This is a genomic window from Pseudoalteromonas sp. S3776 (assembly GCF_005886915.1).
Classification (GTDB): domain Bacteria; phylum Pseudomonadota; class Gammaproteobacteria; order Enterobacterales; family Alteromonadaceae; genus Pseudoalteromonas.
On the sequence record NZ_PNCU01000017.1, the window covers coordinates 57672 to 115342 of the forward strand.

General features: G+C 40.0%; 56 protein-coding genes and 2 pseudogenes (2 of these 58 cut by a window edge). 30 read left to right on the plus strand and 28 right to left on the minus strand.

Features of this window, described 5'->3' with window-relative positions; all coding sequences use genetic code 11:
- Positions 1-300, minus strand: partial view of an L-threonylcarbamoyladenylate synthase gene (locus tag CWC16_RS08630; RefSeq protein WP_004586789.1) — the 5' portion only. Its footprint begins 321 nt before the window's first position; the window shows 300 of its 621 coding nt (coding positions 1-300); its start codon is at positions 298-300; its stop codon lies off the left edge, out of view.
- Entirely contained in the window at positions 297-1151 is an 855-nt protein-coding gene (gene rnm / locus CWC16_RS08635; RefSeq protein ID WP_138541251.1) for an RNase RNM, read from the minus strand. Before rnm ends, CWC16_RS08630 begins: the two co-directional genes overlap by 4 nt.
- Positions 1152-1598: 447 nt before the next feature.
- On the opposite strand from rnm, the gene CWC16_RS08640 reads away from it, so the two are divergent.
- Genes CWC16_RS08640 through trpA form a run of 6 tightly spaced genes read left to right on the plus strand, consistent with a single transcriptional unit; the run spans position 1599 to position 8187 of the window.
- On the plus strand, positions 1599-3167 hold the full coding sequence (locus CWC16_RS08640; protein ID WP_138541252.1) for an anthranilate synthase component 1: 1569 nt from the start codon (positions 1599-1601) through the stop codon (positions 3165-3167).
- Between the two features lies 1 nt (position 3168).
- Positions 3169-3771, plus strand: coding sequence for an aminodeoxychorismate/anthranilate synthase component II (locus CWC16_RS08645; RefSeq protein ID WP_138541253.1), 603 nt, complete (start codon positions 3169-3171; stop codon positions 3769-3771).
- 11 nt (positions 3772-3782) lie between these two features.
- Positions 3783-4820, plus strand: a complete 1038-nt coding sequence (gene trpD / locus CWC16_RS08650; protein WP_138541254.1) for an anthranilate phosphoribosyltransferase — start codon at positions 3783-3785, stop codon at positions 4818-4820.
- A complete protein-coding gene (trpCF, locus tag CWC16_RS08655) occupies positions 4813-6177 on the plus strand; it encodes a bifunctional indole-3-glycerol-phosphate synthase TrpC/phosphoribosylanthranilate isomerase TrpF (RefSeq protein WP_138541255.1) in 1365 nt (454 codons plus the stop codon). The genes trpD and trpCF overlap by 8 nt, the downstream gene beginning before the upstream one ends.
- Positions 6178-6184: 7 nt before the next feature.
- The gene (gene trpB, locus CWC16_RS08660) at positions 6185-7369 is read left to right on the plus strand and encodes a tryptophan synthase subunit beta (protein ID WP_055014414.1); all 1185 of its coding nucleotides are present in this window, start codon (positions 6185-6187) and stop codon (positions 7367-7369) included.
- Positions 7366-8187, plus strand: a complete 822-nt coding sequence (gene trpA, locus CWC16_RS08665) for a tryptophan synthase subunit alpha (protein WP_055014380.1) — start codon at positions 7366-7368, stop codon at positions 8185-8187. Before trpB ends, trpA begins: the two co-directional genes overlap by 4 nt.
- 67 nt (positions 8188-8254) lie before the next feature.
- Here trpA and CWC16_RS08670 read toward each other — a convergent pair whose 3' ends face one another.
- Positions 8255-8833, minus strand: coding sequence for a type 1 glutamine amidotransferase domain-containing protein (locus CWC16_RS08670; RefSeq protein ID WP_055020160.1), 579 nt, complete (start codon positions 8831-8833; stop codon positions 8255-8257).
- 387 nt (positions 8834-9220) lie between these two features.
- Entirely contained in the window at positions 9221-9490 is a 270-nt protein-coding gene (locus tag CWC16_RS08675) for an HU family DNA-binding protein (protein ID WP_138541256.1), read from the minus strand.
- 172 nt (positions 9491-9662) lie between these two features.
- On the opposite strand from CWC16_RS08675, the gene CWC16_RS08680 reads away from it, so the two are divergent.
- Positions 9663-10238, plus strand: coding sequence for an inner membrane-spanning protein YciB (locus tag CWC16_RS08680; protein ID WP_138541257.1), 576 nt, complete (start codon positions 9663-9665; stop codon positions 10236-10238).
- A 67-nt stretch (positions 10239-10305) separates the two neighbouring features.
- Positions 10306-10947, plus strand: coding sequence for a CPBP family intramembrane glutamic endopeptidase (locus CWC16_RS08685; RefSeq protein ID WP_055014384.1), 642 nt, complete (start codon positions 10306-10308; stop codon positions 10945-10947).
- 61 nt (positions 10948-11008) lie between these two features.
- Here CWC16_RS08685 and CWC16_RS08690 read toward each other — a convergent pair whose 3' ends face one another.
- Positions 11009-12433: a sodium-dependent transporter gene (locus CWC16_RS08690; protein ID WP_138541258.1), complete on the minus strand. Its 1425-nt coding sequence runs from the start codon at positions 12431-12433 to the stop codon at positions 11009-11011.
- A 186-nt stretch (positions 12434-12619) separates the two neighbouring features.
- Here CWC16_RS08690 and CWC16_RS08695 point away from each other — a divergent pair, with 186 nt between their 5' ends.
- The 5 genes from CWC16_RS08695 (at position 12620) to CWC16_RS08715 (ending at position 15741) form a co-directional block, all read left to right on the plus strand.
- A complete protein-coding gene (locus CWC16_RS08695) occupies positions 12620-12922 on the plus strand; it encodes a YciI family protein (RefSeq protein WP_138541259.1) in 303 nt (100 codons plus the stop codon).
- Positions 12923-13077: 155 nt separating this feature from the next.
- On the plus strand, positions 13078-13341 hold the full coding sequence (locus CWC16_RS08700; RefSeq protein ID WP_055014386.1) for a PepSY domain-containing protein: 264 nt from the start codon (positions 13078-13080) through the stop codon (positions 13339-13341).
- A 3-nt stretch (positions 13342-13344) separates the two neighbouring features.
- Positions 13345-14019: a response regulator transcription factor gene (locus tag CWC16_RS08705; protein WP_004586804.1), complete on the plus strand. Its 675-nt coding sequence runs from the start codon at positions 13345-13347 to the stop codon at positions 14017-14019.
- Entirely contained in the window at positions 14013-15350 is a 1338-nt protein-coding gene (locus CWC16_RS08710; protein ID WP_138541260.1) for an ATP-binding protein, read from the plus strand. The genes CWC16_RS08705 and CWC16_RS08710 overlap by 7 nt, the downstream gene beginning before the upstream one ends.
- A complete protein-coding gene (locus CWC16_RS08715) occupies positions 15337-15741 on the plus strand; it encodes a hypothetical protein (protein WP_138541261.1) in 405 nt (134 codons plus the stop codon). Before CWC16_RS08710 ends, CWC16_RS08715 begins: the two co-directional genes overlap by 14 nt.
- A 100-nt stretch (positions 15742-15841) precedes the next feature.
- On the opposite strand, the gene CWC16_RS08720 is transcribed toward CWC16_RS08715, so the two are convergent.
- Entirely contained in the window at positions 15842-16876 is a 1035-nt protein-coding gene (locus CWC16_RS08720; RefSeq protein ID WP_138541262.1) for an AI-2E family transporter, read from the minus strand.
- A 170-nt stretch (positions 16877-17046) separates the two neighbouring features.
- Between CWC16_RS08720 and CWC16_RS08725 the strand changes: the two genes are divergently transcribed.
- Both CWC16_RS08725 and CWC16_RS08730 read left to right on the plus strand, forming a co-directional pair.
- The gene (locus CWC16_RS08725; RefSeq protein ID WP_138541263.1) at positions 17047-17940 is read left to right on the plus strand and encodes a TIGR01777 family oxidoreductase; all 894 of its coding nucleotides are present in this window, start codon (positions 17047-17049) and stop codon (positions 17938-17940) included.
- 130 nt (positions 17941-18070) lie between these two features.
- The gene (locus CWC16_RS08730) at positions 18071-19246 is read left to right on the plus strand and encodes a GGDEF domain-containing protein (RefSeq protein WP_138541264.1); all 1176 of its coding nucleotides are present in this window, start codon (positions 18071-18073) and stop codon (positions 19244-19246) included.
- A gap of 50 nt (positions 19247-19296) precedes the next feature.
- Here CWC16_RS08730 and CWC16_RS08735 read toward each other — a convergent pair whose 3' ends face one another.
- Both CWC16_RS08735 and CWC16_RS08740 read right to left on the minus strand, forming a co-directional pair.
- Positions 19297-21849, minus strand: coding sequence for a glycoside hydrolase family 3 protein (locus CWC16_RS08735; RefSeq protein ID WP_138541265.1), 2553 nt, complete (start codon positions 21847-21849; stop codon positions 19297-19299).
- Positions 21849-23123, minus strand: a complete 1275-nt coding sequence (locus CWC16_RS08740; RefSeq protein WP_138541266.1) for a sugar MFS transporter — start codon at positions 23121-23123, stop codon at positions 21849-21851. Before CWC16_RS08740 ends, CWC16_RS08735 begins: the two co-directional genes overlap by 1 nt.
- Positions 23124-23646: 523 nt before the next feature.
- On the opposite strand from CWC16_RS08740, the gene CWC16_RS08745 reads away from it, so the two are divergent.
- The 3 genes from CWC16_RS08745 (at position 23647) to CWC16_RS08755 (ending at position 27435) form a co-directional block, all read left to right on the plus strand.
- Complete coding sequence (locus tag CWC16_RS08745) at positions 23647-24978, plus strand: GH1 family beta-glucosidase (protein WP_138541267.1); 1332 nt, start codon at positions 23647-23649, stop codon at positions 24976-24978.
- A 60-nt stretch (positions 24979-25038) separates the two neighbouring features.
- Positions 25039-26367 (plus strand): glycoside-pentoside-hexuronide (GPH):cation symporter, encoded by a 1329-nt coding sequence (locus CWC16_RS08750; protein WP_138541268.1) that lies wholly within the window; start codon positions 25039-25041, stop codon positions 26365-26367.
- A 63-nt stretch (positions 26368-26430) separates the two neighbouring features.
- Complete coding sequence (locus tag CWC16_RS08755) at positions 26431-27435, plus strand: LacI family DNA-binding transcriptional regulator (protein WP_138541269.1); 1005 nt, start codon at positions 26431-26433, stop codon at positions 27433-27435.
- Between the two features lie 112 nt (positions 27436-27547).
- On the opposite strand, the gene CWC16_RS08760 is transcribed toward CWC16_RS08755, so the two are convergent.
- Together CWC16_RS08760 and CWC16_RS08765 are read right to left on the minus strand one after the other, a co-directional pair.
- Positions 27548-28213: a DUF2987 domain-containing protein gene (locus tag CWC16_RS08760; RefSeq protein ID WP_171037637.1), complete on the minus strand. Its 666-nt coding sequence runs from the start codon at positions 28211-28213 to the stop codon at positions 27548-27550.
- A complete protein-coding gene (locus CWC16_RS08765; RefSeq protein WP_138541270.1) occupies positions 28206-29015 on the minus strand; it encodes a glucosaminidase domain-containing protein in 810 nt (269 codons plus the stop codon). Before CWC16_RS08765 ends, CWC16_RS08760 begins: the two co-directional genes overlap by 8 nt.
- 214 nt (positions 29016-29229) lie before the next feature.
- Between CWC16_RS08765 and CWC16_RS08770 the strand changes: the two genes are divergently transcribed.
- From CWC16_RS08770 to CWC16_RS08780, 3 genes are all read left to right on the plus strand, one after another.
- Positions 29230-30522: an anti-phage deoxyguanosine triphosphatase gene (locus CWC16_RS08770; protein WP_138541271.1), complete on the plus strand. Its 1293-nt coding sequence runs from the start codon at positions 29230-29232 to the stop codon at positions 30520-30522.
- Positions 30523-30631: 109 nt separating this feature from the next.
- A complete protein-coding gene (locus CWC16_RS08775) occupies positions 30632-30943 on the plus strand; it encodes an Mpo1-like protein (protein WP_055014399.1) in 312 nt (103 codons plus the stop codon).
- 496 nt (positions 30944-31439) lie between these two features.
- A complete protein-coding gene (locus CWC16_RS08780; protein ID WP_249929200.1) occupies positions 31440-33950 on the plus strand; it encodes a TonB-dependent receptor plug domain-containing protein in 2511 nt (836 codons plus the stop codon).
- Positions 33951-34029: 79 nt separating this feature from the next.
- Here CWC16_RS08780 and CWC16_RS08785 read toward each other — a convergent pair whose 3' ends face one another.
- From CWC16_RS08785 to CWC16_RS08795, 3 genes are all read right to left on the minus strand, one after another.
- Positions 34030-35073, minus strand: coding sequence for a branched-chain amino acid aminotransferase (locus tag CWC16_RS08785; protein WP_138541273.1), 1044 nt, complete (start codon positions 35071-35073; stop codon positions 34030-34032).
- 150 nt (positions 35074-35223) lie between these two features.
- The gene (locus tag CWC16_RS08790) at positions 35224-36276 is read right to left on the minus strand and encodes a fatty acid desaturase family protein (RefSeq protein ID WP_138541274.1); all 1053 of its coding nucleotides are present in this window, start codon (positions 36274-36276) and stop codon (positions 35224-35226) included.
- A complete protein-coding gene (locus CWC16_RS08795) occupies positions 36273-37316 on the minus strand; it encodes a flavin reductase family protein (RefSeq protein ID WP_138541302.1) in 1044 nt (347 codons plus the stop codon). Before CWC16_RS08795 ends, CWC16_RS08790 begins: the two co-directional genes overlap by 4 nt.
- A gap of 416 nt (positions 37317-37732) precedes the next feature.
- Here CWC16_RS08795 and CWC16_RS08800 point away from each other — a divergent pair, with 416 nt between their 5' ends.
- The 7 genes from CWC16_RS08800 to CWC16_RS08830 all read left to right on the plus strand — a co-directional run bounded on the left by CWC16_RS08800 (position 37733) and on the right by CWC16_RS08830 (position 41938).
- Positions 37733-38815, plus strand: coding sequence for a PQQ-dependent sugar dehydrogenase (locus CWC16_RS08800; protein WP_138541303.1), 1083 nt, complete (start codon positions 37733-37735; stop codon positions 38813-38815).
- A 138-nt stretch (positions 38816-38953) separates the two neighbouring features.
- Positions 38954-39151 carry a DUF6435 family protein gene (locus CWC16_RS08805; RefSeq protein WP_138541275.1) on the plus strand — a complete coding sequence of 66 codons (198 nt, stop codon included), beginning with the start codon at positions 38954-38956 and terminating at the stop codon, positions 39149-39151.
- A 583-nt stretch (positions 39152-39734) separates the two neighbouring features.
- Positions 39735-40142 carry a hypothetical protein gene (locus CWC16_RS08810; protein WP_138541276.1) on the plus strand — a complete coding sequence of 136 codons (408 nt, stop codon included), beginning with the start codon at positions 39735-39737 and terminating at the stop codon, positions 40140-40142.
- 38 nt (positions 40143-40180) lie between these two features.
- Positions 40181-40615, plus strand: coding sequence for a hypothetical protein (locus tag CWC16_RS08815; RefSeq protein ID WP_138541277.1), 435 nt, complete (start codon positions 40181-40183; stop codon positions 40613-40615).
- Between the two features lie 99 nt (positions 40616-40714).
- Positions 40715-41173, plus strand: a complete 459-nt coding sequence (locus tag CWC16_RS08820; RefSeq protein ID WP_138541278.1) for a hypothetical protein — start codon at positions 40715-40717, stop codon at positions 41171-41173.
- Positions 41137-41481, plus strand: a complete 345-nt coding sequence (locus CWC16_RS08825) for a hypothetical protein (protein ID WP_171037638.1) — start codon at positions 41137-41139, stop codon at positions 41479-41481. The genes CWC16_RS08820 and CWC16_RS08825 overlap by 37 nt, the downstream gene beginning before the upstream one ends.
- A gap of 118 nt (positions 41482-41599) precedes the next feature.
- Positions 41600-41938, plus strand: a complete 339-nt coding sequence (locus CWC16_RS08830) for a hypothetical protein (RefSeq protein WP_138541280.1) — start codon at positions 41600-41602, stop codon at positions 41936-41938.
- 46 nt (positions 41939-41984) lie between these two features.
- On the opposite strand, the gene CWC16_RS08835 is transcribed toward CWC16_RS08830, so the two are convergent.
- The 7 genes from CWC16_RS08835 to CWC16_RS08865 all read right to left on the minus strand — a co-directional run bounded on the left by CWC16_RS08835 (position 41985) and on the right by CWC16_RS08865 (position 49507).
- The gene (locus tag CWC16_RS08835; protein WP_138541281.1) at positions 41985-42437 is read right to left on the minus strand and encodes a GNAT family N-acetyltransferase; all 453 of its coding nucleotides are present in this window, start codon (positions 42435-42437) and stop codon (positions 41985-41987) included.
- Positions 42438-42468: 31 nt separating this feature from the next.
- A complete protein-coding gene (locus CWC16_RS08840; protein ID WP_138541282.1) occupies positions 42469-43059 on the minus strand; it encodes a DUF2238 domain-containing protein in 591 nt (196 codons plus the stop codon).
- A 61-nt stretch (positions 43060-43120) separates the two neighbouring features.
- Positions 43121-43912 carry an SDR family oxidoreductase gene (locus CWC16_RS08845; RefSeq protein ID WP_138541283.1) on the minus strand — a complete coding sequence of 264 codons (792 nt, stop codon included), beginning with the start codon at positions 43910-43912 and terminating at the stop codon, positions 43121-43123.
- Positions 43913-43970: 58 nt separating this feature from the next.
- On the minus strand, positions 43971-44474 hold the full coding sequence (locus CWC16_RS08850; protein WP_055018614.1) for an Mpo1 family 2-hydroxy fatty acid dioxygenase: 504 nt from the start codon (positions 44472-44474) through the stop codon (positions 43971-43973).
- Positions 44475-44547: 73 nt separating this feature from the next.
- Positions 44548-45234, minus strand: a complete 687-nt coding sequence (locus CWC16_RS08855; protein WP_138541284.1) for a Crp/Fnr family transcriptional regulator — start codon at positions 45232-45234, stop codon at positions 44548-44550.
- Positions 45231-45887, minus strand: coding sequence for a hypothetical protein (locus CWC16_RS08860; protein ID WP_249929199.1), 657 nt, complete (start codon positions 45885-45887; stop codon positions 45231-45233). Before CWC16_RS08860 ends, CWC16_RS08855 begins: the two co-directional genes overlap by 4 nt.
- A 473-nt stretch (positions 45888-46360) precedes the next feature.
- A complete protein-coding gene (locus tag CWC16_RS08865) occupies positions 46361-49507 on the minus strand; it encodes a pilus assembly protein (protein WP_138541285.1) in 3147 nt (1048 codons plus the stop codon).
- 371 nt (positions 49508-49878) lie between these two features.
- On the opposite strand from CWC16_RS08865, the gene CWC16_RS08870 reads away from it, so the two are divergent.
- A complete protein-coding gene (locus tag CWC16_RS08870; protein WP_138541286.1) occupies positions 49879-51192 on the plus strand; it encodes a S41 family peptidase in 1314 nt (437 codons plus the stop codon).
- A 75-nt stretch (positions 51193-51267) separates the two neighbouring features.
- Here CWC16_RS08870 and CWC16_RS08875 read toward each other — a convergent pair whose 3' ends face one another.
- From CWC16_RS08875 to CWC16_RS08910, 8 genes and pseudogenes are all read right to left on the minus strand, one after another.
- Complete coding sequence (locus CWC16_RS08875) at positions 51268-51678, minus strand: hypothetical protein (RefSeq protein ID WP_055015172.1); 411 nt, start codon at positions 51676-51678, stop codon at positions 51268-51270.
- A gap of 238 nt (positions 51679-51916) precedes the next feature.
- A pseudogene (locus tag CWC16_RS08880) lies at positions 51917-52431 on the minus strand (M23 family metallopeptidase).
- Positions 52432-52486: 55 nt separating this feature from the next.
- A complete protein-coding gene (locus tag CWC16_RS08885) occupies positions 52487-52756 on the minus strand; it encodes a YrhK family protein (protein WP_055015174.1) in 270 nt (89 codons plus the stop codon).
- Between the two features lie 335 nt (positions 52757-53091).
- A complete protein-coding gene (locus tag CWC16_RS08890; protein WP_055015175.1) occupies positions 53092-53499 on the minus strand; it encodes a hypothetical protein in 408 nt (135 codons plus the stop codon).
- Positions 53500-53768: 269 nt separating this feature from the next.
- Positions 53769-55025: a cation:proton antiporter gene (locus tag CWC16_RS08895; RefSeq protein ID WP_138541288.1), complete on the minus strand. Its 1257-nt coding sequence runs from the start codon at positions 55023-55025 to the stop codon at positions 53769-53771.
- Positions 55026-55173: 148 nt separating this feature from the next.
- Positions 55174-55581 (minus strand): hypothetical protein, encoded by a 408-nt coding sequence (locus CWC16_RS08900; protein WP_055015177.1) that lies wholly within the window; start codon positions 55579-55581, stop codon positions 55174-55176.
- Between the two features lie 188 nt (positions 55582-55769).
- Positions 55770-56227, minus strand: a pseudogene (locus CWC16_RS08905) (alpha/beta fold hydrolase); the annotation flags it as partial.
- 158 nt (positions 56228-56385) lie between these two features.
- Positions 56386-57084: a hypothetical protein gene (locus CWC16_RS08910; protein WP_138541289.1), complete on the minus strand. Its 699-nt coding sequence runs from the start codon at positions 57082-57084 to the stop codon at positions 56386-56388.
- Between the two features lie 219 nt (positions 57085-57303).
- Here CWC16_RS08910 and sbcB point away from each other — a divergent pair, with 219 nt between their 5' ends.
- Positions 57304-57671, plus strand: the 5' portion of a protein-coding gene (sbcB, locus tag CWC16_RS08915; RefSeq protein WP_138541290.1) for an exodeoxyribonuclease I. 1078 nt of this gene lie beyond the right edge of the window; the window shows 368 of its 1446 coding nt (coding positions 1-368); it begins with the start codon at positions 57304-57306; its stop codon lies beyond the right edge, outside the window.

Genomic DNA, 57671 nt, shown 5'->3' on the forward strand with positions numbered 1-57671 from the left:
AATAAAAGTGTATGGCCCTGGCGTATTATTTTTAATAAGCCTAAACATTTGGTTATCTACACGGGCATACGTTGCAAGCTCAGACAAATCACGGCATACCAGCGTAAAGTTATGGTGTTTTTCTATACCACGGATACGCTCTATACGCTCTTTTGCTTGCTTATTACCGAGGTTACACCCTATGGCATAGCCCGAATCTGTTGGGTAAACAACAACCCCGCCCTGTTTTATAATATCAACCGCTTGGCTGATCAATCGTGGCTGTGGGTTTGCTGGGTGAATATGAATTAATTGACTCATGATAATGCTCCTTCTTGCCCTTCCCACACTTGCCAAACCCCTTGGCAGTCTTTGGGTAAGTATAAGTTTTTACCTAGCTCTAAATAACTAGTTGGAAAATGAAAGTCAGAACCTTGCGAGCACAGTAAACCGTACTCTTGGCTCAGTTGCCCTAAAAATTGGCGTTCAGTGGGCGCTTGTTGCGGCTGCGCAACTTCCATGGCATCACCCCCGTCACTTTTGTATTGCACAAGTAACTTGCGTAACCATTTATTAGACATTTGATAACGCCCTGGGTGTGCAAGTACGGCCACTCCACCTGCAGCATGTATGGCACTAATGGCTGTTTGCATATCACACCAAGCACTAGGTACGTAACCTGTTTTACTGCGCCCTAAGTACTTTTTAAATACTCCAGGAAAATTTTTAGCCACCCCTCGCTCTATTAATGCTCGCGCAAAATGAGCTCGAGTAATTTGGGCGTTTTCTGCCAGCGCTTTGGCTTGTTCATAAATGCCATCAAAGCCGTTTTTTGCCAGCCTTTTACCAATTTCAATCGCGCGCTCATCCCGCTTTTGCTGCTGCGCCAATAGTAACGATGTAAGGGCATTGTTATTTATATCAATATTTAGCCCGACAATATGTATTTCAAAGCTTTCCCACTTGGTAGAAATTTCTACGCCAGATATAAGCTTAACCGGTAGGTTTTGGGTTTCGATATACGCTTTTGCCGGCGCAATAGCAGCCACAGTGTCGTGATCGGTTATCGCAAACACATCAATGTTTTTTTCTACGGCACGGTTTAATAATTGCTCAACCGTTAACTGCCCGTCTGAATGTGTTGTATGGCTGTGTAAATCGTATTTTATCAAAAGGAAACTGCTTAAATTTAAGGGGAATGAATGTTTATATAAGTATAACAACTTTTTTGACTAAATTGTTTTAAATAAACACTTGACACAAAAGCGCTAAATACGTTTTACTGTAGCCACTTTAAGACACATTAAGAATTAAAAATAATGATCAATTCAATTCAACACACTATTTGGTGGTGGCACTCATAATTTTTGGGTGATGAATTGTCGTGTCTAGCAAAAATTCAAAACCCGCATTATGCGGGTTTTTTTATAACTAAATTTTACGTATTTAATTTTTTATTTTGAGGCAAAAAACATGAATAACGGTCTTACTCTTACACATCGTTGGTGGTGGCGCCTGATATAGCGGGACGGTAATGATCTGTTTGTAATTTAGATATCGTTATTCAAACCCCGCACTGCCAAGGCATTGCGGGGTTTTATTTTTTGAGGGAATGAGGTTTGATTTTTAGTCATATAACTACCACACCAGGCGAAGTTACTAGCATAACGCAAGTACGCGACTACATTAGTAGCCCACTTGCACTTTATGCTGCACTTGATAAGCCTAACTCGCTACTGCTTGAATCAGCCGAAATTGATTCTAAAGACAGTGTTAAAAGCTTAATTTTAGTTGACTGTGCACTGCGCATTGTATGCCAAGGTAAAACCGTGACGCTAAGTGCTCAATCTAATAACGGAAAACAGTTACTGCCGTATTTAAGAGACAATGTACAAAGCTGCGATGCAACCTTAACCGACACCAGCCTAACCCTTGTTTACAAAGGCTGCTCAAACAACATTGACGAGGCAAGTAAACTGGTTGCCGACAATGCATTTAGCGCGTTACGCACCTGTATAAACAGTATCAAAAGCACCACCGAAAACCCGTTTTCGGTATTTTTAGGAGGCGTATTTGCCTACGATATGGTGGCTAATTTTGAGCAGCTAAGCGACGTACCCGATGGCGAAAACACTTGTCCAGACTACGTTTTTTACTTAGCCGAAACCTTAGTGGTTATCGATCATCAAAAGCAAACTACTGAGCTTATTGGTAATGTATTTAATGGCCCAGACGTACACGCTAATTGTTTTGAGGTAGGTAAAGAACTTGAACGGTTAAATGCCTTATGCGACAAAGCTGAAGAATTTAGCGCCCCTATGCAAACAGGCACCTGCGATGTAAATGTTGATATAAGCGATGAAACTTACTGCGAACAAGTAGTTAAGCTTAAAAAGAACATAGTTGATGGTGACATTTTTCAGGTTGTGCCTTCGCGTACATTTTCACTGCCCTGCCCTGATTCGTTGCACGCATATAGCCAGCTTAAAAAGCAGAACCCAAGCCCTTATATGTTTTATATGCGCGATGAAGAATTTGCTTTATTTGGTGCCTCTCCTGAGTCGGCGCTTAAGTACGAAGTAAATAGCAAACAAGTTGAAGTTTACCCTATTGCCGGTACTCGTCCACGCGGAAAATTTGCCAATGGGGCAATCAACCCAGATTTAGACAGCCGTATTGAACTTGAACTAAGAAACGATCAAAAAGAGCGTGCTGAACATTTAATGTTGGTTGATTTAGCCCGTAACGATGTGGCACGCATAAGTGTAGCCGGCACGCGCCATGCAAAAGAGCTATTAAAAGTAGACCGCTATTCGCAAGTAATGCACTTGGTATCTCGCGTAGTGGGCACATTAAAGCCAGAACTTGATGCATTGCACGCTTACCAAGCATGTATGAACATGGGCACGCTGGTAGGCGCTCCTAAGGTGCGTGCCGCCGAACTTGTACGCCAAACCGAAGGCAAACGCCGTGGCAGCTACGGTGGCGCAGTAGGTTATTTAACCGGCGATGGTGCAATGGATAGCTGCATTGTTATTCGCTCAGCGTTTGTAAAAAATAATACCGCCTATGTACAAGCAGGTGCTGGCGTTGTGTACGACTCTGATCCGCAAGCCGAAGCGAACGAAACCCGCGCTAAAGCCCAAGCGGTGATCACCGCCATAAAATCAACTTATAAGGCGGTATAAAATGAGTACAGCAAACCCAATGAAAATATACTTTTTAGATAACTTTGATTCGTTTAGCTACAACCTTGTTGATGAACTGTCCATGCTGGGCTGTGAGCTTGTGGTATACAGAAATAACATAAGCGCAGAGGTTATTTTTAATAAAATGCGCCAAGAGAAAGGCCAAGTATTATTAGTGCTTTCGCCAGGGCCTGGTGCACCCAGTGATGCAGGTTGCTTAATGGAATTAATCGAACTGGCTAAAGGCCACTTCCCTATGCTGGGCATTTGTCTTGGGCAACAGGCACTTACACAAAGTTACGGTGGAGTAATCGGTCACGCGGGCGAAACCGTACATGGTAAGTCATCAATCATTAATTTAAACCCGCACCCGGTGTTTGAAGGAATGGGCAATACCATGCCTGTAGCGCGATACCATTCATTAATGGCAACCAAAGTACCTGAAAATATAGAGGTAATTGCACAATTTGACGATATTCCTATGGCCATATATCACCACGACGATAAAGCATTAGGTTATCAATTTCACCCTGAGTCAATACTGACGCCAAATGGTGCAATGCTACTTCAACAAAGCGTTGCGTACTTAACGCGCACCAACTAATAGAGGACATTATGAGTACACAAACACAAGAGACCATAAATGTTCAATACGCTATTGAGCAACTTATTCAAGCCAAGTCGTTAAGCTATGCCCAGTCAAACGCATTATTTAACCAAATAATGCAAGGTAACATGAGCGAAATAGAGCTCACTGCATTGTTAATTAGCCTTAAAATGAAAGGCGAAGTAAGCGATGAAATTGCCGGTGCAGCTGCGTCAATGCGCCAAAACGCAGTGGCGTTTAAAACCTCAAGTACGCAACTTGCCGATAGCTGTGGCACCGGGGGCGATGGCTCAAACACAATTAATATTAGTACCACCGCGGCTATTGTTGCCGCTGCCGCGGGTATTAATATGGTAAAACATGGTAATCGCAGTGTATCGAGTAACTCGGGCTCTGCTGATTTATTAAAAGCATTAGGTATTAATATTGATATGAGCCCAGCACAGGCAGCACACTGCCTTGAGCAAACTCATTTTACCTTTTTGTTTGCCCCGCATTATCACAGTGGTGTACGCCATGCGATGGGCGTACGCACTGAACTGAAAACACGGACTGTTTTTAATATTTTGGGCCCGCTTGCTAACCCTGCTGCACCACACGTGCAATTACTGGGTGTTTACGATGAGTCTTTATGTATGCCAATGGCACAAACACTTAAAACATTAGGCACTCAGCGCGCAATGATAGTGCATGGTTCTGGCACTGACGAAATAGCCCTGCACGGCCCAACCAGTGTAGTTGAGCTAAACAATGGCGAAATAACCCAGTACACATTAAACCCAAGCGACTTTGACCTTGCAAACTATTCACTTGAACAACTAGCCGGTGAAGGCCCACAATACAACGCAAATGCAAGCCTTGCTATTTTACAAGGTAAAGGCAGTGATGCGCACAATGCTGCAATCGTAGTCAATGTGGCTGCACTTTTATACCTAAGCGGTAAAGTACAGTCATTAAAAGAAGGCGCACAACAGGTACACACATTACTCAGTTCAGGCAAAGCCATGAACACGTTAAATGCAATTATTGAGGTAAGTCATGGCTAATGTATTAGACAAAATTGTTGCTGATAAAAAACAAGAGCTAATAGAGCGCAAAGCCACGCGCCCTCTAGAGAGCTTTAAACACCTAGCAGTGCCAACTAGTCGCAGCTTTTATGAAGCGCTGGCAAAGCCGGGAACGCAATTTATTTTAGAATGTAAAAAGGCATCGCCTTCAAAGGGGCTAATAAGAGAGCCGTTTGATTTAACCGAGATCACCTCTGTTTATAAAAAATACGCCACCTGCATGAGCGTACTGACTGATGCTAAATACTTTCAAGGTAGCTTTGATTATTTAGAATTTGTACGTAGCCAAGTAGAGCAACCTCTTATTTGTAAAGACTTTTTTATAGACGAATACCAAGTTTACATGGCACGTATTTATGGCGGCGATGCTATTTTATTAATGCTTTCAGTGCTTGATGATGAGCAATATAAAGCACTACATGCAGTCGCCGACTCGCTTAAGATGTCGGTATTAACCGAGGTCAGTAACGAAGAAGAAGTGCACCGCGCCCTGGCACTTGATGCACAAATTATTGGTATTAATAACCGCAACCTTCGCGATTTAAGCACGGATTTAGCCACCACCGAAAAATTACGTAAACTCATCCCTCAAGACAAAGTGGTTATTTCAGAATCAGGCATTTATACCCACCAAGATGTTAAACGTTTAGCGCCGTTATGCGATGGCTTTTTAATTGGCAGTTCTTTAATGGCTGAGGCCGATTTAGAACAAGCCTGCAAAAAAGTTATCTTAGGTGATAACAAAGTGTGCGGTTTAACCCGAGCACAAGACGTACAAGCCGCTTATAACAATGGCGCGCTCTACGGTGGACTCATTTTTTACCCTAAATCGCCTCGTTATGTTGATTTAGATTGTGCTATTGAATTAAGCCAAAGTGCACCACTTAAATTTGTGGGCGTGTTTGTTAATGCAAGCCCGCAGCAAGTGGTACAATACGCGCATGAACTAAAACTGGCCGCAGTACAATTACACGGTCAAGAAAGTGACGATTACATTGCAGCACTGCGTACACAGTTACCTAAAGGGTGTGAAATTTGGAAAGCTCAGGCAATTAAAGATACATTGCCAACCCCCGTAAAAGGCGTAGACCGCCATCTATATGATACACACAGCGATACACAAGCCGGTGGGACAGGTAAAGCATTTGATTGGGCAGTACTGCGAGATGCAACAACCCCCTTTATGCTAGCGGGTGGCTTAAATCCAGACAATATAAAAAACGCACTTTCTCAAGGTGCCCTTGGCCTTGATTTAAATTCAGGCGTTGAAGAATCTGCGGGTAAAAAGTGCCCTATCAAATTACAAAATGCTTTTACAAGCATCAGAAATTATTGAGGTTATAATGCAAAATCCAGCTTATTTTGGCGAGTTTGGCGGTATGTTTGTACCTGAGCTACTTGTCCCTGCGCTTAAGCAGTTAGAAAACGAATTTAACAAAGCACAAAAAGACCCTGAGTTTCAGGCTGAGTTTACAAAGCTATTAAACGAGTATGCCGGTCGCCCTACGCCGCTCACATTAACGCGTAATTTAATTAAAAACCCTAAGGTAAAACTTTACCTTAAACGTGAAGATTTACTGCACGGCGGCGCACACAAAACCAACCAAGTTCTTGGTCAAGCATTGCTAACTAAGCGTATGGGTAAAAAAGAAGTTATTGCCGAAACGGGTGCGGGCCAACATGGCGTGGCAACAGCGCTTGCCTGTGCATTACTTGGCTTAAAATGCCGCATTTATATGGGTGCTAAAGATGTTGAGCGCCAACAGCCTAACGTATTTAGAATGAAACTAATGGGCGCAGAGGTTATCCCAGTAACAGCAGGTTCTGGTACTTTGAAAGATGCGGTAAACGAAGCGCTACGCGACTGGTCTGCAAACTACCAAGACGCTCATTACTTACTTGGTACCGCAGCGGGCCCTCACCCATTCCCAACAATTGTACGAGAGTATCAAAAAGTGATTGGTGAAGAAGCTAAACAACAAGTACTAAAAGCAGAAGGACGCTTACCAGATGCCGTACTTGCATGTGTTGGCGGTGGCTCTAACGCTATTGGTATGTTTACTGACTTTATTGACGAGCCAAGTGTCAAACTCATCGGTGTAGAGCCTGCGGGTAAAGGGTTAGATACCCACGAGCACGGAGCCACTATTTGTAAAGGCACTAAAGGTATATTGCACGGCACCTATACGTACATCATGCAAAATAATGATGGCCAAATAGAAGAGTCATACTCAGTATCTGCCGGTCTTGATTACCCAGCAGTTGGCCCACAGCATGCGTTTCTACACGAAACAGGTCGTGCTCAATATGTCGGTATTACCGATACAGAAGCCCTTGATGCGTTCCAAGCACTTGCTAAAAACGAAGGCATTATTCCAGCTCTTGAATCAAGCCATGCCCTTGCTTATGCGCTTAAATACGCCGAAGAGCAAACAGAAGAAAGTATTTTAGTGGTTAACTTAAGTGGCCGTGGCGATAAAGATTTAACCCACGTACACAGTGTTTTATCACAAGGAGGTCAACTATGAGCCAGTTAAATACAGATCGTTACGGTAAAACTTTTGCTGCACTTAATGAGCAAAAACAAGGTGCATTTGTGCCATTTGTGACCATTGGCGACCCAGGTAAAGAGCAAAGTATTGCCATTATAAAAAGCTTGATTGATGGCGGCGCGGATGCCCTTGAGCTAGGTATTCCGTTTTCGGACCCAATTGCTGATGGCCCTGTTATTCAAGCCGCTAATATTCGCGCGCTAGATGTAAACATTAACACGCAAGATTGCTTTGATATAATTAAAGAAATACGCGATTACAATGCAGATATTCCTATTGGCTTATTATTGTATTCTAACCTTGTGTTTAAACGCGGATTAGAAACATTTTATAAAGATGCCAAAGCAGCAGGCGTAGACTCTATTTTAGTTGCAGATGTACCACTGCACGAGTCTAAAATGTTTAGAAAAGCAGCCATGGCAAATGGTATAGACCCTATATTTATTGCCACACCTAATGCCGATGACGATACCCTGCGCCAATGTGCATCTTATGGCCGTGGTTACACGTATTTATTATCGCGTGCGGGTGTTACCGGTACCGATACAAAAGCGCAAATGCCAGCAGGCAATATTGTTACTAAATTAACAGAATACCATGCAGCCCCTGCTTTACTAGGCTTTGGTATTTCTACACCCGATGATGTAAAAGCCGCTTTAAAAGCAGGCGCAGCAGGTGCTATTTCAGGCTCAGCCGTGGTTAAGATTATTGAAGCAAACCTTAATGATCTAGACGCGATGACCGCACAGTTAAAAGCGTTTGTAGCTGATATGAAAGCAGCAACCACATTGTAAAATGCTTACCATTTACGCATAAAAAGGGCATTTAAAATGCCCTTTTTTAAAATCTAACTTAGCAAGCTTAGTGAGCTTGATGTTTACCTTCTAAAATTTCTTCAATAAATTTTGCATTAAATGCTTCTAAATCTGCTGGGCTGCGGCTTGTTACTAACCCTTGGTCTACACTCACTTCTTCATCAACCCAGTTTGCACCCGCATTGATTAAATCACTTTTAATGCTCGGGAATGATGTAACGGTACGGTCGCGTAATTTATTAATCTCGGCAAGTAACCAAGGTGCATGACAAATAGCTGCAACAGGCTTATTTTTCTCGGCGCCAAAAAAACCGTCTATAAACGCTTTTGCGTGTTTATCTTGGCGTAACGTATCTGGGTTAAATAAGCCACCTGGCAGCATAAGCGCATCGTAATCGCTGGCACTGGCATTTGTAACAAGTTTGTCTACGCTTACTTTGTCGCCCCATTTATCTTCGTCCCAACCGGTGATTTCACCCTCTTTTACCGACACAATATCGATATCAGCGCCAGCATTTAGTAAAGCATCACGTGGAGATAATAGCTCACTTTGCTCAAAGCCATCGGTGGCTAAAATAGCAATTTTTTTACCTTGTAATCGTGTACTTGATTGTAATGTAGACATAGAGATCTCCTTATTGCATTAAATAAAATGTTTTAATCATCCTATTAAAAGCATAAGCAATGCCAAACTTAAGGTACTGAAAATTATTAATAATGTAAATTCAAGCTGTCTAAGCTATGTAAATCATTTACAGGGTTTGAATAATCTACATAGCTTAATTTAAAAGTGCATACAAAAACCAGCACACAGGCTTTGCTTATAAGATGAAGTAGTTAGGCATTAACTAAAAACTGGGTATTTATTTTGTAGACGCACCCTATTAGCGGGGTGCGCCGAACTATAATTTTGTGATTAATAGCGCTAACTAAACCTAAAAAGGTAACTGGGCTATTAGCAAGTATTGGTTGCAGGCGCTAGTCGCTGGTACTGGTCAATGCAAGTTGCTACTTAAAGAAGATCTTTTAATGCTTTGGCAGGTTTAAATACGGCTTTATTAGCGCCTTCTATTTCAATGGTCTCACCGGTTTGCGGATTACGCCCTGTACGTGCTGGGTAGTAACTTAATGCAAATGTACCAAATCCACTTATTTGTACTTGGTCGCCCTCAGATAACGATTTAGTGATTACTTTTTGTAAACTTGTAAGCGCTGCTTGTGTGTCTTTTTTTGTAAGCTCACTGCTTTTTGCCATTTTGGCAACAAGTTGTGCTTTGTTCATTGTAGGCTCCTAAATGCACACTTAATCAGTATTGGTTAAGCGTGGGGATATGATGATGAATAAATAAAGCCACGCAGGCTAAGGCTTACAGGGCAACAAGTCAACCTTGTAGTTGCCTAGTGTTATGTGGTAAAAACTTCCCTGACTTCTCTTTGTATAATTTAGGTAGTATATGCACGCATTGATTGAATACATCCCGCTAATTTTATTTTTTGCGGTATTTAAATTAGTTGATATTTACTGGGCAACCGGCCTTTTAATGGTCACTACGCTTATTCAAGTTGCGTATAGCTACTTTAAGCACGGCCATGTACCTACTCGCCAATGGTTATTTTTTGCTATTGCAGCGGTATTTGGCACATTAACCTTAGTACTCCACGATGAACAATATATAAAATGGAAAGCCACGCTAATTTACGCCGGCTTAAGCCTCACCTTATTAATTAGCCGCTACGTACTGAATAAAAATCTCGTTAAAAAAGCTCTTAGCGCAATCCTCGAAAACGCTAACGACTCTAAACAAGCGATTGAAGTGCCAGAATCTGTATGGAATAAACTTAACTTAATGTGGGTTGCCATAACCGCAGGTATTGCGGTGCTGAATATTTACATTGCGTATAATTTCTCACTTGATTTTTGGGTTAACTTTAAAGTATTTGGCTTAATGGGCATTACCTTTGTGAGTATTTTGATCACTATTTTTGCTTTGTATAAGTACTTCCCTGATGAAGAGGAACCTGCAAAGTAAAACATCTTCGTCATAAAAATGTCGTCTTTGCTTGATAGCGTGTAAAAAAAATCAATCAGAGACGACCTTGAACGCCAATCAATACCGCTGGTTTGAATTTACCCTCATATTTGTTTTATTGCCTTTAATAGGCTTTACCCTTCGTAGTTACCTAGCTAACTGGCTTATACCCGCACTGATTGTTTTAATGACCGTGTGCTGCATGTTATTACTGAACGACCCCCACTTTAAGCGATTTAGACTTACAAGCCTGGGGCAGTTTTCTGCAGTAAAGCGGCGTTTATTTAGTTTCTTTTTTTTAGGCGCGCTTTTCTCAGGCGTGTTTTACGGCATTATTCATCAAGAAAACTGGTTTAATATGCCGCTGCACTCATTTTATAACTGGTTACTTTTACTACTTCTATACCCGCTGCTATCAGTATTACCACAAGAGCTAATTTTCAGAACCTACTTTTTTCATCGCTATAAACGCATTATGCCCAAAAAAAGAGTGCGTATAGTGGTAAGCGCAGTAGTGTTTGCCCTTGCCCATATTGTGTATGCCAATTGGGTGGCTGTAGGCTTAGCATTTTTAGGCGGGTTATTATTTTCGTTTACCTATGCGCAAAGCCGCTCAACCATAGTGTGTGTAATTGAGCATAGTTTATGGGGCTTGTGGATGTTTACACTGGGGATTGGCAGTTCACTAGACTCAGGAGCTATAAGCTAAGCCGCTATTTTCAACAACAAAAAAGCCGCGTTAATACGCGGCTTTTGGCAATTTTTTTAGCCTAAAATCCAAATAACTTAAAGGCAAAAAACTTAGTCGCTACTGTGTTAATAAATATGGCTAATAAAATAACCGGAATAAACGTAGAAAGCGAAAAGTTAACGTATTTTTCCATAAAGCTGCCAGCGTAATTTGGTGAGCCTTGGCTTAACTCATCTGTTAGGCGCGCTTTTTTCCAGCGATACATAACAAATAAACACACCATTAAACCATTAAATGGCAATATTGTGTCGTAAAATACATCATAAACAATATCAAAAAAGCTTTTATTACCGCTGCCGTAACTCGTAAACGACGTTAGGCTATCAACCATGCCAAACGACATAGTACATAATATAGTTAATACACCTGTGGCTAGCGTTAAAATACCTAAGGCTTTTTTACGGCTTATCCCTTTACGGTCACTTAGGGTTGCTGTAGGTACTTCTACAATTGATACAAGCGATGTAATCGCAGCAAAAAACACTAATAAAAAGAACGAAAACGCCACTGCAGACGCACCAAAATAACCAATGTCATTTTGTAGTGCTAATAAAATTTTAGGTAAGTATACAAATATCATCGATACGGACGAATCAGAAAGCGCGGCTGGGTCAGTACTTGGATCAAAACTAAATATTGCCGGTAGCACCATTAAACCTGCTACAAATGCCACTAATGAGTCGGTAATAGCCACCATTTTTGCACTGCCAACAATGTCATCTTTTTTAGATATGTAAGAGGCGTACGTCATTAAAATACCCATACCTAGCGATAGTGAGAAAAACGCTTGGCTTAGTGCACCGTTAAGCACGCTGGCGCTCATTTTAGAAAAATCAGGAATAACATAATATTTAACACCCGCCATGGCGTTATCAAGCGTTAATACATACGCAACAAGGGCAAGCAACATCACAAATAAAGCCGGCATTAAAAATTTAGCGGCTTTTTCTATGCCTTGTTTAACCCCACCCAATAAAATAAGGTTAACAATAATAACTACCACAGCCATGTAGCCAAAAACAGTGTAGCTATTTATAAAACTGCCAAAATGATTCGGATCGGCCAGTGCTTCTAAATTACCCATGGCGGTTTGGCTTAAGTAACCAAAAATCCACACGGTAATAACCATGTAAAATACGGCAATCATAAACGGCGTTAATACTGCCAAAAAGCCTGCAAACTTCCATTTTTTATCGTTATTTGCCAGCGCTTTGTAAGAACCTAGTGGATCTTTTTGCGCGTTACGACCCATGGCCATTTCAGCCATCATGACCGGTAAACAAATAAAAGCAACAAACAAAGCGTATACAAGTAAAAATGCACCACCACCATTTTTAGTTGCTGAAACAGGAAAACCTACTAAGTTGCCAATACCTACTGCCGAACCTGCTGCAGCCAGTATAAAGCCAAGACGGGAGCTAAAGTGCTCTCTATTATTGCTCATGTATTAACCTTGTTATTTTTAAGTTATTCAAGCGACTCTACCAGTGTTGTGCCGCGCTTTTCAAGCAATTACCCACTAAAAATAATTAATAACTGTAAACCTAGCTTTAACGGTAATTTGTTCACCAACTATCAACGTTGTGCTAGTATTTGCGTTATTAAACTTAACATTTTTTTGAGAATGACTATGTTGTACATGATTTACTCAACCGACGTTGAAAACAGCTTACCGCTAAGAAAAGAAGCCCGCCCCGCCCACTTAGCACGCTTAAGCGAACTTGACTCTCAAAACCGTTTATTTGTTGCCGGCCCACTGCCAGCAATCGATAGTGAAGACCCGCAAGATGCTGGATTTACAGGCTCATTGGTCATTGCCGAATTTGAATCTCTTGAAAAAGCACGTGAATGGGCAGCAGCGGATCCCTACGTTGCAGCCGGCGTTTACGCAAACACCGTTGTAAAACCATATAAAAAAGTATTACCAGCATAACGAACTCCCTGAATTTAAAACGTTATTTAATTCAGGGTTGGTTCACAGCTAATTAATTAAGCTGGCGGATGTAAAAGCGCATATTGGACGTTTTTACTTGAGTTTTAGTAGCTTAGTTAATTAGAATAGCTGGGTTTGATCTAGGAGTTCCCGTCATGCGTGTATTATTAACCCTTGGTTTAATTGCCTGTATTAGCGTCAGTGGCGCCGTACACGCAAATACAACTGCTATTAAAGCAGTTAAAAAAACTGAGATCAGCAAAAAGAAAGCCGTAATACTTGCAAAAGAAGAAACTGACGGTAAAACCTTAAAAATTACAGAACAAGCAAAATTTTATACTGTACGTATACTCAAATCTGACGGCCACGTCGTTGATTTACATATAAATAAAAAAACCGGCGAAGTGAAAAAGGATTAGCAAATGCGAATTTTAGTTATAGAAGATGATTTACACTTAGCAGACAACCTACGTAATGCTTTAGAGAAAGAACGTTACAGTGTTGATTTATGTCACGATGGCGAAGCTGGCCTATTCCATATTACAGAATACCCGCTAGATATGGCGGTGGTTGATTTAGGCTTACCAAAAATTGACGGTATTGAGCTAATCAATAAAGCTCGTGCACAGGGCGTGACTATTCCTATTTTAATCTTAACAGCGCGCGACCGCTGGCAAGACAAAGTTGAAGGCCTAGATGCAGGTGCCGACGACTACTTAACCAAACCGTTTCATGTTGAAGAATTAATTGCGCGTTGTAATGCACTTATTCGCCGTAGTGCGGGTAAAGCAAATCCAGAAATGACAGCGGGTCCAATTAAAATTCATACTCGCTCGCAACAAGTATGGGTTAACGACAAAGAACTTAGCCTTACAGCTTATGAGTACAAAGTACTTGAGTATTTAATGGTTAACCCGCAAAAAGTAATTTCTAAATCAGAACTTACTGAGCACATTTACGACCAAGATTTCGATCTTGATTCTAACGTTATCGAAGTATTTGTACTTCGTCTGCGTAAAAAATTAGACCCTGAAGGCACATTAAACCCAGTAGAAACACTACGTGGGCGTGGTTACAGGCTTAAAAGTCAGTGGTAGCATCGCAAATATCGCTTAAAATAAGGCAAGGATTTATCCTTGTCTTTGTTTTATTGGTGGCATTGCCTATTTTGTTTTACTCGATTGGTAAAGCGTATTACGCCTCATTAATCGAAACCACCGAAAAAAATCTAGAAGCCCACTTATACTCTCTTATTTCTGAAGTCGACTTTACTGAGCGCGGCATTATTATGCCCAGCACAATTTTAACGCCTGAGCTTAATAACTTAAATTCAGATACCTACGCAATGATTTACCGCGATGATGTACCTGTGTGGCACTCAGAGTCTGCAGTAAACGTAAACTTTAAACCCGAGTACATAGAGCCTAAAGCAGGTGCGGCCGACTTTAGACGCGTGGTTTACAACAATGCGGTTTACTGGCAATTAAGCCTAACGGTCATTTTAAATAATATTGACCAATCTGAGCAGGCACGTTTTATATTACTCAAACGAAACGATGCATTGTTAAGGTTAATGGATGGCTTTAAGCAAACCTTAGTCGATTGGATGTTTATAATGGGTATTGCGATTGCCGGTTTAATGGCGATTGGGTTTATTTGGAGCGGCCGACCCTTACAGCGTCTTGATAAAGAAATAAAAGCTATTGAGTCGGGCGATATTCAAGAGATTAAAGGCTTATACCCTGTAGAGCTGCAAACGATTAAATCAGATTTAAATCTACTGCTAGAATCACAGCAGCGTCAAAAAGAGCGCTACAGAGCCTCTTTAAGTGACTTAGCACATGCATTAAAAACCCCCCTTGCTGTATTAAAATCAAGCCCGCTTGCTAATGATGCCGATGCCCAAGAGCAACTTGATAGAATTAATGTGATGATCGAGCATCAGTTAAAGCGTGCCGCTACTGGCGCCTCAGATACATGGAAAAAACAAACCCCAGTTAAACCTGTTATTGACTCTATTTTAAGTGCAATGGCTAAGGTATACCGCGATAAAGACATAATATTTAATTGCACCGTGACCGATAAAGATTACTTTTTAGGTGACCAGACAGATTTAATGGAATTACTGGGTAATTTAATTGATAACGCCTGTAAAGCGTGTCGCTCGCAAGTAGAAGTACAAGTCATTCAAAGTAAAACACTGTGCATAGGCATTAGTGATGATGGACCTGGTGTACCCGAGGATAAGCGCGAGTCTTTATTAACCCGTGGTACCCGCCTTGATACTTACGAAAGCGGCCACGGTGTAGGTATGGCGATAGTCTCTGACTTGGTTAAATCTTATAACGGGCACTTAACCATTAATAAGTCGGACACCTTGGGCGGCGCACAATTTATTTTAGAGTTTAATTACAATGATAAAAAATAGTCTTCTAATCACACTTGCAAGCCTATTAGCTTTAAGTGGCAATGCCAATGCACAAGATCAGTGCACGCTTGAGCAAAACGCAACGCCAAGTCAAACCAAACGTTACACGCAGTGTTTAGACACGCAAATAAATCAGGCTAAGTACAATCAAGGTACGTGGATTCAAAAACGTAAATATGAACTCACTAAACTAGAAGAACAAAGCGGAAACACGCAAATACTTATGCTATTTAAACGCAGCGTGGACAACCACCAAAAGTATATTGAATCAAGTTGCCAATGGCGCTATTTATTAAAGCTACCTAATGCCAGCCAAGCTGCTATTGATTACAAATTATGTGAACTTGCGCTTATTGAACAGTTTACGCAAGTACTTAAGAAACCACTTTAATAAGGGGTATCCCCCATAAAAAAAGCGATTAATACTGCGTATTAATCGCTTTTTTGTATTTATCAAACACGTCACTTTAAGCTATGGAAACAATTAGATATTATTTTTCGTCTATCGACTGACCAGTACCAAGTAGCGTAGCAACCCACCGCCCTTCATCACTTGCCTCAAGAGCTATTTTAACAATCATAGTAAGCGGTACCGATAGCAACATACCTACAGTGCCCAATAACCAGCCCCAAAATATTAACGACAAAAACACCACTAAGGTAGAAAGCCCAAGCCCTTTACCCATAAATTTAGGCTCTACAATGTTACCCATTACCGTATTAATAATTAGATACCCTGCGCCTACGAGGCCTGCAGTTAGGGGGCCTTGTGTGATCAGTGCTAATAATACGGCGGGTACTGCGGCAATAATAGAGCCTATGTTAGGAATATAGTTAAACATAAAGGCTAAAACGCCCCACAACACAAAGTAGTCAACATCTAAAATCCATAAATACAGCGCAGCGATCACACCGGTCCCTAAACTCACCAATGTTTTAATGGCTAAATATGAATTAATAGAAACCAAAAAGCGGTCAATTTGCTCCATTTTTCTATCTGGGTCGGCAAGTGCCATATGAATTTTTTTGCTAAGCGTAGGGCCTTCAAATAGCATAAATACAACAGTTAAAATAATCAGGAACATATTTGCCATTACGCCACCTAAGCCGGTAAGCATATTAGTGGCTACATCGACCATTTTACCTGGGTCAAACATAGAGAGAATTTGATCTCTGTCGATTAAAATGTTGTATTGCGATGCAAGATCGACCAACCATACAAACTCTTCTTTTAACTGGGCTTTATATTCTGGAAGTTGCTGAGAAAAGTCGTTAACTGATTGTCCTACCAAGCCACCTAAACTTACACCTAAGCCGACAATTATAAGCACCACAATAACAACAGAAACCCCTTTGGGGATACGATACCGGCCAAAAAATGTGATCAGCGGGTTGCATACAATGGCAATAAACGCTGCCAAAATAAAGGGAATAATAATAACACTTGCGGCCTTAATACCGGCTAATACAACCACCAGTGCGGCAAATATTATTAAACTTTTATTTACGCCAGTTAAACTTGCCAACGCGCCAATCCTTTTCTTATGAAATTCGCTTTAGTGTAAGGCAAAAACTAATTAAATGAAATATTTACAAAGTGATCGTTGTTTTTTAGTTAACGTAATAATTTGCATTAAGATAGTTTAAATAGTATACATTTTAAACAAATCGTACACTTAATTTTGGTAAGGTTTTTATGCATATTTTTTTTACAGGCGCCACTGGTCTAATTGGTAAACACCTAACGCCATTTTTGCTACATCATCATAAGGTAACGGTACTTAGCCGAAATAAAACCAAAGCCCATGTATTGCTTGGTCATAATATTGATGTAGTAAGCACCGTTGATGAGGTTAATTTTAACCATGTAGATACCGTGATTAATTTAGCCGGCGAACCTATCGTCAACAAACGTTGGACGCAGGCACAAAAACAAATAATTAAAAACAGTAGGATAAATCTTACCACGCAACTCAGCGATGCTATTTTAAATTGCACCACGCCCCCGGCTACATTTATATCTGGTAGTGCCATTGGCTATTATGGCCGCCAAGGTGATACCCCAGTAGACGAAGACACTAACGATGTTAATGATGAATTTAGCCATCAACTCTGTAAAGAGTGGGAGCACGCAGCACTAAAAGCACAAAGTGACAAAACACGGGTGTGCTTACTACGCACGGGCATTGTTTTAAGCAAAAATGGCGGCGCGTTAAGTAAAATGCTTCCTGCGTTTAAATTTTTTGCAGGCGGTCCCATTGGCGATGGGAAGCAAGGTATGTCGTGGATTCATATTGATGACATGATTCAGCTTATTTTATTTATTATTAAGCACACAGAGGTATCTGGGCCTGTTAATGCGACTGCTCCTACCCCCGTTAGCAATAAAACATTTAGCAAAAGCTTGGGTAAAGCATTGTCTCGCCCATCCGCTCTCACTATGCCAACCCCGGTGCTAAAAGTGTTAATGGGGGAAATGTCAGATTTGCTCACCACAGGGCAGTATGTAATACCCAAAAAAGCGTTAGCGCATAATTATCGTTTTCATTTTACAGATATAGACTCTGCATTAAGCAGCTTAATAAAATAAGGGGATTCAGCATAGATACACCTTACAAAGGTTATAAAATACTACTTAAAACTAAGCTGTTGTAATCAATGTAAGCCTTAGTATCTCGCCATAATTTAAAGTAGCCATTTAATAATAAAAGAACTTTTCTATGCTGCACTTACCAACCGTTATAAGCCTTTCTTTTATTTTAAACCTTATAATCGGGCTGTATTTTGTCTCTATTTATCAATATAAAAAACAAACAAGCTTTTTATATTTTGGCCTTGCTTGTATCACCTTTACGTTCGCCATTCTATGCGCAAGCTTACGCGTGATCATTGCATGGCCGTTTATTACCCATTATTTTGCCTGTCTATTTATTATTGCTTGCCCTCTTTTTTTAATTATGGGATTAAAAGCACTCAATCCGTTAAATAAAAGCATATGCAGACAAGTTAGCTCTTTACTCATTGTGGCTGCGGTATTTTTACTCGCAGTTTACAACACTGCAGCAGAGCAAATAGTGGTCAGTTTAACTGTGGCAGGGTTATTTGTGTATGCTTCGTATATTGTTTTAAACGCCCGCTTTATAGCAAAATTACAACAACGCATGTTATTGCTTTGCCTATTACTGCATGCGCTCGTTATGCTAATACAGGGAGTTTTATTACTGTTGCCGTTTGTTACTGCGTTCAACTTTAACTTTACCTCTGTTTTGCAATTTACTTTGAGCGTACACTTAATGCTTGCCACCAGCGCCGCCCTATTGCTGCCTTTTTTAGTGTTTGCCAATACAGAGCATACGCTCAACTCACTCGCTAATCGCGATCCATTAACCCAGCTATTAAATAAACGCGGCTTAAATGCAATTGCCAATACGTTATTTAGTAAAAATAATGCCGAACACCCTATTAGCATAATCATGGTCGATATAGACTTTTTTAAGCGCGTTAACGATGAATATGGACACGATGCAGGCGATGAAGCAATAAAATGGATTGCACAGCATATTGCAGCACTTTTTTCTAAGAGCGCGGTTACCGCGCGTGTTGGCGGCGAAGAGTTTGCTATTTTACTTAGCCACTGTACACTAAATGAGGCACAGAGCGCGGCAAACACCCTCAGGAAAAACATTAAAAATAAGCCTTTTAGCTATTTCGACAACGCCATTTGTTTAAAAATAAGCGCAGGGGTTGCATGCAGCAATACGCACACAAGCTCTTTTAAATCGCTACTTAGTGCGGCAGATAAGCGCTTGTATATTGCTAAAACCACAGGACGTGACAAAGTCATATATGAATCTGCACAAAACCCGTTTATAAGTAAAAAATCCGTATGCACATAAAAAAAGCCCTTCAATTGAAGGGCTTTGACATACGCACTAAAACAAAATGATTACTGACATTTAAGCCCAGCAGAGTCTGCCTTATTTGGCACAAACTGAATGTTTGCTACCGACACTGAGGCCTTGCTGCTTGCATGTAAACTGAACGGGCTTGTAAGGCTTGCAAAGTCTACACCTTGGTTAGCAAAACAACGTAAGTCTACCGACACCGACTGCCATTTATTTGTGATTGTTTGATCAACCATTTTACTCAAGGCAATCGCACCACCACACTCACCTGAACAAGTCATAGCAAGGTTTACGTCATCGGTTAGTGGTTCATTGAGTTTAATATCAAAACTAATCACGCCATTAGCCTCTAAATACGTAATGGTATCTTCAGCAAAACTTGTGACTATTTCAGCACTTGCCTTTTGCTCGCCACTAAAACTAAATTGGCGCGCGTCTTCTTGAACTGTTTTATCCTCAGTACGGTATTTAAGTGCACCCAGTTGATGAGTACTACTTGATACATCTAATAGTTCATCGCCAGATTTAAGTAATAAACGCCATGGAGCAACCGGTGCGCCAACTAAAATATCCATACTAGTGAGCGCTGAGTTATCTAATTTAGAGTTTTCGTCTAAATTATCAGCCAATACATTTTTATCGCCGTACGTTAAGCTAAAGCCGTACGGTAATAGAGGGCTGTAATCGTCATCGCCTTTATTAACCGTTGCTTGTACTGCTGTTTTAGGCCATGAAAACGAAAGCTTACCGCTAAAGTTATGCTGAATACTGCCATCTTTGGCTTTTAAAATAACATCGGCAATACCGCCGCCCTCTGTACCAGGCAGCCACGCTGCAACAAAAGCATCAGAGGCATTGAGCTCGCTGTTTACCCACATAGGACGACCCGAAATAAATACCGATACAACGGGTATACCTTGTGCCTTTAACGACTTTAATAATGCGAGCGATTTTTTATTACCACGCTCAAATTCTAGGTTATCTCTATCACCATGCCCTTCTGCATAAGGCTCTTCACCAAATACCACAACAGCTACATCTGGGCGCTGTTCATATGAGCCATCCACACTTAAAATAGCACGACCACCCGCCTGCGTAATTTGTTTTTCAAGGCCTGCATAAATAGACGTGGCACCAGGAAAATCAGCATTTTTGTTATTAGTCCCTTGCCAAGTGATACTCCAACCACCCGACTGCTTACCTATGTTATCGGCTCCATCGCCAGCAATTAATACAGTTTGATTTGCATCAAGAGGCAAAATATTGTTTTTGTTTTTAAGTAAAACAAGTGATTCGCGTACTGCTTGACGCGCAACTTCGCGGTGCTGCTGAGCACCAATTAGCTCAGTTTTACCCGAAAACTGACGTTTAGCCGGGCTTGGCTTATCAAATAAACCGGCACGTAATTTAACGCGTAAAATTCTACTTACTGCATCATCAATACGCGACATGCTGATTTCGCCAGCTTTCACTTGCGCTATGGTGTTTTCGTACAATGGCTTCCAAGCGCCAGTTGGCACCATAAAAATATCAAGCCCCGCGTTCACAGCCTGTGCACAACTTTCGTTTGTACAGCCTTCAATTTGGCCGTGGCCGTTCCAATCACCTACAACAAAACCATCAAAGCCCATGCGGGTTTTAAGCACATCGGTTAACAGGTATTTGTTGCCGTGGTTTTTAACTCCATGCCAGCTATTAAACGATGCCATAACCGACTGGCTCCCCGCCGATAAGCCGCCTACATAACCTTGGGCATGTATATCAAACAAATCTTGCTCGCTGTCGATATTATTACCTTGGTCATCGCCATCAACCGTCCCGCCATCACCTAAAAAGTGTTTAACGGTACTAATAACACGTTTATCACTTAAAAAATCGCCATCGGCCTTTCCCTGTAAACCATTTACAATTGCGGCTGAATAATCGCGTACAATGCGAGGGTCTTCTGAATAACCTTCATAGGTTCTGCCCCAGCGGTCGTCACGCACAACAGCCACTGTAGGTGCAAATACCCAATCAATGCCCGTCGCCATTACTTCAACCGCAGTGATAGCTGCTATTTGCTCAATCAATGCAGGGTTGTTTGCCGCACCTAAACCAATATTATGCGGAAATAAGGTCGCGCCAATTACATTATTGTGACCATGTACCGCATCGGTACCCCACATTGTGGGTATTTTACTGCCATCGATAGAATCATCTACCGACGCCTGATAAAAATCTTCAGCCAATTTTACCCAGTCCATGGGGGTTGCGTGTTTATCACCATTAGGAAACGCTCCTCCCCCGTTTAGGTATGAGCCAAAGCCATATTTGCGCATGTCTTCAACGGTAATATCACGAATTTCTGGTTGAATCATTTGAGCCACTTTTTGCTCAAGCGTCATTGTTTTTAAATAATCTGCTATTTTGGCTTCAATTTGTGGGTCTTGTTTTACGGCAATATTAAGTTTTGGCCAAATTTGCGCTGTTTTAGACACCTCATTATTCGCCTCAGGAGTTGTTGTCGCGTCATTTGAACAAGCCGATAAAATGCCTACTGATGCAATTAATGAGGCACGTGCTATTTTGTTAAGTGAAAAAGGGGTTTTCATTATAGAGTCTCCTGAACTTGAACTGGTTTGCTTCCGCTTAAACCATAAAACGCGATAAATAAGTAACAAAAAATTGGTAAAACATAAGAAAGCTGAACACCCACATTATCAGCAAGCGCACCTTGTAAAAGTGGCACAATTGCCCCCCCTACAATCGCCAAACACAATATGCCAGAGCCTTGCGCGGTGTGCTTTCCAAGTCCATTTAGCGCTAAACTAAAAATAGTAGGGAACATAATAGAATTAAATAATCCAACCAGTAGGATTGACCACATTGCTAATTGACCCGACGTGCTCATGGCTATAACCACTAAAATAATAGCCATAGTTGCATTAAAGCCAAGTACTTTGCCAGCGGGTAATTTTTGCATTACCGCTGCACCAATGAAACGCCCTACCATAGCACCACCAAAATAATAGGTGATGTAATGAGCAGCCACATGTTCTTTTAAACCGGCAATATTTTCTTGTGCTAAAAAGCTAACTAAAAAACTGCCAATGGCAACTTCTGCACCTACATACATAAAAATACCCACAGCACCGAGTGTAAGGTGGCGGTATTGCCATGCACTGCCCTCTATTGTCTCTAACTTTTGTGCGGCTTCTTTTTGCTCACTCATTATGTCTGGCAATTTAAGCCATGCAAAAATACCGGCTAGTAAAATAAGCATGCCAGCTAATAGTAAATAAGGAAGTTGTACCGATTCTGCGTTTTGTGCCGGTGTTAAAAACGCCTCAGAGGCAGAGTCAAGAATCAAAAATGCACCAAATGTAGGGGCAACCGTAGTACCAAGCGCATTAAATGCTTGCGTTAAGGTAAGGCGAGAAGACGCTGTTTGAGGGGCGCCAAGTAAACTTACATAAGGGTTAGCCGAAACCTGCAACAGGGTAATACCGCTTGCCAGAACAAATAAAGTAAACAAAAATACTGGGTAATTATGTAGTGCCGCGGCTGGGTAAAAAAGCACACAACCCAATGCAGCTATAAGTAACCCCGCTACAATGCCTTTTTTGTAACCTAATTTTTTAACTATATGGCCACTTGGCAATGACATTAAAAAATAAGCCCCAAAAAAACAAAACTGAACCAGCATTGCTTGAACATAAGTTAAGTTAAACACCGCTTTTAAATGCGGAATTAAAATATCGTTTAAGCAGGTGATAAATCCCCACATAAAAAATAAAGTCGTTAAAGACGTTAATGCAAAGCCATAGTTTTTATCTGGGTAGCTTTGCGATTGTGTGTGTGTCGTCAGTGGTGCTGAACTGGCCATAGGCTCTCCGCAATTTATTATTATAAATTAGGGCGTGTTGTTCTTTGCGGATTGAGATTTGTTCAATCTAGGGGCGATTAAATCGCGGCGCGAGGTTTGTAACCTAGTGGGCTAAGTAAAAACCAAGCAACAAAGAGTTAATCGTCCCTAGAAAGAACCCGAAGGGCAACGCATGTTTGGCATTTATGCTGCGTTATCGCCTATTTATGGGGAATAACCACACTTCATAGGCTCTGCCTTGCCTAAAACCAAACATACAGCTGCAAATTCAACCATCAAAGAGCAATACGCCCTAATACAAAAGTCGTTATTAAAAATTGCCGTGTATCCCAGCAACATTAAAGAGTTGACCTTCGTATCAATTAACACTAATCTAAAAATGTAAGCGCTTTCACGTGTAATTAAATACGAACATGTAACATATTTCAACAAGTTTTATTTTTTTATAAACGCGCCCTTACGCTTCATCGCAGTAAATACAGTGGCTATTTATGCATTTAAGGTTTAAAAAGGTTTGTTACTAATGACAAAATTATCGTTACCATCTCATTCACCTCTATTAACAAAAAACTTTGTTTATGGTGTGGCTACGGCATCATTTCAAATTGAAGGTGGGGTTGAACATCGCCTGCCCTGTATATGGGATACCTTTTGCGATACACCAAACAAAATAGCCGACAACTCAAATGGGCATGTTGCCTGCGATCATTACAACCAGTGGCATAACGATATTGAATTAATAGACTCTCTCGGTGTTGATGCGTATAGACTTTCTATATCTTGGCCGCGAGTAATGACCTTATCGGGAGAACTAAATCCTGAGGGCGTAAAGTTTTATACTAATATTCTTGATGAGCTTAATAAGCGCAACATTAAAGCGTTTGTAACGCTATATCACTGGGATTTACCCCAACATTTAGAAGATAAAGGCGGCTGGTTAAATCGCGATACCGCTTATGAATTTGCTCGGTATGTAAAGCTTATTAGCCAAGCATTTGGCGAACGAGTATTTTCGTACGCGACCCTAAATGAGCCATTTTGCAGTGCATTTTTAGGCTACGAAGTAGGTATACATGCCCCAGGTTTAGTAGGCAAACAATATGGTAAAAGAGCAGCGCACCATTTATTACTTGCCCATGGCTTGGCAATGGATGTGCTAAAGCACATCTCCCCTAATACTCAAAATGGTATTGTGCTTAATTTTACACCTTGTTATCCATTAACGCAGTCACCAGCAGATATTAACGCCGCTTCCTACGCCGATGATTATTTAAATCAGTGGTATATGAAACCAATAATGGACGGCCAATACCCCGATATTATAAAGCAGCTTCCTGGCAATCAGCAGCCTGAAATCCACCCAGGCGACATGGATATAATTTCACAATCTATGGATTACTTGGGCATTAACTTTTATACGCGCCAAGTATACAAAGCACACCCTAGCGAAATATACGAGCCACTTGCTCCACAAGGACCGTTAACCGATATGGGCTGGGAAATTTACCCGCAGTCGTTTACCGATCTACTTGTAACACTTAATAATACCTATACCTTACCGCCTGTTTATATTACCGAGAACGGCGCAGCGATGCCCGACACCATTAAAAATGGCGAGGTAAATGATGCAGATCGCGTAAACTATTACAACAGCCACTTAAATGCGGTGCATAATGCCACAGTACAGGGTGTTAATATTATTGGTTACTTTGCGTGGAGCTTAATGGATAATTTTGAATGGGCAGAAGGCTATTTAAAACGCTTTGGCATTGTTTACGTTGATTATAAAACTCAGCAACGTACTATAAAAGCCAGTGGCCAAGCTTATAAACACTTGATACAAAGCCGTAAGTAACCAATGAAGTCTATTCGATTAATCGCATAAATAAAAATCAAAAAGCGAGAACCTAACATCATGATAAGTGTAAAAGAAAAAATAGCCTATGGCCTTGGTGATACGGCAAGCAATATTATTTTTCAAACAGTTATGATGTTTTTAATGCTTTACTACACTGATGTAGTAGGGCTTTCTCCTGCTGTGGTAGGCACCCTATTTTTAGTGGTTAGGTTATTTGATGCCATCACTGACCCAGTTATGGGTAATTTAGCCGATAAAACTCAGTCTCGCTTTGGCCATTTTAGGCCCTATTTATTATGGCTTGCCCTGCCCTTTGCGCTTATTAGTATTTTAGCGTTTACCACTCCAGAGCTTGAAGGCACTGATAAAATTATTTACGCCTTTACTACCTACACCTTGCTTATGGTGGCGTATACCGCCATAAATATTCCTTACTGTGCATTAGGCGGCGTGCTCACAAGCGATGTAAAAGAACGTGTAAGCGTGCAATCGTATCGATTTGTATTTGGTATGTTAGGCGGCGTTATTGTTGCGGGCAGTACCATGCCAATGGTTGAATATTTTGGCCAAGGCGATACCGCCAAAGGGTATCAATACACTATGACGGCAATGAGCTTGCTTGGCTTAGTGTTATTTTTACTGTGTTTTTTTGGTACAAAAGAGCGTATAGAGCAACCGCCAGAACAAAACCTGTCGTTGTTCAAAAGTTTAAAAACCTTAGTTAAAAACGATCAATGGCGAGTCCTGTGCGCTGCCGCGCTATTTTTACTTACGGGCCAAGTAATACGTCTAACCTTAGGGGTTTATTACGTTAAATACTATTTAGGGCAAGAAGATTTAATTACCTCCTTTATGACCCTAGGGGTGGTTGCCAGTATGATTGGGTGTGCTTTTGCTCAGCCGTTGGCTAAGCGGTTTTGTAAAATAAAAGCTTATATTAATTTGCAGTTAATCGCTGCGAGCATATGTAGTGCGAGCTATTTTATCTCCCCAGATAACATTACCTTGGCATTTGCCGCTTTTATTTTATGGAAGTTCTTTTTAGATATGGCTACCCCGCTACTGTGGGCCAAAATGGCTGACACCATAGACTACGGGCATCAAAAAACTGGGGTAAGAATTACCGGCCTTGTGTATTCGGGCGTTATATTTTTTATAAAAATGGGAGTGGCATTAGGCGGTGCAATTGCAGGCTGGCTGCTGGCTTTTTATAATTACCAAGCGCAAACAATGCAGAGCTTTGATACGCAACAGGGTATTTTATTATCGTTCACTATTATACCAGCGTTTGGCTCTTTGTTTGTTGCATTTATTATGCGTAAATACACGCTCAATAATGCACAGTTGGCCTCTATACAGGCCTCGCTAAAAACTAGTGCTAGTTAACATTTGATGGGTACGGTATTATTTGCCCGCCAAAATAAAGGATATAAGTGAGTTAACAATAACATGGCCACAATTTATGAAGTGTCAGAACTTGCTGGCGTATCGTTAGCGACTGTGTCACGGGTAATGAATAAAAATACACGAGTCAGTGAAAAAACCACTAAAAAAGTACTCGATGCTATGCAGCAGTTAGGCTATAAACCTAACTCTATTGCGCAATCGCTTGCCTCAAACAGAACCAACAGCGTGGGTATATTGGTCTCAGAGCTTCATGGTCCTTTCTTTGCTCAAATGATGGCGGGGATCGAATCAGCCCTACGCGCTGCCGGCAAGCACGTTATTATTACCACCGGCCACAGTGAAGACGATAAAGAAAAAAACGGCATTGAATTTTTAATTAGCCGCAAATGCGATGCACTCATTTTACATGTAGAGTCAGTCAGTGATGATTACCTAGTTGAGCTTAGTAAAGGCAAAACCCCTATTTACTTAATTAACCGTTACGTACACTCACTTGAAAGTAACTGCATTAGCCTAGATAACGAACTTGGCGGTTACTTAGCCAGTAAATCTATTGTTGAGCAGGGCCATACAAATATTGCCTATATTGCTGGGCCGCAGGTCAAGGCCGATGCCAGAAACCGCTTAAAAGGGCATAAAAAAGCACTGCGCGAAAACAATATCCCCTTTAATGAGGCGCTATTTTACGAAGGTGATTTTAACGAAATTGGCGGCAGCAAAGGCCTTGAGAAACTGCTCAATACACGTATTCCGTTTAGTGCTTTGGTGTGTGCTAATGATGAAATGGCATCAGGCGCAATGAAATACGCCCGTGAGTACGGCTTTAATTTACCAGAGGATTTATCGGTTATAGGCTTTGATAACGTTATATTTGCCAACTACCTTTACCCTACGTTAACTACCATAGATAACCCAGTGGAAGAAATGGGTGAAATGGCTGCTAAAATGGTGCTACAAGATGTGTATCAGCATAAAAACTTACACATAAACCGCGTGTTTGAACCCACGCTAATTAAACGTGACTCAACCCAACCACTGCCAAAATAACGCATAAAAAACGAATAAAAAACGGCGCTATTTAAGCGCCGTTTTTTATTAACCCCCAGTAATACCAATCTGCAATAAAACTTAATCATTTAATTATGCGGATTGGTATAACTTATTTTGCTATCCACGGGGTTACTTTAACTACATTTTCTATATCGCCGAGCAGATTTACGTCACCTTCCCAGTTATCTTGTACTGCAAAGTAGCATACTGATTTTTCGCATTGTATATGTGGATTATTAAAAACCACAGGCTCTTTAAACGTGACAGCAACGCCTTTTTGCTCAGGTAATAAAAACCACATAAGCTTACTAACAAAAAAGCCCGACAAATCAGTTAAAAGCCCATCTAACTCGTTATTAATTGTATACAACGAATCTTTAGTTAAGTTTAACCCTTCAAACTCACTGGCTTCAATTTGTAGTTTTAACTGGCAATCGTGATCAGGGTTTTGTGGCTCAACAACAATAACGGCTTTATCCGTATCGAGCTGCTTATCAAACGGTAAAAGTAACTGCGCTTTATCAGTAAAATTAAGCGGGTATTCGTTATTTTCAGTTAAAATTGTGCCGCTTTTAATGGCACATGCTTCGTTTGTAGCAATATCGCTAATGTAAAAGTTAACCCGTGCATACTGAAAGTCGCCCTTGTTTACCACTTTTAATCTATCGTAAAAGCCATCGTACGACATAACAAACTCTTTAGCATTAACGGTACTGGCCGCTAGGCTCAATAAAATAAGTAATGCATTAGTATTAATAAGTCGTTTATTATTCATCAAAGTAAGCTCTGTTTTGGTTAATCATAGTATTTAACTCTTCTATGTAGGCCTCGCCGCGTTCTGAATACGACATTAAACCATGCGTTAGTGCTGTAGCCGCTATGGGTTTTTGTTGCCGGCGTAAATCTTCACGTATCAGGCGTAACTCTTTGTAGGCATTATGCGTGTTAATATTTCTAAAATACGAGCTAACTGCCGCGCGTACCGACTTAAATGCAGCCACTTCGTGCGCGGCACCAGTATTACGGCGTCTTGGCACCATACCGCACCCTTTTGAGTAGCACCATTGGCCAAAAAAGTTAAGCCCGATGCGTGCAAAGCGCGATGTACCCCACGCCGACTCATTCGCCGCTTGCATTAGCGCAAGCTCTTTAGGAATAATATCAACACGGCGCAGCGCTTGCGTTAAAATTAGGGTGTTTAGCGTTTCAGGCAAGCCATAGGCTTTTAAAATATTAACGATGTCGCGCTGTTGTTTTTTCTCAAGCGGTTCGTTGTATTCAAGCATCATCAGCGCAATTTCTAACTTAGCACGTTGCTGTAATATTTTTTTATTTTCAGCCTCAACATGTGGGCGAATAAAATCAAAAAACGCCTGTTTTTTCTCTTTCACATCAGCAAATTCAGAAAACTTAGGTAAGGTAACATTGTGCAGGGGTTTTTCTTTTTTTTGCACCTTTTTAGGTTGTTCATCTGTGGTCTGTTCTTCAACCTCTTGCTCATTACTTTGCATAAATGGGTATGCAAGCGCCCATAAAAAAAATACGCTTAGTAACAGCTTTAAAATGGTTTTTAGCATGTACTCTCTCAATCTAACTACAAATTATGCGTGGCAAAAACACACGCATATGAACGCCCATTATACCTAAGCCACTATATAAACGCGAATAACCTGCTTCGTTCATTCGCAATTTATAAGCACAAAGGTATACTGAGCGAGTAGCCAATTATGATCATTAAACGCGCTATAATTAAAATAACCTCTTGTTTGATAACGTTTTAGGTAAGGCAGTATGGATAAGCAATGGCAACAACGAATAATAGAGCAAGCAAAACACCGCCCTAACGATAATCGCTCACCTTGGCAAGTAGACCGCTCTCGAATAATACATGCTGCAGCATTTAGGCGTTTACAAGCAAAAACCCAAATTATGGGGATAGGCTTAAACGACTTTTATCGCACACGCTTAACACATTCTTTGGAGGTATCGCAAATTGGTACCGGCATATTGCGGCATTTAAAAGCACAGCACAGCGACTTTACACACTTTCCCTCTACCGGTTTATTAGAAACCTTATGTTTAGCTCACGATATAGGCCATCCCCCGTTTGGCCATGGCGGCGAAATTGCCTTAAATTATATGATGCGTGAGCACGGTGGATTTGAAGGCAACGCACAAACATTGCGTATAGTCGCTAAACTTGAGCCATACTCTGATGGTCACGGCATGAACCTAACGCGCCGCACGTTGCTAGGATTTATAAAATACCCTGCCTATATAAATGATTTATGGCACACAATTCCTGATGTAAATAGCGCACGCTCATTTATAAAAGCAGATGATTGGCGCCCCGCTAAAGGCTTATACCACGATGACGCGCAAATATTTGAGTGGATCATTGCCCCTTTAAGCAACAACGATAAGGCCCTATTAACAAGCCATACGCCAGTAGATCAGTACCGTGCAAAAACCCGTTATAAATCGTTAGATAGCGCCATAATGGAACATGCCGATGACATAGCATATGCAGTGCACGACCTAGAAGATGCCATAGCTACTAAAGTGCTCACACTAGATGATTGGCAAACACATGCATTACCCCACTTAAACGCACTTAATTACGATTGGTTAAACACTAAATTAGACTCGCTCACCCAACGCTTGTTTTCAAAAAACGACTTTGAACGTAAAGACGCCATAGGCGAGCTGGTCAATATGTTTATTATTCATATTCATTTAGATGTGCAGCATGGTGATTTTGAATGCCCTATTTTAAAGTACACCGCAAAGCTGGACCCACAGTACGAGCGCGTTTTGCAAATATTAAAGCATTTTGTATTTAAGCGCTTAATACGTGATCCCGAAATGCAGCAAATAGAGTTCAAAGGTCAAAACTTACTAATTGAGTTATTTACCGCTTTTGCCAGCGACCCACTGCGTTTATTACCCGAAACAACGCAAGCACTGTATCTAGAAGCTGAAAAACAAAACCAAGGGATGCGCATAATATGCGACTACCTAAGCGGCATGAGCGACGAATACGCTTATAAAACGTACCAAAGGCTGTTTTCGCCAGTTCAATAAATTTAACTACGTGCATTGGTGTGTATTGGGCGTTCTTACTCAAAATTTACCTGCAAAGACTATTAAACCTTTGTATATTTATTAAACTATAAAAATAAGAGCATGGATTATGAACACACCACACACTTTTAACTCCTTTAAAGCGTTTTACCCCTACTACCTAAAAGAGCACCGTAATGTAACCTGCCGACGGCTACATTTTATAGGCAGCACTTTAGTGCTTGTAGTTATTACTATTGCCTTAATTAAACAACAATATAGCTTGCTGTGGCTATTACCGATTATTGGTTATGGATTTGCGTGGGTTGGGCATTTCTTTTTTGAAAAAAACCGCCCTGCTACATTTAAGCACCCATTTTATAGCTTATGGGGAGATTGGGTTATGTTTAAAGATATACTTATCGGTAAAATTAAATTTTAATTTTTATATTATTTTCTTATAAAAATCATTCGTAACCTTTTTAAACGCTATACAAATTGTAAATTAAATAACCCACCATCAAATGTTAATTAACTTAACATTTTACGGTGGGTTATACACATATTTTTAAAGCTCATTAATTAATGGCACATTTCTAAAGGCACGTACACTGCTCTTACCTGTTAATTAAAAGTAAACACGCAAGCAAAAATAATTTCAAGGCCTATCAGTCGCTTACAAAAAGCAGCCTAGTTATAACTTTTATCTCACTTAGATTCATTTATATAAAATTGTAATTATATACCTCGTTATTTTAATTGAATGTTATTCAATTGACTCATTTTGTTAATGCGGTTTATGTTTTCAAAGCCGATAAAATAAATTAGCGGTTATAAAATAAAAATTTAAATCAATGGGTAATCAAACGAGGATCAACATCATGCATAAAAGCCTACCGTTTAGGTTAAATAAAGTAAAAGTGAGCACAGTGCTTGCCATGGGTACATCGCTTTCGTTATGTAGTGCGTTTTCTGCGCACGCGGCAGAGCAATCAACCCAGGTCCAAGAAGATATAGAACAAATTAGCGTTATTGGCTCACGCCGATTAGGTCGTACTGTAGAAGATAGTGCCGTTCCTATTGATATTATTGGCGCTGAGGCGCTTACCAGTTCAGGCCTTACGGAAACAAACGCGCTACTGAGCAATTTATTACCGAGCTTTAATTTTCCGCAGGCATCGCTTACCGATGGCAGTGATCATGTACGCCCTGCACAACTACGTGGTTTAGCACCCGATCATACCTTAGTGCTGGTTAATGGAAAGCGACGTCATAGTAGTGCACTGCTCAACCTTAATGGTTCAACGGGCCGTGGCTCATCGTCTGTCGATCTAAATGCAATACCAGCTAATGCAATTGAACGCATTGAAGTTTTGCGTGATGGCGCAGCGGCGCAATACGGCTCTGATGCAATAGCAGGTGTGATTAATATTGTACTTAAAAGCGCAAGCAGCGGCGGCTCTCTTGCAGCTATTTATGGAGCAAATATTACCGAAATGGATGGCGTACCTGAGCTTGATTCGGTATCTGAGGGTAGCGATGGCAACTTAGCATTTACCGAAGGTAGCGATCGCTCTTTAACCGATGGGCAAACGCTCACTTTGCAAGGTAATATTGGTTTAGAGCTGGGTGATAATGGCTTTTTAAACATTTCGACTGAATACCGCGACCGCCACTCAACTAACCGTGCCGATTACGATCAACGCGAAAACTACGACCGATTAGAAGATGGCTCACTCGACCCTCGCGAGTTTACCGTTAACCGCTATAACCATAATTTTGGTAACGGCGATGTAGAAGACCTATCGGTTTTTTATAATGCAGGGTATCAACTAGCCAACGATGTAGATTTGTATTCATTTGGCTCTTACTCTAAACGTGAAGGCGAAGGCGCAGGTTTTTATAGGCGCGCAAGCGATAGCCGTAATATTCAAGCAATATACCCCGACGGTTTTTTACCTGTGATCACCTCATATATAAACGACTACTCACTCGCGTTAGGTGTTAAAGGTTTTATAAGTGATTGGAACTACGATGTATCGGCTGTGTATGGTGAAGATGCATTTGAATTTGGCGTAACCAATAGTTTAAATACGTCGTACGGACCAACTAGCCAAACAACTTTTGATGCAGGTACGTTGACATACGATCAACTTACTTTAAATGTCGATTTAAGCCGCGAAGTTGATGTGAGCTTTCTTGAAAGCGCGGTGAGTGTTGCCATAGGCGCTGAGTACCGCACAGAAGGTTATCAAATAGAAGCTGGCGAAGAAGCCTCATACGCACAAGGCACATTTGGTCCAGGCGGTGCGGTCACAGGTGAAGATGGCCCATTTGGTGCTGCAGGTGCGCAAGTATTCCCAGGCTTTACACCTGAATCAGAAGGTAACAACAGCCGCCATAATGTTAGCTTTTACATAGATTTAGAAACCTACCTGACAGATGATTGGAACATAGCTGTGGCAGCGCGTTATGAGGATTACTCAGATTTTGGTGATACACTTAACGGCAAAATTGCAACGCGCTATTCGTTAACTGAAGATTTAGCCATACGCGCTTCAGCGTCAACAGGGTTTAGAGCGCCTTCATTACAGCAGCAATATTTTACCTCAGTTGCTACTGTATTTGTTGATAGCGTTCCGACCGAAACCGGCACCTTTGCACCAAGCAGTGATGTAGCCAAAGCGCTTGGCTCGCCGGGCCTTGATGCCGAAGAAGCCACAAACTACGGGGTTGGCTTTACTTGGTCTACCGACTTTAATTTCAGCTTATCTGTTGATTACTATCAAATACTAATTGATGACCGGATTGTTTTATCTAACAATTTATCGGGCGCTGCAATAGAAGAGTTGCTAGAAGGCACAGGGGCTAACCAAGGCCGTTTTTTCTTAAACGCTATAGATAGTAAAACGCGCGGTGTTGATGTGGTTGCCTCGTACAACTTAATCACCGATGGCTACGGCGATATTGCCTTTAACTTGGGGTATAACTACGGCAAAAATGAAGTCACTGATATTATTGACCCGCCTGCTGAGCTGCAAGGTGCTGGGTTTGATCAAGACAACTTGTTCTCAGGTACAGAGCTGCGCCGCTTTGAAGTAAGCACCCCGCGCAACAAATACAATTTAAGTGCTACATGGACTCATGATGAACTTCGCGCCACACTAAGAACAACCCGTTATGGTGAAACGCAAGACCCATCATCAACGCCTGAGCTAAACGAAGTATTAAAACCTAAGTGGATCACTGATTTAGATGTCGCCTATGCCGCTACCGATAACTTAACGCTTAGTTTAGGTGCCAATAACATTTTTGATGTATACCCAGATCCAACCCGCGAAAATGTAGAAGAAGTCTCTACTTTTTCTCGCTTGTTTGCGTATTCAAGCTTTTCGCCCTACGGATTTAATGGCCGTTACGTGTACGGCAAAATAGAAATGAAATTTTAAGTGCTAAGCATTTCAAAAAGTACTCAAAACACAAAAGCCACCTAGTCGGTGGCTTTTTACTGTGAACTGGTTAAATTAATTAGACTTTAGTTAACCAGCCGTGTTTATCTTCACTTTTACCCCATTGAATATCGTTCAATGCTTGGCGTAAACGCGCTGTTGTAGGGCCTGGCTCGCCACTGCCTACTTTGTATTCTTTATCGTTATGAATAAACGTGCCTACCGGGGTTAACACCGCAGCAGTACCTGAAAGCGCCGCTTCTGTGCCTGGCTTTGCAGCGCGCTCTAAAAGCTCGGTAACGCTAAAGTTACGCTCGCTTACCGTCATGCCTAAATCTTTTGCAATGGTTAAAATGCTATTACGTGTTACGCCATGTAAAAAGGTGCTATTGAGCGCTTTGGTAATAATTTCATTACCATCAATAAGAATAAAGTTAGCAGCACCTGTTTCTTGTACGTCGCCGCCTGGGCAAAACAAAATTTGATCGGCTTGGTATTTTTCGCGCGCTGCGCTAATTGGTGCAAGTGCACTGGCGTAATTACCACCACTTTTAACCATGCCCATGTGCGGGGCACAGCGCATGCCGTCTTCTTCAAGTAATACACGCAGCGCAGTAGCGCCGCCGGTAAAGTAATCGCCAACAGGCGATAAAAGTGTATATAACAACGAACTCATTGACGGTGCAGCCGCTTTACCAATGGCAGCCTCTGTTCCTATGTGAGTTGGGCGAATGTACATAGAGCCCGGTGGTAATGGCGTTTCATCAGCATATTCTTTAACAATTTTGATAATCATGTCTTTTAGCATTTGACCATCAAAGCTTGGTAAGCTTAATAACGCAGAGCTTTGCTGCATACGCGCAATGTTTGCATCTATTCTAAAAATATAAATAGAGCCATCTTCGTGGCGAAACGCTTTTAAGCCTTCAAAACACGTACTTGAATAATGAAGAACGTGCGCACCCGCATGAAGTTCAAGTTTATCGGAAGGGACGATTGAGCTTTCGCTCCATTGGTTATCTGAAAAACGAGCTTGAATCATCTGCGGCATAAACACAGTACCGAATGCGGCCATTTTAATCTCTCTTGTGTGGTCTATTTTTCTCCATTGTATGACAATCATGCATCGTTTAACCATAGCAAAACTGAGGCTTTTTTAATTATCAAAAAGAATTTTTTGCAACTACTGTTTATAAATTAACCACATTGCTAAGCACATACAAAAAAGCCGATTAATGCATCTTCATTAATCGGCTTTTTAAAGGCACATTATTTATTTAAACGAGTACCTAATAATACGTTTTAATACCGAGCCGTACTGTTTAAAAAAACCACCTGTATGATAATCAATACCGTGCTTTTGCATAACGGCTTGCACTTGCGGCGCCACCTCTTGATAACGAGAGGACGGCATATCAGGAAATAAGTGATGCTCAATTTGGCAGCTTAAATGCCCAGTTAAAACATGAAACCAATGCGATCCTTTAATATTTGATGAGCCTAAAACTTGGCGATAGTACCACTGCCCTTGCGTTTCGTTTATGCAGTCTTCTTGTTTAAAGGTTTCGGTGTCCTCAGTAAAGTGGCCACAAAAAATAATGGTTGAGGTCCATAAATTACGGATTAAATTTGCTAGTAAGTTGCCTGCTAATACCCATAAAAACAAAGGACCTGCCAATAAAGGAAATATCACATAATCTTTTATTAATTGGCGCGCACCTTTACTAAAAAAGCGTTGCTTTAGGGTAGAATGTGATACACCCCCTTCGCGGTTTTCTTTCTTTTTACCTATAAACACACGCTCTGCAGCCAGCTCGTGGTATGACACCCCCCACTGAAACAGCACACTTAAATTAATATAGGTAATAAACTGCCACACATTTTTTAACCGCCATTTAAAATCATTACTTAAACGCAATAAGCCATAACCAAAGTCGCGGTCTTTACCAATAATATTAGTGTAGGTGTGGTGCTCAAAGTTATGAACGCGATGCCAACTTTGGCCATCGCATGCAATATCCCATTCGTAGTTTTGCGAGTTAAGCTGCTTGTCGTTCATCCAATCGTATTGGCCGTGCATAACGTTGTGGCCAATTTCCATATTGTCCAAAATTTTTGCAACCGCTAATAGCAGCACACCTACAACCCATAAAATTGGCTGAATAAAGCCCAGCATAAGTAAAATACGCCCACTCCACTCACATAGCCGCTGTTTGCGTACAACAGAGCGAATGTAATCAGCATCTTGTTGCCCTACTTTGCCAAGCGTATCCATTTTTATGCTATCTAAATCGTGGGCTAACTGATCAAAGTTTATGTTTTTCATAGCTGTAACTCCAAATCGCTAACAGGTTGACTAACACACAATTGAATTAACTGCTCGCCGTTATCACTCAACTCACCAGTTTTTAAATTACGCACCACGCCAGACTTTTTAATGCACTGACACTGATGGCAAATACCAATGCCACACCCGCGTTTAACCGGTAATTGTTTTGCCTCAAACTGTACTAACAAAGCGTTGTTAGCATTGACGACATGAGCACTGCTATTAACCTGCACGTTAAACAGGCTGTCGTCATTTTGGCTTGGCAGCGTTAAACCAAATGCTTCTTGGTAGTAATTTAAATGGTGTTTTTTAGCAAAATCACTCACCGTTTTCATAAAGTTTGCAGGCCCACAGCAGTATATATCTGGTTTTTCCCATACATTTACATGGCCAGTAATCTCAGCTGATTGCTCGCGTGTGAGCAGTAAAAACGAAAAATGCGAAAACTGGTTTGCTAATGCGCTTAGCTCATCTACACATTGGTGCGCTGCGGCTTTGGCATAATAAATTAACGATACTTTTTGTGTGGTATGTTTTAAATGCTCACTAATCATGGCAAGCATAGGTGTAATACCCGAGCCACCCGCTATAAACGTTGCATTGTTTTGGGTGTTTTTATAAACAAAATCGCCACTAGGCGCTGAAATATTGCACCACTCACCGACTCGTAAAGCACTGCTTAAAAGGCTTGTAAAACGCCCTTGCTCATTAGTTTTAATTAATAAACGCACTAACCCCGTTTTTTTAAATTGCTCAGGGCTTGAGGCAACCGTAAACACACGTGTTAATAAACGCCCGTTTATTTCTACCGTTAAACTAATATGTTGCCCAGCAATGTGTGCCTGCCAATGCTGAGCAGGCTTTAAGGTAATACTTAAAAAGTCACCATTGTACTGCGTTAACTCTTCAATTTTTGCTCTATATAGACCTGCACGCCACGCAGGCTTAACCATTTGCATAATGGGCTCAATGTAGCCTGCAAAGCTTTGATGGTGTAAAAACCACTTCGAAAATTGGTCTAATACTTTAGTAATCATCACTATTAATCTCTTGGATATTAAATATTGAATTTGAACTTACATGTGTACGCTCAAACTTCAGCGCACAAGTGTACGCCCAAAAAAATTAATTTCAATAGTATTAGAGTAAATAGTCAGTTTTTTAGCATGGTTTATATGCAAAGCTTAAATTTAAAGTGCAGCACTAAAGCCTTAATAAAGGTGCAACAAGTAGCTGTTTAAAATACTAAAAGTAGCTATATAGCACTGTAGATAAACTCTTGTTGATTGAAATATATATAGTTTTATTAAATCGCCATATTTAGCAAAATCAACAGTAGCATGCTAATGTAGGCATTACTTGCTTGCTTATTGAACAGGACAAAACTGTGTTTTTCCCTATAAAATCGATTGCTAAAACGGTATCAACGGCGTTAATAGCTGTACTCATTTCAATGCCAGTGGCGGCTGTTGATTACAAAACCCTTGATACATTACCGCTCAATGTAAAGGCCGTCAGTGTGGCTAAAGGGGTAACTATCCCCTGGGCTATTGAGCCGTTAAGTAATGGTGATTTACTTATAACCGAGCGAAGCGGCACACTTTATTTATTGCCTAAAAACTCATCAACCTTAACTAAGCTCTCGGGTTTGCCAAAAATTGATGCCAACGGGCAAGGCGGTTTACTCGATTTAGCCCTACATAGCGACGCAAACAATAATCAATGGCTTTACATAACATACTCAAGTACCCAAGGCGCTAAAAGTGGCAGTAACACAGCCCTAATGCGCGCCAAGCTGAGTGACGATCGCACTGAGCTTTTAAACACACAATTACTTTATAAAGGTGAGCATAACAGCACAAAAGGCCAACACTACGGAAGCCGTATTGTGTTTGATAACCAAGGGTATGTTTACTTTTCGATTGGCGATCGCGGCGCGCGCACTATAAACCCGCAAGACTTAACTCGTGATGGCGGTAAAATTTATCGCCTACACGCTGATGGCCGTATTCCTAAAGATAACCCGTTTGTAAATCAAAAAAGCGCTAAACCCGCTATTTGGTCTTACGGACATCGTAACCCGCAAGGCATGTGGTTTGATAAACAAAATAATATAGTGTGGTCTCACGAACACGGCCCTCGCGGCGGAGATGAGCTTAATATAATAAAAAAAGGCGCTAACTACGGATGGCCTTTAGTAAGTTATGGCGTTAATTACAGCGGCACCAAGTTTACAGACCTTAAAGAAAAAGACGGCATGCAGTCGCCTGTATTACATTGGACTCCATCTATTGCTCCCTCCGATATGTTGTATGTAACGAGTAACAAATACCCAAAGCTGAAAGGTAAGCTATTACTTGCATCTATGAAGTTTTCTTTCATTAGCGCATTGGAACTCTCAAAGGGTAAAGTGGCTAAGCAATATGAAATACTCGATGGAATTGGCAGAGTACGCAGCTTAGCGCAAGGTGCTGATGGGTATATTTATCTAGGCATAGATGGCCAAGGTATTAAACGCCTAGAGCCACAAACTTAAATTCCTTAAATCATCAAAGTATAATGAATACAGCGTTTACCTTATTTAATAAGGTAAACGCCTAGCCACTAAAAGAACCGTTTATCTCTTTGTAGCGTACGATAAAGCTATAATTACCGTAAATTTAAGAGAGTCACCATGTTTTCAATATTCAATTCAGACCCGACAAAAAAACTACGCAAAGAGTACGACGCAAAACTTGAGCAAGGCATGCAAGCACAGCGTAAAGGCGATATAAAAAGCTACGCCATGTTAAGCGCAGAAGCCGAAAAAATCTGGAGTGAAATAGAAGCGCTTGAAGCAAAAAAGCCAGATAATACCAATCGTGTTAAGTAATTAGACATTTATAGCGACGGATAAATAGAGTGATAACAAGGCATAAATTTCGACATGTAGTTGTTCTACATGAGAAATTTATAACGCAGTTAACGCTTTATTTAGCACGCGAGAGAGGCTAAATATTTAAGTCGATTGGTATAAATATCGTGTCTGTACTGTTTTAAAAGTAGAAAGACGCGTTTAGTAAATAATTCATCAACTCGTTTTATAGCCTCCACCAGCCAAAAACCACCTTTTATAATAGGCTTGCATAAACAAATGTACTTAAAGCCGTTACTTACGTTATCGCCACCGTGTTTTTAGTGAATATTAAATGATTTAAAAAAGGAGTTTAGTTTTCATTTTAAATCTTTAGCTGCTGTATTTGCTTACTGCGATGGCGTTTTTCCTCCTAAGTCAGAAAATGAGGACTCTTTCCTCTTTTCCACCTGCCATAAAAAGAACACCCCGCCTTAAAGTTTAATACTCGCAATGTGTTACAGGATTTGTTATTAATATTAAAAATAATTAAGAGGACGTACATTGCTCATAAAAAGAGGAAAGTGTCCTCTGATAAAGCTGTTAGTACTCAAAGGCAACTATGCTCGATAAATCTAAATATGTTAGCTCAATCATATATGTGTATTTATTTATGTTTTTAGTTATTGTGCCGGTATTGAACTTTAATGACGGCAATGGGCTTTTATATAGCTTAAGATTCTTCGTTAAAACACTATTTTTTGGGGTGCCAGTAGCAATATTAGCGTTTACTTTAGGTTTTTATATTTTCAGGCACTCTATTGAAATGATAGAAATAAATTATTTCCTAAGAGTTATGGTATCGTTTTTATTCTCAATAGTAGCATGCAGTTTTGTTGCTGCAATATGTTTGGGCATTGTGTTCGGTTTTGGCTTTCAAAATTTAGATTTTTCAATGGTAATTATATTTATACCAATAGCTATTGTCGGTAGTATATCGGCTCTGCTTTACTGGTATCGTACAAAATGAGTACTAACAAACGCTTTAACCAAAGGGCGTAAATAGGTATGGATAAACAATCAAGGATGGAGCTTCGAAGAAAGGCTGGTTATCGAGATCTACCTAAGCCTCAGGTTAAAGTTCAAAGCCCAGTGTATTCAATGTCTTTTGCTTGTTGTAACTTTAAAACGTCGAATATGCGCCAATTTAATCTTGCTCCATGCGATTACCCTAGAACTATAGAGTGTCCTGTTTGTAAAGGTGTAGCTGTTAACTTGGGGCGTCACTTCAAACCGCCTAAAAATTCAGATACAGCTCAATGGAAAAAAGTTGAGTATTTAATTGAACATGGCTTTGTATTCCAAAAAATTCGGACAATTAAAAATAGCTTTGACAGTGTGCCTTATCCTGAGACTCTAGCTCAAGCAAAAGAGTTTGTAATAAAGTATCAGCAATATGCGGCGGAACCGCCTCATATCAAGTCATTAAAGCAGGACAAGTAACAGTTGGCTTTTGCTCCTGCGTCGCTTATTTTTGCCAACATATTATTTTCTTCTTAACGAGGCGTTAGCTGTTCCACATGTAAAGAGTATTAATTATCTATGGATTTAAAGTTCAAACAAGAAATCATTGACTCGCTACCAGACAAACACGCGGAGTTACTCAAAAACTTTGAAGTAGCGATTAAAGCCATTTACGAGCAATCTAAACAAAGGCATATTTGGAATTCAAATCCCAATAGTGAAATAGAACTCCTAAATAACCAGTTAGATCTACTATGGTCATGTTATGTAAACAAGTTTGATGAGTTGTATACTGGTCTGGTAAATAGCATTAATGAAGAACATTATTTAATTTATGGAATGCTTGGTCGCTCTATCATTGAACATGCAGCCACAATGCGATACTACTTTAAAAATGCATTAAAACCATCGATAGACAAAGCTGTAGAAAGTGGACAGATTGAAAATCTACGTGGAATAAATGGTCTTTTTGATCGATTCCTTCGATCGGGGCGTTTTGATTGGAAAGCTTTTTTGCTGGTGACTTCGAAAGTTTGATGACTAAAAATAAATCTACAAATGATTTATCTCAGGTCAACATATTAACATGCATACAAAAGTGGTCAAAAGATAAAGGTAGTGTAGAAATATTATACGACCTTTTTTGTGATCTTGTTCACCCTAACATTGGTAGCTCCATGCTTGTTATGCAAACATGGGATGACGGTATTGGGTTTGGTGGTAAAGGTAAAAAGTTCGGTCATGACATTCTAGTAAAAACAATTGCAGGTATTATTCTACTCTTCAATAAAATTAAAGATTATTTGAAAGCAATGTTTTTACTCCAAATACATGACACTGATTAAGAAAACCACAGCTAATTTGAACTTTAAATGGAATAAAGACCATTGGCTACGTTACACTTCGCTTCACAATTATAGCCAACTATTTTTTTGCGCCTTAAAGAGGTGTTAGGCATCAAGGATGATTAAATTCGTAAAGTTTCTGCTAATAATATTTCTTATAATGCTTCTTGCAGTTATAACTCTTTTTACCATACACATTTTAAACGGTGATGATGACGCTACCCACGAGCTTAGAGGTCGATATAAAACCTCACTTGACGATAAAACTTATTTGGTAATTGAAGATAATAATGGTGGCAATTGCGGACCTTTGCTCGTAGATAAAAAAGAGTGGCCATATGGTTTGAACGCTAAAGGAGAAGTGAAACCTGGGGTGCATATAATTGAGTGTGGAGGATGGATGGGAATTACTATCCAAAAAGGCACTACTTATTATTTTGACTACTGGGGTCCATAAAATGTCTAACATATTACTTACATAGACATTGCCCTTCCCCAATTTACTAAACCTCTCTAGTATTTCCCTCATACACATTTGCAGGATTAATTTGCATTAGCAGTGCTGGATTATCTATCGGTTTAAACCCATATTGCGCATACAGGCCATGGGCATCAGAAGTGGCTAATAAAAAGCGCCTGAGCCCTTGCAGCTCAGGGTGTTCTACTATCGTTTTAACAAGTAACTTGCTCAGACCATTACCTTGCAAATTTGGGATAATAAATACATCAGCCAAATAGGCAAAGGTGGCGTTGTCGGTTACTACGCGGGCAAAACCCACTTGCTCGTTATCAGCGCTGTAAACACCAAAGCACATTGAGTTATCAATCGCTTTTTGCATAACGCTATTAGGTATTCCTTTAGCCCAATAGCTATTAGCAATAAAGTTATAAATAACGCTCATGTTAAGCTTGCTTTTATCTGTGCTTACCGTGAAATTATGGGGATTTACAGTCATAGCTTATTGTCTTTTTATCATAAAATTTGAATCAGTAATCTTTAACATTTTTTAGTTGTTTATCGTGTACTTTTGAAAGCAGCAATATCGAGCAAATAGCCCCAAGTAACGCAATTCCCATATCAGATTGAGTATCCCATACGTAGCCTTGCGTACCTAAAAATGCTTCTGCGTTTTCACCGCTTAATATTGCAACCCACCACTCTATTAGTTCGTAAAAAGCACTAAACGCTAAACATATCGATACAACAAACACATTTAACCAACCTTTACCATTTACTACGTTTTTGCGTAGTAATATTTCACGCGCTAATAATGCAGGCACAAACCCTTGAAAAAAGTGCCCTACTTTGTCGTAGTTGTTACGCTCACTGTCAAATAAGTTATCAAACCAAGGGACTTCGGCGTAGGTATAATGCCCGCCAACCATTAGTACAATACAATGCGCTAATATAAAGCCATATAAAATGGGGGTGAGTTTAAAATGCTTATAGCTGCTTGCCATAAGCACTAAACCAATAATTGCGGGGATAACTTCAAGCAGCCAAGTAAACTGATCTTTTGGGTTAATTCCGGACCAAATTAATACAATAAAAAACAGGCCAAGCCATAAATACTTCATTTAGAATCCTTGTCTAAATTGATTGAATTTACAGCATTTTATATCTCTAAATCGCCCGATGCTACCTATAGTTTGTTTTAGCGGTTAATCGATTAAATAAACGAGGAAAAAACCGTTTAATGGTCGGTGCCCAACCACTTAAGCCTTTACCAACAATCACTTCGTCTTTTTTATTACCAATTGCGAGGATCATTTTTTTAGCGGCTATGCTTACATCCATGCCATTTTCTATTGAGTGCTCTGGCTTGTTTTGCGCTATGCCTTGCTCGTTTAACGAATTATGTGCGATGGCGGTTTTAATAGAGCCAGGGCAAATGGTTAAGCAATGAATGTTATGCTCTGCAAGCTCAGCCCGCAGGCAATCCATAAAACCTACTACCGCGTATTTAGAGCCTGAATAGCCCGTTCTAAATTTAGAGCCTACTTTACCCGCAACGCTACTAATAGAAACAATAGAGCCGCTACGCCTTGCTACCATACTAGGCGCTACCGCTTTGGTAAGTGCTATTAGGCCAAAGTAGTTAACTTCCATTAATTGGCGATAAACATTAAAGTTGTTTTTTAAAAATAGGCTGCGCTGCGACACCCCGCCGTTATTAATTAAAATATCGATAGCAGGTAATGTCTCGAGTAAATTAGTAACCTGATCCAAAACAGCCTCCGGTGCTGACAAATCAAGTGGCAGTACAATGTGGCCATCGCCGTGTAAGCTTTGCTTTAGTTTGTTAAGTTTATCAACGCTTCTGGCGGATAAAATAACGTTAGCCCCAAGCTGGGCAAACTGAGTTGCGAGCTCTTTACCAATACCTGATGATGCACCAGTGATCCATACGGTTTTATTTTTATAATCCATGCGTTATTTACCTTTATGTTCTCTGGTGCTAATACTTATTGTATTAAGTCGCTTATTATTATGCTTTAGTTGGGCCGGCTATGGCGTTAACTTCATCTTCTAAGGTTTTATAAAAACCCATTAAGAATAAAAGTTCAACGGTTACATATAAAGGGCCAATAATTAAACCGATTAAATCATCCACAAATGCGGGCTTTTTACCTTCATAATAATGGCCAATAAACTGTAATACCCAACCAAACACAAATACGCCAGCGCCAATACTTAACCAAGGCCAAAAAGTCATTGCAGCGATTGGCTGCGCCGCTAAAAGTAATAAGGTAAACAAAACACCCATTATTAAGCCAAGCGACACGCTCAGCATTAAGTAATACACCACGCTTGCAAAAACAAAAAGCTGCGCGCCATCAATAAGTAAGCTGCCAATGGGTATTTGAATACGTGCTAACAAGCACAGCACGGCAAATACAATAAGCGGAATGCCAAAAAAATGAGTTAAGACGTTACGTTTAGAGCGATGGTACAAACCGTATGTACCAAGTTGTTGCTGTAGGGTTTTCATGTGTGTGCCTTTTATTGTGTTTTTTTACACTATATCAGGCTTTTAAAATATGACTCTGTCGGGTTGCCGACATTTACTGGCTACAAAGTTGCTCTAAAGCTGATTGGTTTAAAATGGTTACTTTGTTATAGCCAAGTTCGATGAGTTGCTGCTTTGCTAATTTTTTGAGGATTTGATTGGCGGTTTGCCGTGTAAGGTATGTCATATCAGCCAATTGTTGCTGCGACAGAGTAAACGTATGGCCATGACTTTGCGCTAAGTGTGCACACAATATGAGTAAGCGTTTTGCTACACGTTGCTCGGCGCTTAATAGTGCGTGATCTTCCATGCTAGTAAACATAACCCGCAATTTTTGGGCAAGGAGTAACCCAAAGTCTTGCCAATAATGCGGATATTGGTTTAACAGTTGCTCAAGTGCACGATGAGGAACAAAACACAGTGTCACATCGGTTTGAGCGTAAACATCGTGGGTACGCACTCCGCGGTCAAATAAAGTGACTTCGCCAAACCACAGCGAGACGTCAACAAAGCTTAAAACAGCTTCTTTACCATTATTACTTACCCCACTAATACGCACCACACCACTTAATACAGCATAAATACCGTCGTGTTCGTCACCTCGTAAAAAAAGCGATTGGTGCGCGCTTAGGCTTAAACATTTTGCGTGGCTTAGTAAAAATTGTTTTAAGTGTGCATCTCGGCCAGAAAACCACTGCCCTTGTTCAATAATGTGACACTGTGCTTTGCTAAGTTCTTTCATTGCATTGTGTTTATATGTGGTTTTAGCTCTTTAGCTAAGGACTTAGGCAAGTCTAAATTGCTGGCAATAACAAAATCGTTATAGGCTTCATTACCAGAGAAAAACTCGCCTATAAGCTTTTTATTTTTATATACATTCACTGAAACACCGCTACCCATTCCACCTGCGTTAATAATGTAGTAATAGTAATTGCCTTTGTTAAAAAACAAAATGCTTTCGCCTATTTTTCCTATTTGGCGATAGTAGCTACCAAATGGCTGCGCTGCTGTGGCAGTGTACTCTAGGCCAATTTTTTGCTCCGTGCCATAACGATAAGTAATAGCCGAGTTATCATTAGCCACACACACAGACAAAATATTGTCAGTGGGTTTTAGTGTATAAGTCACTTTTGCCGTTGGGTTGCGTATCACCTTTTGCATTTTAGCATTTATATAGGCTGTTTCCCCGCGTTTACAATGACTTGGTACAACTCCCTCTATTAGGCCTTCTACAGCAAGTCGCTGTTTTTCTACAGCAGCCACCGGTAAATTAGCGTTTTCTTTTTTAGCCACTAACGGGGTTTTACTGCTACTAAATAAACCCACTTCCTCATCGCAACCATTTAAAAAGAGTACGGGAATACAATAGCAAAAAGAGATCAATTTGAAACTCATACTAATTCCATCTAATACAACTTAACCTTAAAATAGCGGCAAAATTAAGCACTAGCAACCATTAAAATTGGTAAGTTTTATAAAACATTTTTTTAGTCATGTTATGCAAATATTGCTTTACTATTTAGTGACTTATTTAATATTCATTTACACATAAACTGGTTTATTTACGTTCAATTCATAAACAAGCCGATATACGTATATCTATTTTTAATATTAGGATAATGCGCTTTTTTTATGAGCTAACGCAATTTAGTAGCGGCTAAGAGCTGAGCTTTTATTTATAGCCACAGGCTGTGGTAGGTAATTTATTTAAGATAGAAGTCGCTGCGGTAATCTTTCTTAATCAGAACACTTTAACGTAGCAAGGTTTATTTTGGGCTCTAGTCGTATTAGCGAGTAAGTTAGCGCATGCCTTTTAAAGGCATGCGCAGTAAATAATAACAACACGTAATCTTAAAGCTTAAGATAACCTAATCAGACGACGAGTCGTTTTCTTCACGCTTGTAGATATAAGTTTGCTGTGTTTTGAAGCCAAAACCTAATGTATCGCTGTCATTTACAAGTTTCACTTTACCATCAACAACAGTTAGCCCTGGTCCGTTAATTTCAGGTGGTTTGATTGGGTTTACGGCGCCTTCACCAGTTAGGCTTGGGCCAATTAAATAAAACTGGCTCACTTGGCTAACCGGTACTGTTTCTTCGTACTCGTAGCCATCACCTGGGATACCATCACCTGGGATACCATCATCAGGTGTTGGCACATCACATAATCCATTATTGTTAGCATCTATACATGAGTCGCCTTCACCAAAATACAACTGAGCGGTATCGGGTACATCGTAGCTGGTAGTAAATTTAAGTTGGTCGTACACTTTTGTGCCATAGTGTAAATGAAAAGCGTACATTGCACCTCCGCCCCCCGTTAAAGAGCACTGATTTTTATCAGACTCCAGAGCAGGTGTAAACGATGTATAATAAGCTACGCCTCCTACCACGGTGGCTGCAGCCAATGATTTTTCGCCATTACTTAGCTCATATCGCCACCCTTTAAAGCCAGCTAAATCGGCTTCAAGTTCTACAAACTCATCAACATTATCTAGTGCATTACCAAATGGGTCGTCATTCATAAGCATTAAATCACCTGGCAGTATGGGCTCTGGTGTATTTTGTGAATCGAAGGTTTGAGTCACGGTATGCTCATCACGAATCATGTAAAGGTGATCTTGCTCATTGGTTGCAAGCGGGTTTGATCGATTACCACTGCCTATCACAATTGCATCGTAAGGTGTGTCTAACCGTGTGGTTATTTCCTCACCACCATAGCTCGTTTTACTTACTTTACTAAACATAGTTCGTGCGACTAATGGCTTGTAAAAAAAGCGTCGGTCTTGCGTTGCTAATGAACTGCCAAGCTCTGCTAATTTGTAATGAGAAAAACTATTTTTGTCAGCACCTGGCATATCAACACGCCAAATGTTCCCCCCAGTATCAGTGGCATATAAACGGTCAATATAGCCATCGTAATCGGAGTCAAGCGTTGCTATATCGGCAGCTATACTGTGCTTACCTTGAAAATTGTTATCATCGGGTGTTAATGCCCATACTCTTTCACCGGTTTTAGCTTTAACAATGTAAATGGCTGTACCAGAGTCATCCTCACTACGAATTGCGTTGTCTTTGTTTGTATCGTATCCGCCACCAAATACCAGTAAAGGCTCATCGCCAAACGCCTTAATATAGGCTATTTGCGGTTTAGACCAGGTTTGAGCCAAGTATTCAAACCCTTGCGAGCCACCAACAATAGGTTTATTCCATAACTGTTTTGGTTTATCTGGTGAGCTAATATCAAGTGCGTAATAGTTTTCCCCCCCACGACGCATACCAGCAAATGCCCATACTTCATCACCTTTAGTGGCATCTATTACGCCGTCATTTAAGCCGTCACTGTTTAAACTTTTATTGTTAAAAAACACACTAATGGGCCCATCCATACCATACACTTTGGTATTGGCTTGATTGGTACGAAGTGCAGGTATATTTTTTAAAAGCTCAGCAGGTATAAACGCCCACTCTTCTTCAATGCTGTCACCTTTATCGTTAAACATGTGTAAAAAGCCAGCATTAGTACCCACTAAAATACGTATGTTGCCATCACCATAATCAATAGATACCGGCTTAGAGTGCAAAGGATCACCAAAAATATTAGCACGCTGATCTACTGATGAGGCATCACCATCTTCGTTATCTACATCCATGCCTCTTGCCCAGCTAATATCAGTGCTCGAGATAGCAATATCAGTACCTGGTATGATGCCCCCGATGGCATCTGACACTATATTTAAAATTTCTTTTACTCTATCAAAGGTAAAATCAACAATTTTGCCGCCTGAATCTATATACAGCTTACGGCTTTGTGAATCTAAACTTGAAAGTAAGTAGTTTACGCCCCCTTGTGCGACTAAATTACCATCGGCCGGTTTATTTGAGGGTAGCCAAAACGTGCGAGCGTCTTCTTTAATTAAGCCATCGTCACCTATTGCCTCATTACCTGTTGAGTCAACAATGGTAGAGCCCGACATAGCTAGTTTTTTTAAATTCCCGCCCCAACGAGCGCCTGTTTCAGGATAAAACATTGCAAAATAAATTGCGTCTCGGCTGCGGGTTTGGTCAACGTTATTACTGGCAACCGTAGGCGATGAAAAGCTATCGTTTACTTCACGTATTCTAGAAATAGTATTATTTAATGCTTCGGAGAGCTCTGCTGAGGTATCTGCGTGAAGATACTCGCCTCCACCAAGTTCAGCGGTTTTTTCAAGCAGCGTTTTACCTTTACTGCTCATGCCACTACCAAAGCCTATAGTAAATACGCGTCCTGTGTCTGCCACCTCGGGTGTGTTTTCGTATAGATCTATTTCAACATCTTTTGTACCATGAATAATTTGGGCTAGAGCCGCTAAATAACTACTACTTGTTTTACTGGGGTTGTAACCAAATTTTTGTTTGTATAAATCTTTAATATCGTTATTACGGTTATTATCCTGAGTCGGGTCGCCGTCGGTCATTAAAATTAAATTTATAGAGTTATCACAGCGCTCCGCTGCTCCATACTTTTGTTTAAAAGGTGATATATAGTCCGGTGGCGTTAAGGGGTTATCATTGGTCTCTACGCTAAAGTCTCGTTGATTAGTATTTTGTCCATACCAAACGGTTTGCCCTGTCATGTATAGGTAGGCTTCCCAGAGGGTTTCTGTAACTGGGGTATTACCACTGGCAGGAAGCTTATTTATCTGCCACAAAATAGTGTCATGTGATGAACCCAAGCCAGCCATAACATAGCCCCCGTGGTCACCATTAAAGCGCATTAATCCAAAGTCGATGGTGTTATTATCGTTGACTAGTTGGGTCATGGCATCTTTAGCCGCATCTATTTTTTTAGGCCCGTTGTTAGGAAGTTTACTTCCCATACTTCCGGAGGTATCAAAAATAATCACTACGCGGGGGTTTTCATCGGTTTCTACGTTATGGTTAACGTACAGCTCTATATCTTCAGCAGTTACAGAGAGGCTAATAGTTGCTGCAACAAAAGAGGCAACAATGCGATTGAAGTTGAGTTTCATTTTAAATCCTTTTATCTGCGCTAAAATCACGCAGTTCCATTCAAAGTGCAATTACTTATTTATTTTTAGTTTTAATTAGAACATGCACAAAACAGCTAAATGTCATTAAACACAAGCTTGTTTACAAAAATTAATATTAACTGAATTTGTTATTTTAGGTACTTTAATGAAAATAGCCGCAAATATAAAGAAATTTAATACTCTTAACATATTTATATATGCACAGCCTTTAGTAAAACCTCTCGCTTTTTTAAAAAATTAATCTTATAAAAGCGATAATAAACTCAATAATTTACACAATAGTTACGTGTTGCCATAAAGGCATTAGTGTTGTAGGTTTGTTAATTAACCCAAAACTTACAAGGATTGTCATGATTAAAAAAACAAAAAATATAATTTTATCTAGCTCAATTTTATTACTCTGTGCATGTGGGGGTTCCTCAGAAAACGAAGGCAATGCTATAAGTTCCGACCCTGCAGTATGCGCTAGTCAAACCGCACAAAACGAAGCCCTTTGGGACTACCTTCAAACAGATTACCTTTGGAGTGAGCAGCTAAATACCTCAACAAACCCATCTACATTTGATTCATTAAGCGATTTAATGACCGAAGTTAAATCGCAAGTAGAATTAGATAAATACAGTTATGTAGTCACCGCGCAAGAATATGAAGACCGATACCTTAACGCGAGTTATTTTAGTTATGGTTTAGCAAACAAAATAGAGTCTAACGGTCTTCTTGTAAAGTATGTATTTGACAATGGTAACGCGGCAGCTATGGGGTTAACCAGAGGCTCATTAATCACCATAATGAATGGTATAAATATTGAAGAAGCAATAACCAACAATACGTTTGACTACGATGTCTTATTGGGGCCTGAAGAAGAAGGCTATACAGTAGACGTAACATGGATAGATTTAAACGGCGAAGAACAAACCGGCAGTATGGCACGCGCCACAGTTACCACAAACACTGTACTAGATGCCCGCATTTTAGAATCTAACACAGGTAAGGTTGGCTACTTGGCCTTTAATAGCTTTATTGAACGCAGTGCACAAGACTTAGATGACGCATTTTTGTTATTCGAACAAGAGGACGTTTCAGAGCTAGTACTTGATTTACGCTACAACGGCGGCGGTTACCTTAATGTAGCTAAACAGCTAGCAAGCCAAATTGCTGCTGAGAACGTGCTTGGCAAGCCTATGTTTAATTACGAATATAATAAAAACCGTGAAACTAACAGCGTAGATTTTGAGTTGAATAATAACCAACCACGCCTTAATTTACCTCGTGTAGTAATACTTACCACTGAACAAACATTGTCTGCTAGCGAAGTGATAATAAATGCGCTAGAACCTTACATTGATGTTCAGGTAGTTGGCACAAGCACAGGAGGAAAGCCTGTTGGCATGGATATTAATCAACTTTGTGACCACGTTGTGTTTGCAATAAACTTTAAAATGACTAACTCAGCTGGTTATGGTGATTACTTTGATGGTTTACCTGCAGATTGTTACGCCGAAGATACAATTAATTCTGATTGGGGCGATACCAAAGACCCTCTTCTAAGCGAGGCGCTATACTTATTAACTAATAATAGTTGCTCAACAACTCAAACAAGCCAATTGCCCAAACAAAAATCGATTTATAACAGTTTTGGCCTATTCGATAAAAACACGCTATAACACTTTTAATTGAGTACAAAAAAGCCGATGCAGGGTTGTCCTTTCATCGGCTTTTTTATCGCGCTATAATGGTTTTTATAAAGATAAATCTTCTTTAGCGCGCGTTAAATTATGAGATACCAGTGAGTTTTTAGAGATTTGGTACGCTTCGTATAAATCTGAAAGGCCTGCGGTGTCTTTTTTGGCCATCATGCGGGCTACACCACGGTTACTTAATGCAAACGATGTTAGTTCGCGTACTTTTAAACGTGGGCCACGGCTTTCTTTTAATAAGGCAATTGCTTGTGTACAAATGGCTTCCGCTTCTGTGTAGTTTTTAGACTCTACATTAAGTGCACAGCTATTAAATGGCTGTTCAAACTCCGGCGCTGCGGTTACAGAATCTTCAATAACCATTAATTTGTAGTCACTTTGATCAGCCATTGCAGCAGCTGAGCAAGTTAAAAATGAGCCAAGAGCGATGGTTTTTAAAAGTGTACGTTTCATGATTATCTTCCTGTTTGGTTAGTCGTACTTGTTGGCGACAACTTAACTTTAGATAATTTTGGTTACAGCGACAAACGATAAAAACAAACCTAATAAGTGAGAAAATCTAACTTATAGACTTTAGTCTAATACCTACTGTAAATAGCGTTTCTTTCACTCTCAAAAAATACAGCAAAACAAGTGATTTAACTACGCTGGCAGTTAATTTGGTAAAGGCCCAGCTATAAGTAAAACTGGGTTAGTGAGCAGTCAATTTTTTATGCGGGTTTAAAAAAACATTTTTCTCCACCCTTGGCTTTGTGTTGTATAAAGCCACGGTATAGGCACAAGCGATAGTATAGAATAATGCACATGAGGTTGCTTTCCTGCAGCATTACCGGTATCACCCAGTAAGCCAATTTGACTGTTTATGCTAACTACATCCCCTGCACTTACATGGTAGTCATTTAAATGTGCAAAATAGTGCACACGCCATTTTGCACCAAGTACCGCAACCACTTTGCCACCTTGGTTTATTTCGCCTGAAAAAATAACAATACCGCTTGTTGCAGCAACCACAGGCGTGTTTTTAGCGCCAAAAATATCAATGCCTTTATGCACACCTGAGCGCCCCCATGGCGCATACCAAAATGTATTGTGATTCCAATCCTTACTTGTAGCGCCTTGCACAGGAATTACTAGCTTCTCAGGAATGAGTAAACCCGCTATTAATAAAATTAAAACTGCCCCCAAAGTCCACTTTAAGACTCTCATTGCATTCCCTTTGTTGCAAATAGTCATTAAATTATTAATGACAATACCTTAACGCCTAGTGAGTATTATTAGAATGAAACACTTTTTTAACGTGAACTAAACTCATTAATTTTAATACAGGCTTTATAATTAATTGCGCACTGCCCGCTATAAAAAGCCAGGTACCGCTTTCAATTAATGACTCATTTAAAAAGAAAAAACTACCAATTAAAAACCACACCGCAATTAAAAAATCGTTAACTGCGCCCAATGCTTCATAACGGCGTTGTATAGTAATATGCTCTTGTCCTAAGTCTAAATTAAGCTGATTTTTGCTAGAGCCCATAAATACTACTCACTCTTTAATATTGAAATTAAACTAACCTGCTTTTACAAGCTAAGCTTATCAGAATAATACAATAGCAAAATACACTTAATCAAAACGTTGATTTATATCAGTCAGCTTTTTTATAAATTTTTTCGCACTTAGTACTAATAATTTAAAAATAAAGCCGATCTAACAATCTCGTTGTGTTTGATTGAACCGCGTAGAATCTTTCTTACTCATAATAAGCCCCAAATTTGTAAGGCCATTTAAGGGCGTAATAACACGCACAAAAAAGCCCCTACCTAATATAAATAGGTAGGGGCTTTTTTGTGACTCTCGCTAATTAAATTGCTTTATAAGGCAAGCTCTTCTTTAGCACGAGTTAAGTTATGAGACACTAATGTGTTTTCAGAGATTTGTACTGCTTCATATAAATCAGCTAATGCTGCGGTATCGTTATGTGCTTTTAAGCGTGCAACACCACGATTACTTAACGCATACGATGTAAGCTGGCGTACCTTAAATTTAGGGCCTTGTGCATCTTTTAACAGTGCAATGGCTTTAGTACAAATTTCTTCAGCTTGAGCGTAGTTTTTTGATTTAACATTAAGCGCACAGCTATTGAATGACTGTTCAAGAGGCTGCGGAGCAGTTTCGGTTTTAATAACCATTAGTTTGTAGTCACTTGAATCAGCCATTACAGCTGCTGAGCAAGTTAGTAATGAGCCAAGAGCGATGGTTTTTAAAAGTGTACGTTTCATGGTTTGTATTTCCTAATTAAGTTAGTCGCGCTTGTTGCCGACAACTGAACTTTAGAGTAATAGCTCAGCGCCGACAAACGAGAAAAACAAACTCAATAAGTGAAGAAATTTAACCTATAGACTTTAGTCTAATATACGTACAAACTTAAATGTTTAACAGCATGTAAACTAGTGTAGTTACTGCTTGTTTTGAAAAAAGTTTTAAAACAAGTGGTATGCAGTGGCTATGCACACACGCCACTAAACTGTACAAAAATAAAGCGTTGAAATTATTTAGCTTTTATGCTTGTTGCGACTTTTCCTACGCTTAAGCCTTGCACTAAAATTGAAAAAACCACTACTGCATATGTTAAAGCAAGTAATATATTACGCTGCGCTCCATCAGGTAACTGCAATACAAGCGCCACTGAGATCCCGCCACGTAAACCACCCCAGGTTAACACTTTCCATGCACCGCAGGGCAGTTCAAGCTGTTTATTAAAAACACTTGTTGTTAAGCCAACCACAATTAAGCGTGCGCCTAGCGCAATAAAAATAGTTAAAACGCCCGCCACCAACAGATTCGCGGAGTACATAATCATCACCACCTCAAGGCCAATTAGCACAAATAAAATGGCATTTAAAATTTCATCAATAAGTTCCCAAAACAAATCAACATAGTGACGGGTTTTATCACTCATTGCTAAATTACGGCCGTGATTACCCACCATTAACCCCACCATAACCATTGCAAGTGGCCCCGATAAGTGCCAGTGGCTCGCCAATGCATAACCGCCTATAACACCCGCTAGCGTAAGTAATACTTCTTCTTGGTAGCTATCTATCGCCTTTAATAAATAATTTAAAGCACCCCCTAATACTAAACCAAATGCAATACCGCCTCCCGCCTCAACAGCGAGCGTATGAGCAACAGAATAAGTAGTAGGTATTTCACCACTGGTTAAAATGCCTAATAAAAGCGCAAACACGACCACGCCTATACCATCATTAAATAACGACTCCCCCGCTATAACAGTTTCAATACTTTTAGGGGCGCCCGCAGAGCGTAAAATTCCCATTACTGCGATGGGATCAGTTGGCGAAATCAACGCACCAAATAATAAACACCATATAAACGATAGGTTAAACCCTAATAAAGGCACCACAAGGTATAACGCAGCAGCAATAATAACTGTCGAAATTAGCGTACCGGCACACGCTAAAATACCTATGGGTAATTTATAACGCCTTAAGTCACTTACATTTACGTGCAGCGCCCCTGAAAAAAGCAGCATGGAGAGCATGCCATCGAGCAAAACGTGAGTAAAATTGAGTTGATCAAGTAGGCTTACTTCGTAATCAATAAGTTTATCAAACCCTAAAAAGCCCAAAAATATCGCAGCAATAGATACCAAAAGCGAGATAACCATCACTCCAATGGTGGTTGGCAAGCCAATAAACCGGTTATTAATATAAGCAAGTAATGCGGTTATTGTTAAAAAAATCGCGCTGATTTCAAATATACTCAACGTACTCGTGACATCCATAGTCTTGCTCTCTTATATGTATAAACCAACTAGTGTTCACTTTTTACATTGCCCTTTTAAGCCCCGTAACGTAAAAAGCCCATGTTAAGTACCAACTTAACATGGGCTTTTTATACACTGGCTTAATTAAAGCATGTTTAGCACTTTTTTATAGTGCAAGCTCTTCTTTAGCAAGTGTTAAATTGTGCGATACCATTGTACTGTTAGACATTTGCGCTGCCTCGTACAAATCAGCAATAGCTGCTGTGTCATTATTAGATTTTAAGCGCGCAACCCCTCGGTTACTTAACGCGAATGACGTAAGTTGGCGTACTTTAAATTTAGGGCCATCTGCATCTTTTAATAGTGCAATTGCTTTTGTACAAATTGCTTCAGCCTCAGCGTAATTCTTAGATTTAACATTAAGAGCACAGCTGTTAAATGACTGCTCAAGTGGCTGTGGTGCAGTGGCTTGTTCGATAACCATTAATTTGTAGTCACTTGTATCAGCCATTACAGCAGCTGAGCAAGTTAATAAAGAGCCAAGAGCGATGGTTTTGATAAGTGAGCTTTTCATGATTATATTCCTGTTGAGTTAGTCGTGCTTGTTGCCGACAACTGAACTTTAGAGAATTACAATAAAAACGACAAACGATTAAAACAAAACCAATAAGTGAAGAAAATTAACTTATAGACTTTAGTCTAATGCCAAACTACTAATTAACGGTAATTGATATTCATAAAAACAACCAACGATACTTAAACTTATTTAGTGCGTTCTAGTAACTTAACTACTTGGGCTACAACCATTTCTGGCTCATCATTTTGCGGGTAGTGATAGCTCTTATTTGTTATTATTATTTCACCTTGAGGAAATGCATTAACCCACTTAAAATGTAAGTCGCCCCACATTTCACGCGCTTTGTCAGTAAAAAATAATACAGATGGATTTTTATACTTTTTAACTGAGGCGATGACTGTCACCGGTATATCGGCAATTTGAGGGTAATCAGGTAGCGGACGTTTTGTCCAAAAATCTAAATACTGATTCTACATGCCATTTTCATGTCATCAATCTTTATTGCTGCAATTTCTTTTTCAGCGCATGGTAAATCAATCGCGCGCATAATATCTACATCATGCTCTGATACAGGCTCAATTAACATCAATGCTTTAATATGACTAGGGTAAATTGCAGCAAATACACGGGCAATATAAGCACCATTTAACTAAACTTCGCTATTACTTTAGATAAATATTTGATCATACAGCTTCCACTGTGCTCTATACCCAAAAATGCAATGTTGACCCGGTTTAAACACCATTTTTTAAGCTTATAAACTGTGTCAATACTATTGAGATTAGCTGTTATTAGTTAAGCTCATAATTTATCTCTGAAAGCCTCAATTTTTGATACTAAAACTTTCGTCATAAATTCAATATCTTTTATATCAACCCTTTCCTCTGTAAGCATTTTTGAATACTTATTAGCATAAACATATTTCCAATCGTCCAGTGAAAAATCTTTTGTTGAACGAGTAAGTTCAACTAAGAAAAATGCGTTGATATTAGCTAATTCCAACTCATTTTTTAAGTCTTGATATTCTGATATTAAATAAGATTTTAGGTGTGGAGATTTCATTATCAGCTTTGCATAAGTATGATGAAACGAATCATTAAGAGATATCATTTTATCCCTCTGTTCTATAGCTGAAATATTATTTATTTTTTGGGATTCTGAACCATTACTTTCACATGAATATTTTAAAATTGTGATATTAAGTTGAAGAAGCAATAACTTATATATACCATCATAAAAGAGTAACAGCTCTCCACATACTTTGATTTTTAAGTGTACTTGCTCATCAATACCTCTATTCCTTGTATAAATAAGATATTCATAACCAACGATAAAAAAAGCGAAAAACGCAGATACCCCACCAACCCAACTCCCCCAAGCAGACCAAACATCGGTTACAGAGTTAGAGTTTATATAAATGGAAATACAACCAAGGCTTAATGCTAATAAATATACACTCCCCCAAAGTAAAAACAAATATCTGTGTAAACTGGATTTCACTTACAACCTGCCTTAAAAATCTCTCTGATTTTTCTTATTTCATATCTTACCTCAAATTAGAATTGTAAAAATTACTTTCGACTAGAAATATACGTAACTTCATTTCTCACCCAAACCTATAAACTCCCTCGTCCATATGCCATAATCTAAATAATTCATAAATTTAGTAACTTGGCGCGTATTTAGACGCATTTAAGTTAACTACTCAGGGTTTTTAGCATGGCATATCAAGAGCAAAATCAAGCAACAATCTACTGGCACGATTATGAGACATGGGGGGCGAGCCCTCAAAAGGATAAGCCGAGCCAGTTTGCGGGTATTCGTACCGATCTTGATTTAAATATAATTGGCGAGCCGCTTATTGAATATTGTAAGCCGCAAGCGGATTACTTGCCCCACCCTGAGGCGTGTTTAATTACGGGCATTACGCCACAAGTGGCGATGAAAAAAGGCTTGGTTGAAGCTGAATTTATAGCAAAAATTCATGCCGAATTTAGTGTGCCAAACACCTGTGTGGCTGGTTATAACAGTATTCGCTTTGACGACGAAGTTAGCCGTTATAGCTTTTATCGCAACTTTTACGACCC

Bases quoted from the DNA above. Each gene is read 5' to 3' on its own strand.
- CWC16_RS08645 (WP_138541253.1), top strand. From the start codon at position 3,169: ATGAGTACAGCAAACCCAATGAAAATATACTTTTTAGATAACTTTGAT.
- trpD (WP_138541254.1), top strand. From the start codon at position 3,783: ATGAGTACACAAACACAAGAGACCATAAATGTTCAATACGCTATTGAG.
- trpCF (WP_138541255.1), top strand. From the start codon at position 4,813: ATGGCTAATGTATTAGACAAAATTGTTGCTGATAAAAAACAAGAGCTA.
- trpB (WP_055014414.1), top strand. From the start codon at position 6,185: ATGCAAAATCCAGCTTATTTTGGCGAGTTTGGCGGTATGTTTGTACCT.
- trpA (WP_055014380.1), top strand. From the start codon at position 7,366: ATGAGCCAGTTAAATACAGATCGTTACGGTAAAACTTTTGCTGCACTT.
- CWC16_RS08670 (WP_055020160.1), bottom strand. From the start codon at position 8,833: ATGTCTACATTACAATCAAGTACACGATTACAAGGTAAAAAAATTGCT.
- CWC16_RS08675 (WP_138541256.1), bottom strand. From the start codon at position 9,490: ATGAACAAAGCACAACTTGTTGCCAAAATGGCAAAAAGCAGTGAGCTT.
- CWC16_RS08680 (WP_138541257.1), top strand. From the start codon at position 9,663: ATGCACGCATTGATTGAATACATCCCGCTAATTTTATTTTTTGCGGTA.
- CWC16_RS08690 (WP_138541258.1), bottom strand. From the start codon at position 12,433: ATGAGCAATAATAGAGAGCACTTTAGCTCCCGTCTTGGCTTTATACTG.
- CWC16_RS08695 (WP_138541259.1), top strand. From the start codon at position 12,620: ATGTTGTACATGATTTACTCAACCGACGTTGAAAACAGCTTACCGCTA.
- CWC16_RS08700 (WP_055014386.1), top strand. From the start codon at position 13,078: ATGCGTGTATTATTAACCCTTGGTTTAATTGCCTGTATTAGCGTCAGT.
- CWC16_RS08705 (WP_004586804.1), top strand. From the start codon at position 13,345: ATGCGAATTTTAGTTATAGAAGATGATTTACACTTAGCAGACAACCTA.
- CWC16_RS08715 (WP_138541261.1), top strand. From the start codon at position 15,337: ATGATAAAAAATAGTCTTCTAATCACACTTGCAAGCCTATTAGCTTTA.
- CWC16_RS08725 (WP_138541263.1), top strand. From the start codon at position 17,047: ATGCATATTTTTTTTACAGGCGCCACTGGTCTAATTGGTAAACACCTA.
- CWC16_RS08730 (WP_138541264.1), top strand. From the start codon at position 18,071: ATGCTGCACTTACCAACCGTTATAAGCCTTTCTTTTATTTTAAACCTT.
- CWC16_RS08735 (WP_138541265.1), bottom strand. From the start codon at position 21,849: ATGAAAACCCCTTTTTCACTTAACAAAATAGCACGTGCCTCATTAATT.
- CWC16_RS08740 (WP_138541266.1), bottom strand. From the start codon at position 23,123: ATGGCCAGTTCAGCACCACTGACGACACACACACAATCGCAAAGCTAC.
- CWC16_RS08745 (WP_138541267.1), top strand. From the start codon at position 23,647: ATGACAAAATTATCGTTACCATCTCATTCACCTCTATTAACAAAAAAC.
- CWC16_RS08750 (WP_138541268.1), top strand. From the start codon at position 25,039: ATGATAAGTGTAAAAGAAAAAATAGCCTATGGCCTTGGTGATACGGCA.
- CWC16_RS08755 (WP_138541269.1), top strand. From the start codon at position 26,431: ATGGCCACAATTTATGAAGTGTCAGAACTTGCTGGCGTATCGTTAGCG.
- CWC16_RS08760 (WP_171037637.1), bottom strand. From the start codon at position 28,213: ATGAATAATAAACGACTTATTAATACTAATGCATTACTTATTTTATTG.
- CWC16_RS08765 (WP_138541270.1), bottom strand. From the start codon at position 29,015: ATGCTAAAAACCATTTTAAAGCTGTTACTAAGCGTATTTTTTTTATGG.
- CWC16_RS08770 (WP_138541271.1), top strand. From the start codon at position 29,230: ATGGATAAGCAATGGCAACAACGAATAATAGAGCAAGCAAAACACCGC.
- CWC16_RS08775 (WP_055014399.1), top strand. From the start codon at position 30,632: ATGAACACACCACACACTTTTAACTCCTTTAAAGCGTTTTACCCCTAC.
- CWC16_RS08780 (WP_249929200.1), top strand. From the start codon at position 31,440: ATGGGTACATCGCTTTCGTTATGTAGTGCGTTTTCTGCGCACGCGGCA.
- CWC16_RS08785 (WP_138541273.1), bottom strand. From the start codon at position 35,073: ATGATTGTCATACAATGGAGAAAAATAGACCACACAAGAGAGATTAAA.
- CWC16_RS08790 (WP_138541274.1), bottom strand. From the start codon at position 36,276: ATGAAAAACATAAACTTTGATCAGTTAGCCCACGATTTAGATAGCATA.
- CWC16_RS08795 (WP_138541302.1), bottom strand. From the start codon at position 37,316: ATGATTACTAAAGTATTAGACCAATTTTCGAAGTGGTTTTTACACCAT.
- CWC16_RS08800 (WP_138541303.1), top strand. From the start codon at position 37,733: ATGCCAGTGGCGGCTGTTGATTACAAAACCCTTGATACATTACCGCTC.
- CWC16_RS08805 (WP_138541275.1), top strand. From the start codon at position 38,954: ATGTTTTCAATATTCAATTCAGACCCGACAAAAAAACTACGCAAAGAG.
- CWC16_RS08810 (WP_138541276.1), top strand. From the start codon at position 39,735: ATGCTCGATAAATCTAAATATGTTAGCTCAATCATATATGTGTATTTA.
- CWC16_RS08815 (WP_138541277.1), top strand. From the start codon at position 40,181: ATGGATAAACAATCAAGGATGGAGCTTCGAAGAAAGGCTGGTTATCGA.
- CWC16_RS08820 (WP_138541278.1), top strand. From the start codon at position 40,715: ATGGATTTAAAGTTCAAACAAGAAATCATTGACTCGCTACCAGACAAA.
- CWC16_RS08830 (WP_138541280.1), top strand. From the start codon at position 41,600: ATGATTAAATTCGTAAAGTTTCTGCTAATAATATTTCTTATAATGCTT.
- CWC16_RS08835 (WP_138541281.1), bottom strand. From the start codon at position 42,437: ATGACTGTAAATCCCCATAATTTCACGGTAAGCACAGATAAAAGCAAG.
- CWC16_RS08840 (WP_138541282.1), bottom strand. From the start codon at position 43,059: ATGAAGTATTTATGGCTTGGCCTGTTTTTTATTGTATTAATTTGGTCC.
- CWC16_RS08845 (WP_138541283.1), bottom strand. From the start codon at position 43,912: ATGGATTATAAAAATAAAACCGTATGGATCACTGGTGCATCATCAGGT.
- CWC16_RS08850 (WP_055018614.1), bottom strand. From the start codon at position 44,474: ATGAAAACCCTACAGCAACAACTTGGTACATACGGTTTGTACCATCGC.
- CWC16_RS08855 (WP_138541284.1), bottom strand. From the start codon at position 45,234: ATGAAAGAACTTAGCAAAGCACAGTGTCACATTATTGAACAAGGGCAG.
- CWC16_RS08860 (WP_249929199.1), bottom strand. From the start codon at position 45,887: ATGAGTTTCAAATTGATCTCTTTTTGCTATTGTATTCCCGTACTCTTT.
- CWC16_RS08865 (WP_138541285.1), bottom strand. From the start codon at position 49,507: ATGAAACTCAACTTCAATCGCATTGTTGCCTCTTTTGTTGCAGCAACT.
- CWC16_RS08870 (WP_138541286.1), top strand. From the start codon at position 49,879: ATGATTAAAAAAACAAAAAATATAATTTTATCTAGCTCAATTTTATTA.
- CWC16_RS08875 (WP_055015172.1), bottom strand. From the start codon at position 51,678: ATGAAACGTACACTTTTAAAAACCATCGCTCTTGGCTCATTTTTAACT.
- CWC16_RS08885 (WP_055015174.1), bottom strand. From the start codon at position 52,756: ATGGGCTCTAGCAAAAATCAGCTTAATTTAGACTTAGGACAAGAGCAT.
- CWC16_RS08890 (WP_055015175.1), bottom strand. From the start codon at position 53,499: ATGAAACGTACACTTTTAAAAACCATCGCTCTTGGCTCATTACTAACT.
- CWC16_RS08895 (WP_138541288.1), bottom strand. From the start codon at position 55,025: ATGGATGTCACGAGTACGTTGAGTATATTTGAAATCAGCGCGATTTTT.
- CWC16_RS08900 (WP_055015177.1), bottom strand. From the start codon at position 55,581: ATGAAAAGCTCACTTATCAAAACCATCGCTCTTGGCTCTTTATTAACT.